General features: G+C 56.8%; 49 protein-coding genes and 1 pseudogene (2 of these 50 cut by a window edge). 23 read left to right on the top strand and 27 right to left on the bottom strand.

Annotation, left to right across the window (positions count from 1 at the left end; translation table 11 throughout):
- From JHD77_RS02950 to phaC, 7 genes are all read left to right on the top strand, one after another.
- Positions 1-1,016, top strand: partial view of a DUF3141 domain-containing protein gene (locus JHD77_RS02950; protein ID WP_031690873.1) — the final stretch only. Its footprint begins 1,531 nt before the window's first position; only the last 1,016 of its 2,547 coding nucleotides appear in the window; the start codon falls outside the window, past its left edge; its stop codon occupies positions 1,014-1,016.
- On the top strand, positions 1,013-1,945 hold the full coding sequence (locus JHD77_RS02955) for a phosphate acetyltransferase (protein WP_031690874.1): 933 nt from the start codon (positions 1,013-1,015) through the stop codon (positions 1,943-1,945). Before JHD77_RS02950 ends, JHD77_RS02955 begins: the two co-directional genes overlap by 4 nt.
- Complete coding sequence (locus JHD77_RS02960; protein WP_031690876.1) at positions 1,942-3,150, top strand: acetate/propionate family kinase; 1,209 nt, start codon at positions 1,942-1,944, stop codon at positions 3,148-3,150. Before JHD77_RS02955 ends, JHD77_RS02960 begins: the two co-directional genes overlap by 4 nt.
- Complete coding sequence (fabI, locus tag JHD77_RS02965) at positions 3,147-3,926, top strand: enoyl-ACP reductase FabI (RefSeq protein WP_031690877.1); 780 nt, start codon at positions 3,147-3,149, stop codon at positions 3,924-3,926. Before JHD77_RS02960 ends, fabI begins: the two co-directional genes overlap by 4 nt.
- A 622-nt stretch (positions 3,927-4,548) precedes the next feature.
- Positions 4,549-5,304 carry an acetoacetyl-CoA reductase gene (gene phbB / locus JHD77_RS02975; protein ID WP_031690879.1) on the top strand — a complete coding sequence of 252 codons (756 nt, stop codon included), beginning with the start codon at positions 4,549-4,551 and terminating at the stop codon, positions 5,302-5,304.
- A 45-nt stretch (positions 5,305-5,349) separates the two neighbouring features.
- Positions 5,350-6,528 carry an acetyl-CoA C-acetyltransferase gene (locus JHD77_RS02980; protein WP_031690880.1) on the top strand — a complete coding sequence of 393 codons (1,179 nt, stop codon included), beginning with the start codon at positions 5,350-5,352 and terminating at the stop codon, positions 6,526-6,528.
- Between the two features lie 136 nt (positions 6,529-6,664).
- A complete protein-coding gene (gene phaC, locus JHD77_RS02985; protein ID WP_031690882.1) occupies positions 6,665-8,365 on the top strand; it encodes a class I poly(R)-hydroxyalkanoic acid synthase in 1,701 nt (566 codons plus the stop codon).
- 577 nt (positions 8,366-8,942) lie between these two features.
- Here the strand turns inward: phaC and JHD77_RS02990 are convergent.
- Positions 8,943-10,028 carry an AraC family transcriptional regulator gene (locus tag JHD77_RS02990; protein WP_161558079.1) on the bottom strand — a complete coding sequence of 362 codons (1,086 nt, stop codon included), beginning with the start codon at positions 10,026-10,028 and terminating at the stop codon, positions 8,943-8,945.
- Between the two features lie 356 nt (positions 10,029-10,384).
- Between JHD77_RS02990 and JHD77_RS02995 the strand changes: the two genes are divergently transcribed.
- From JHD77_RS02995 to JHD77_RS03015, 5 genes are all read left to right on the top strand, one after another.
- Positions 10,385-11,455 carry an HlyD family secretion protein gene (locus JHD77_RS02995; RefSeq protein ID WP_031690883.1) on the top strand — a complete coding sequence of 357 codons (1,071 nt, stop codon included), beginning with the start codon at positions 10,385-10,387 and terminating at the stop codon, positions 11,453-11,455.
- A complete protein-coding gene (gene rbbA, locus JHD77_RS03000) occupies positions 11,452-14,187 on the top strand; it encodes a ribosome-associated ATPase/putative transporter RbbA (RefSeq protein WP_031690884.1) in 2,736 nt (911 codons plus the stop codon). The genes JHD77_RS02995 and rbbA overlap by 4 nt, the downstream gene beginning before the upstream one ends.
- 3 nt (positions 14,188-14,190) lie before the next feature.
- Positions 14,191-15,315 (top strand): ABC transporter permease, encoded by a 1,125-nt coding sequence (locus JHD77_RS03005; protein ID WP_031690885.1) that lies wholly within the window; start codon positions 14,191-14,193, stop codon positions 15,313-15,315.
- Between the two features lie 699 nt (positions 15,316-16,014).
- Positions 16,015-16,791 (top strand): hypothetical protein, encoded by a 777-nt coding sequence (locus JHD77_RS03010; RefSeq protein ID WP_078451187.1) that lies wholly within the window; start codon positions 16,015-16,017, stop codon positions 16,789-16,791.
- Positions 16,788-19,661, top strand: coding sequence for a DEAD/DEAH box helicase (locus JHD77_RS03015; protein WP_031690886.1), 2,874 nt, complete (start codon positions 16,788-16,790; stop codon positions 19,659-19,661). The genes JHD77_RS03010 and JHD77_RS03015 overlap by 4 nt, the downstream gene beginning before the upstream one ends.
- A gap of 253 nt (positions 19,662-19,914) precedes the next feature.
- Here the strand turns inward: JHD77_RS03015 and JHD77_RS03020 are convergent, their stop codons facing one another.
- Positions 19,915-20,964 carry a hypothetical protein gene (locus JHD77_RS03020; protein WP_124101426.1) on the bottom strand — a complete coding sequence of 350 codons (1,050 nt, stop codon included), beginning with the start codon at positions 20,962-20,964 and terminating at the stop codon, positions 19,915-19,917.
- A 724-nt stretch (positions 20,965-21,688) separates the two neighbouring features.
- On the opposite strand from JHD77_RS03020, the gene JHD77_RS03025 reads away from it, so the two are divergent.
- The 4 genes from JHD77_RS03025 to JHD77_RS32825 are packed head-to-tail and all read left to right on the top strand — an operon-like array spanning position 21,689 to position 28,374.
- Positions 21,689-23,188: a DUF3375 domain-containing protein gene (locus JHD77_RS03025; RefSeq protein ID WP_078451188.1), complete on the top strand. Its 1,500-nt coding sequence runs from the start codon at positions 21,689-21,691 to the stop codon at positions 23,186-23,188.
- A 2-nt stretch (positions 23,189-23,190) separates the two neighbouring features.
- Positions 23,191-23,928, top strand: coding sequence for a DUF4194 domain-containing protein (locus tag JHD77_RS03030; RefSeq protein WP_031690888.1), 738 nt, complete (start codon positions 23,191-23,193; stop codon positions 23,926-23,928).
- The gene (locus tag JHD77_RS03035) at positions 23,925-27,230 is read left to right on the top strand and encodes an ATP-binding protein (RefSeq protein ID WP_171889859.1); all 3,306 of its coding nucleotides are present in this window, start codon (positions 23,925-23,927) and stop codon (positions 27,228-27,230) included. Before JHD77_RS03030 ends, JHD77_RS03035 begins: the two co-directional genes overlap by 4 nt.
- Entirely contained in the window at positions 27,214-28,374 is a 1,161-nt protein-coding gene (locus JHD77_RS32825; protein ID WP_031690890.1) for a Wadjet anti-phage system protein JetD domain-containing protein, read from the top strand. The genes JHD77_RS03035 and JHD77_RS32825 overlap by 17 nt, the downstream gene beginning before the upstream one ends.
- A 58-nt stretch (positions 28,375-28,432) precedes the next feature.
- Here JHD77_RS32825 and JHD77_RS03045 read toward each other — a convergent pair whose 3' ends face one another.
- The gene (locus tag JHD77_RS03045) at positions 28,433-28,621 is read right to left on the bottom strand and encodes a hypothetical protein (protein ID WP_124101425.1); all 189 of its coding nucleotides are present in this window, start codon (positions 28,619-28,621) and stop codon (positions 28,433-28,435) included.
- A gap of 337 nt (positions 28,622-28,958) precedes the next feature.
- Here JHD77_RS03045 and JHD77_RS03050 point away from each other — a divergent pair, with 337 nt between their 5' ends.
- A complete protein-coding gene (locus JHD77_RS03050; protein ID WP_033975301.1) occupies positions 28,959-29,330 on the top strand; it encodes a histone-like nucleoid-structuring protein, MvaT/MvaU family in 372 nt (123 codons plus the stop codon).
- Positions 29,331-29,632: 302 nt separating this feature from the next.
- Here the strand turns inward: JHD77_RS03050 and JHD77_RS03055 are convergent, their stop codons facing one another.
- Positions 29,633-30,406 (bottom strand): CHAP domain-containing protein, encoded by a 774-nt coding sequence (locus tag JHD77_RS03055; RefSeq protein WP_078451189.1) that lies wholly within the window; start codon positions 30,404-30,406, stop codon positions 29,633-29,635.
- Positions 30,407-30,710: 304 nt separating this feature from the next.
- On the opposite strand from JHD77_RS03055, the gene JHD77_RS03060 reads away from it, so the two are divergent.
- Positions 30,711-31,586 carry a hypothetical protein gene (locus JHD77_RS03060; protein ID WP_191519429.1) on the top strand — a complete coding sequence of 292 codons (876 nt, stop codon included), beginning with the start codon at positions 30,711-30,713 and terminating at the stop codon, positions 31,584-31,586.
- A gap of 100 nt (positions 31,587-31,686) precedes the next feature.
- Here JHD77_RS03060 and JHD77_RS03065 read toward each other — a convergent pair whose 3' ends face one another.
- Positions 31,687-31,911: a DUF7740 domain-containing protein gene (locus JHD77_RS03065; RefSeq protein WP_216664332.1), complete on the bottom strand. Its 225-nt coding sequence runs from the start codon at positions 31,909-31,911 to the stop codon at positions 31,687-31,689.
- 765 nt (positions 31,912-32,676) lie between these two features.
- On the opposite strand from JHD77_RS03065, the gene fnr reads away from it, so the two are divergent.
- Both fnr and JHD77_RS03075 read left to right on the top strand, forming a co-directional pair.
- Entirely contained in the window at positions 32,677-33,408 is a 732-nt protein-coding gene (gene fnr, locus JHD77_RS03070) for a fumarate/nitrate reduction transcriptional regulator Fnr (protein WP_031690895.1), read from the top strand.
- 765 nt (positions 33,409-34,173) lie between these two features.
- Entirely contained in the window at positions 34,174-34,485 is a 312-nt protein-coding gene (locus tag JHD77_RS03075; RefSeq protein ID WP_078451190.1) for a DUF2845 domain-containing protein, read from the top strand.
- 40 nt (positions 34,486-34,525) lie between these two features.
- Here JHD77_RS03075 and JHD77_RS03080 read toward each other — a convergent pair whose 3' ends face one another.
- Positions 34,526-34,945, bottom strand: coding sequence for a hypothetical protein (locus JHD77_RS03080; RefSeq protein WP_171889858.1), 420 nt, complete (start codon positions 34,943-34,945; stop codon positions 34,526-34,528).
- A 415-nt stretch (positions 34,946-35,360) separates the two neighbouring features.
- Between JHD77_RS03080 and JHD77_RS03085 the strand changes: the two genes are divergently transcribed.
- Positions 35,361-36,200, top strand: coding sequence for an endonuclease domain-containing protein (locus JHD77_RS03085; RefSeq protein ID WP_161558078.1), 840 nt, complete (start codon positions 35,361-35,363; stop codon positions 36,198-36,200).
- A 508-nt stretch (positions 36,201-36,708) separates the two neighbouring features.
- Here JHD77_RS03085 and JHD77_RS03090 read toward each other — a convergent pair.
- The 8 genes and pseudogenes from JHD77_RS03090 to JHD77_RS03125 all read right to left on the bottom strand — a co-directional run bounded on the left by JHD77_RS03090 (position 36,709) and on the right by JHD77_RS03125 (position 43,709).
- Positions 36,709-37,863, bottom strand: a pseudogene (locus JHD77_RS03090) (IS30 family transposase).
- A 445-nt stretch (positions 37,864-38,308) separates the two neighbouring features.
- Positions 38,309-39,319 (bottom strand): hypothetical protein, encoded by a 1,011-nt coding sequence (locus JHD77_RS03095; protein WP_059303338.1) that lies wholly within the window; start codon positions 39,317-39,319, stop codon positions 38,309-38,311.
- Positions 39,320-39,676: 357 nt separating this feature from the next.
- Positions 39,677-39,856, bottom strand: coding sequence for a hypothetical protein (locus tag JHD77_RS03100; protein WP_033992001.1), 180 nt, complete (start codon positions 39,854-39,856; stop codon positions 39,677-39,679).
- Positions 39,857-39,866: 10 nt separating this feature from the next.
- The gene (gene csrA, locus JHD77_RS03105) at positions 39,867-40,061 is read right to left on the bottom strand and encodes a carbon storage regulator CsrA (protein ID WP_031690900.1); all 195 of its coding nucleotides are present in this window, start codon (positions 40,059-40,061) and stop codon (positions 39,867-39,869) included.
- A 57-nt stretch (positions 40,062-40,118) separates the two neighbouring features.
- A complete protein-coding gene (locus JHD77_RS03110) occupies positions 40,119-41,042 on the bottom strand; it encodes a recombination directionality factor (protein ID WP_031690901.1) in 924 nt (307 codons plus the stop codon).
- Between the two features lie 78 nt (positions 41,043-41,120).
- Positions 41,121-42,125 carry a YqaJ viral recombinase family nuclease gene (locus JHD77_RS03115; RefSeq protein ID WP_078458399.1) on the bottom strand — a complete coding sequence of 335 codons (1,005 nt, stop codon included), beginning with the start codon at positions 42,123-42,125 and terminating at the stop codon, positions 41,121-41,123.
- Between the two features lie 80 nt (positions 42,126-42,205).
- Positions 42,206-42,799, bottom strand: coding sequence for a DUF4339 domain-containing protein (locus JHD77_RS03120; protein WP_049950714.1), 594 nt, complete (start codon positions 42,797-42,799; stop codon positions 42,206-42,208).
- A 70-nt stretch (positions 42,800-42,869) separates the two neighbouring features.
- Entirely contained in the window at positions 42,870-43,709 is an 840-nt protein-coding gene (locus JHD77_RS03125; protein WP_124101424.1) for a hypothetical protein, read from the bottom strand.
- Between the two features lie 146 nt (positions 43,710-43,855).
- Here JHD77_RS03125 and JHD77_RS03130 point away from each other — a divergent pair, with 146 nt between their 5' ends.
- Positions 43,856-44,218: a helix-turn-helix domain-containing protein gene (locus tag JHD77_RS03130; protein ID WP_031690905.1), complete on the top strand. Its 363-nt coding sequence runs from the start codon at positions 43,856-43,858 to the stop codon at positions 44,216-44,218.
- 44 nt (positions 44,219-44,262) lie between these two features.
- On the opposite strand, the gene JHD77_RS03135 is transcribed toward JHD77_RS03130, so the two are convergent.
- The 4 genes from JHD77_RS03135 to JHD77_RS03150 form a co-directional block, all read right to left on the bottom strand.
- A complete protein-coding gene (locus JHD77_RS03135; protein WP_031690906.1) occupies positions 44,263-45,231 on the bottom strand; it encodes a DUF932 domain-containing protein in 969 nt (322 codons plus the stop codon).
- Positions 45,232-45,328: 97 nt separating this feature from the next.
- The gene (locus tag JHD77_RS03140) at positions 45,329-45,598 is read right to left on the bottom strand and encodes a hypothetical protein (protein WP_172402895.1); all 270 of its coding nucleotides are present in this window, start codon (positions 45,596-45,598) and stop codon (positions 45,329-45,331) included.
- A gap of 323 nt (positions 45,599-45,921) precedes the next feature.
- Positions 45,922-46,920, bottom strand: a complete 999-nt coding sequence (locus tag JHD77_RS03145) for an AraC family transcriptional regulator (RefSeq protein ID WP_033992002.1) — start codon at positions 46,918-46,920, stop codon at positions 45,922-45,924.
- A gap of 98 nt (positions 46,921-47,018) precedes the next feature.
- Positions 47,019-47,801, bottom strand: a complete 783-nt coding sequence (locus JHD77_RS03150) for an SDR family NAD(P)-dependent oxidoreductase (RefSeq protein WP_033992004.1) — start codon at positions 47,799-47,801, stop codon at positions 47,019-47,021.
- Between the two features lie 287 nt (positions 47,802-48,088).
- Here JHD77_RS03150 and JHD77_RS03155 point away from each other — a divergent pair, with 287 nt between their 5' ends.
- A complete protein-coding gene (locus JHD77_RS03155) occupies positions 48,089-48,388 on the top strand; it encodes a hypothetical protein (protein WP_078458401.1) in 300 nt (99 codons plus the stop codon).
- Positions 48,389-48,430: 42 nt separating this feature from the next.
- Here JHD77_RS03155 and JHD77_RS03160 read toward each other — a convergent pair whose 3' ends face one another.
- From JHD77_RS03160 to JHD77_RS03200, 9 genes are all read right to left on the bottom strand, one after another.
- The gene (locus tag JHD77_RS03160) at positions 48,431-49,678 is read right to left on the bottom strand and encodes a dipeptidase (protein WP_191519430.1); all 1,248 of its coding nucleotides are present in this window, start codon (positions 49,676-49,678) and stop codon (positions 48,431-48,433) included.
- A 1-nt stretch (position 49,679) separates the two neighbouring features.
- Positions 49,680-51,914: a TonB-dependent receptor gene (locus JHD77_RS03165; protein ID WP_078458402.1), complete on the bottom strand. Its 2,235-nt coding sequence runs from the start codon at positions 51,912-51,914 to the stop codon at positions 49,680-49,682.
- A 161-nt stretch (positions 51,915-52,075) separates the two neighbouring features.
- A complete protein-coding gene (locus JHD77_RS03170; RefSeq protein ID WP_078458403.1) occupies positions 52,076-53,131 on the bottom strand; it encodes an ABC transporter substrate-binding protein in 1,056 nt (351 codons plus the stop codon).
- 31 nt (positions 53,132-53,162) lie between these two features.
- Positions 53,163-54,386, bottom strand: a complete 1,224-nt coding sequence (gene metC / locus JHD77_RS03175; protein WP_078458404.1) for a cystathionine beta-lyase — start codon at positions 54,384-54,386, stop codon at positions 53,163-53,165.
- 1 nt (position 54,387) lies between these two features.
- Positions 54,388-55,119 carry an amino acid ABC transporter ATP-binding protein gene (locus JHD77_RS03180; protein WP_078458405.1) on the bottom strand — a complete coding sequence of 244 codons (732 nt, stop codon included), beginning with the start codon at positions 55,117-55,119 and terminating at the stop codon, positions 54,388-54,390.
- Positions 55,116-55,901: an amino acid ABC transporter permease gene (locus tag JHD77_RS03185; RefSeq protein WP_078458406.1), complete on the bottom strand. Its 786-nt coding sequence runs from the start codon at positions 55,899-55,901 to the stop codon at positions 55,116-55,118. The genes JHD77_RS03180 and JHD77_RS03185 overlap by 4 nt, the downstream gene beginning before the upstream one ends.
- Positions 55,898-56,623 (bottom strand): amino acid ABC transporter permease, encoded by a 726-nt coding sequence (locus tag JHD77_RS03190; protein ID WP_078458407.1) that lies wholly within the window; start codon positions 56,621-56,623, stop codon positions 55,898-55,900. Before JHD77_RS03190 ends, JHD77_RS03185 begins: the two co-directional genes overlap by 4 nt.
- Positions 56,620-57,483: a transporter substrate-binding domain-containing protein gene (locus tag JHD77_RS03195; RefSeq protein WP_078458408.1), complete on the bottom strand. Its 864-nt coding sequence runs from the start codon at positions 57,481-57,483 to the stop codon at positions 56,620-56,622. Before JHD77_RS03195 ends, JHD77_RS03190 begins: the two co-directional genes overlap by 4 nt.
- Positions 57,480-57,671 carry the end of a class II aldolase/adducin family protein gene (locus tag JHD77_RS03200; protein ID WP_078458409.1) on the bottom strand. Its footprint extends 477 nt past the window's final position, so only the last 192 of its 669 coding nucleotides appear in the window; its start codon lies off the right edge, out of view; the stop codon is at positions 57,480-57,482. Before JHD77_RS03200 ends, JHD77_RS03195 begins: the two co-directional genes overlap by 4 nt.

The raw sequence follows: 57,671 nt of genomic DNA on the forward strand, positions 1-57,671 counted from the left end.
ACAGAGCGATCAACGAACCACTCGCCGAATGCTTGCGCAAGAGCCATCCGTTTCACCAGCAGCAAGTTGTCTGGAGCAGTCTCAATCCAACCCTTTGGTGGCTGGCAGGCCATGCGGCCCTGACGCGCGTCAATCGCCGCCCAGCATCACCCGATAATCCCCTGTTTGCCTGGCAAGAGGCATTCTCCAGCACGGTCGAGACTCTGCTCGATGGCTATCGTGACGTCCGCGACGCGGCCCAGGAGATGCTCTTCCATGGTTTCTATGGTGGTCTGAGCACCTTGACTGGCGGCCAGGCACCACACTCGCAGCAGAGCTACGTCGAGCAGCGTGATAAGGCTCTGGTCGAGCATCTGCACGACTCGCTTCTCCGCGGCGGGGAACAGGAGGCGCTCATTCGCATTCTCTGCCTACTCGCGCATGCAAGTGGCAGGTTCGGCAAGGAGCGTATTGAACAACTTGCCCAGCAGGCCCGCGCGCTCTCGCAACAACTAGGCATTGACCCACTCGCCGTGCGTGACAGTGTCCGTCTGCAGGATCTTCTGGTCTTCGCCCTCCCCGAGGAGGGTCTGAATACATTGCCATGTCTGCTCCCCGAGGCCAGGCAGCGTGAGGCAGTGCTGGCAGCCGCCGTGCACCTCGTGCCCGAGCTACTCTACGCTGAGGGCGCGGTGGGCGAGCTCTGGCGCCGTTTGCACGACCTGCTTGAACACCCACTTCCGACCTTCGCACAACCACCAGTGCCAGTCATCGCTGCGGACAGCGAGCCAGAACAAGCCCCGTTAACGCTGCACCTGCCCGAGGCAGATGCCCAGGCACCCAAGGCCAGTACGCGGCCAAGGAAGAGAAACGCTGCCCAGCCTGCCGAAGCGCAGATCGAAACCAGCTCGTCCCCTGTGGAGCCCAGGAGCAAGAGCCCCGTGACCTCGGTGAAAAAAACGGGGCGCGCCAAGGCGGCCCGGTCTGCGCCGGCCCCTGATCCCGCGAGCCAGGACAAGGGAGGCAGCGCCGAATGAGCCAGGATCACTACCAGGAGTTACTGAACCGCTGCGCCGAAATTGGCCCGCTGCCCACCATCGTCGTACATCCTTGCGAGGCGAATGCGCTGCGAGGAGCGCTGGAGGCCACCCAGGCCGGGCTGATAGCCCCGATTCTGGTAGGCCCGCGCCACAAGATCGCGGCAACCGCCAGCGAGGCTGGCCTGGATATCGACGGGCTGACCGTGGAGGACGTGCCACACAGCCACGCTGCCGCCGAGCGTGGCGTCGCCCTGATCCGCGAAGGCCGTGGCGAGCTGCTGATGAAAGGCAGCCTGCACAGCGATGAACTGCTGCATGCCGTGGCCGATCGTGAAAGCGGTCTACGCACAGAACGGCGCCTCAGTCATGTCTTCGCCATGAGCGTGCCCAGCTATCACAAAACGCTGTTCGTCACCGACGCGGCGGTAAACATCTTTCCCGGCCTGGAGGACAAGGCCGACATCTGCCGCAATGCGATCCAGATGCTGCACGCCCTCGGCATCGACCGGCCTAAGGTAGCGCTGCTGTCGGCGGTTGAAACTGTCACGGCCAAGCTGCCCTCGACCCTGGAAGCTGCCGCACTTGTGGTCATGTCCCTGCGTGGACAGATCGATGGCGCGCTGCTCGACGGGCCACTGGCCTTCGACAACGCGATCAACGCCGACGCTGCGCGGGTCAAGGGCATTCATTCAGACGTCGCCGGCGATCCGGACATCTTACTGGTACCTGACATGGAGGCGGGCAACATCCTCGCCAAGCAACTGATCTATCTTGCCGGTGCCGAGGCGGCCGGCATTGTCCTCGGTGCCCGCGTACCGATCATTTTCACCAGCCGTGCCGACAGCCCCCGGGCGCGCATCGCCAGTAGTGGGCTGGCCGTGCTGCTCGCCAAAGCGCGGCGCACCCAACTAGGTGTGCCCTCATGAGCCCCGCTCAAGACGAACTGATCGTCACCGTCAATGCGGGCTCGTCGAGCATCAAGACTGGTCTGTTCGCCGGCCGCCAAGGCGAGGAGCAGCCACGTTTGCTGGCGCGCGGCAAGCTGGACGGCATTGGCGTGGTGCCGCGCCTCCAGATAGTCATGGCCGATGGAACAGTGGTGAAGGACGTAGCCTTTGCGCCGGAGCATGTTGCCGACATGAAAGCGGCTTTCCAGCAGGTCTACAGCGCACTGAAGGAAGGTCTACAGAATCGCCCACCGGCGCTGATCGGCCATCGAGTGGTGCATGGTGGGATGGATTTCAGCGCCCCGGTGCGCGTGGATATTGCAACACTGGCGCGCCTGAGGACGCTGGAACCCCTGGCGCCACTGCATCAACCGCACAATCTGGCGGCTATCCAGGCAGCGCTCGAGCACAATGCGCACCTACCTCAGGTCGCCTGTTTCGATACCGCGTTCCATTCCGGGCGCAGTGAAATGAGCCAGCTCTTCGGCTTGCCCTACGCGCTGTACGAACAGGGTGTTCGCCGCTACGGCTTCCATGGCTTGTCCTTTGAATATGTCAGTCAGCGCCTGATCGACAGAGCCCCAGAGCTCGCCACCGGCAAGCTGGTCATCGCCCATCTGGGCAATGGTTCCAGCCTGTGCGCGATCGAGGCCGGCCGCAGCGTCGAGGTCACCACAGGTTTCAGCGCCCTCGACGGCCTACCCATGGGCAGCCGCTGTGGTGCCCTGGATCCCGGCGTACTGCTGTACCTGTTGGATCAGGGCATACAGGTTCGGGATCTGGAGACGCTGCTGTATCGACAATCTGGCTTGCTCGGCATTTCCGGGGTTAGCAGTGACATGCGCAAACTGCGCGCCAGCGACGACCCTCGCGCAGCCCTGGCCATCGACTTCTATGCCTACCGGATCGCCCAGGAAATCGGTCGGCTCGCCACGTGCCTGGGTGGGCTGGACGCGCTGGTATTCACCGCCGGTATCGGTGAAAAGGATGCCGCGCTGCGTGCCCAGGTGCTGCAGCATCTCGCGCCACTCTTTGGGCTGCGCATCGATGACGCGGCGAACCAACGCAACGCCGAGCGCATATCCAGTACCGCCAGCACGCGGGCTGTGTGGGTCATCCCTACCGACGAAGAGAGCATCATTGCTCGCCATGCCTGGCGTCTGTATCAGGATCAGCACTTATGAGCATCAAGGAAAGCCTGTCCCTAGCCGGTAAGCGCGGCCTGGTGGTCGGCATCGCCAACCCGCATTCGATCGCCTGGGGCTGTGCTCAGGCGTTGCATGAAATGGGAGCAGAGCTGGCTGTCACCTGGCTGAATGACAAAGCTAGGGTGCATGTTGAACCCCTGGCGCAACAGGTGCATGCCACTGTGAGCATGCCCCTGGATGTAACCCAGACCGGCGAGCTGGACGCTCTGTTCGAGCGCCTCGCAGAGCAATGGGGATCGCTGGACTTCGTCGTTCACTGCCTGGCTAGCGCGCCCAAGGAGGAAATCCGCGGACGCCTACTGGACAGTTCCAGCACCGGCTTCCTGCAGGCCATTGATATTTCCTGTCACTCTTTCATTCGCATGGCGCGCCTGGCCGAGCCGCTGATGCCCCGCGGCGGCAGTCTGGTGACCATGAGTTACTTGGGCGCCCAGGAGACGATCGAAGGCTATGCCCTGATGGGGCCGGTCAAGGCCGCTCTGGAATCTAGCGTGCGCTACCTGGCCACCGAACTGGGGCCGCGCAACATCCGCGTGCATGCCATTTCCCCCGGCCCCATGCCGACTCGGGCGGCATCCGGGCTAAAGGACTTCGATCACTTGTTGGAAACCTCGACCAATCGCGCCCCTTTACGCCGCCTAGTCACTTTGGAGGAAGTCGGCGGCCTGTGTGCCTGGCTGGTTAGCAACGCTAGCCAAGGTCAGACTGGCGGAGTCCACTTCGTTGATGGCGGCCTGAACATCCTCGGTTGATTCAAGGTGCCTTCATGCAAATCCATGCGCTCCATATTTAACTTGGCGCTCTAGTCTGAGCGCCACTGTTTGCCGAACTATTGGGCGTCGGCAAACTCATGGATTTGGATGCCGCCAGTAACACCGTGGGTCTGATGGCGGACTGCTGTATCGGTGGGCCGGTCGCCAGTTACTTGATACGCCGCCACGCATTGCTCCTAATCCTGTGGCCTGGATGTGGTAGAGCATGGAGCTAATAGTGGGGTAGGCGCTTGCGCGGGTGAGCAGCACATCCGTCCGTGTCAGCAAGCAAATATCGACTCAAGCCTCACGACGCAAGAGCACCTCATACAGGCCCTCTGCCGGCAGCATATCCACCAGCATCCCGACATAGTTGGAACTGATCCGGCAAATACCCCTCCGCTGTTTCTCGAAGAGCAATGGCACACTTTGAAATGCGCGACCTAGATGTCCGCAAGTCAATTCTAATTGACTCCAGTCAATGCTTCGTTAGATAGAGCTCAAAGCGCGCCAGGACTGGTGTGCGAGGACAACCCGGCGTAACCCGGGGACATTGTTCACATCCGCAAAGCGCCAGAGACTTGCCCGCTGTTCCAAGGTCTTAATTAACGAGGAATGGTTAATGGGTACTGCGAGCAATGCGGCACGTATAGCACTGGTCACCGGTGGTATGGGCGGTATCGGTACGGCGATCAGCCAGCGCCTGCATCGGGATGGCTTCACCGTGGTGGTGGGCTGTAATCCCTACTCCAGCCGCAAGGCTTCCTGGATTGCCACGCAACTCGAGGCGGGCTTTCACTTCCACTGCATCGACTGCGACATCACCGACTGGGATAGCACCCGCCAGGCCTTCGACATGGTGCACGAGACTGTCGGCCCGATCGATGTATTGGTCAACAATGCTGGCATCACCCGCGACGGCACCTTCCGCAAGATGTCCCCAGAAAACTGGAAGGCGGTGATCGATACCAATCTCACCGGCCTGTTCAACACAACCAAGCAGGTCATCGAGGGCATGTTGGCCAAGGGCTGGGGACGCGTCATCAACATCTCCTCAATCAATGGCCAGCGAGGCCAGTTCGGGCAGACCAACTACTCCGCGGCCAAGGCTGGCATTCATGGCTTCAGCATGGCCTTGGCCCGCGAGGTGAGTGGCAAGGGCGTGACCGTCAATACGGTTTCCCCTGGCTACATCAAGACCGACATGACCGCGGCGATTCGCCCGGACATCCTCGAAGACATGATTACTGGCATTCCTGTGGGCCGTCTCGGCCAGCCCGAGGAGATCGCCTCGATCGTGGCCTGGCTGGCCTCCGATCAGTCTGCCTATGCCACCGGCGCCGACTTCTCGGTGAATGGCGGCATGAACATGCAGTGATGCGCCATTCGCGCCCTCGCTCAGCCATGACATGAGGTGTTCCAGATGATCGAAGTCGTTATCGTCGCCGCCACTCGCACCGCCATCGGCGCTTTCCAGGGGAGCCTGGCCGGCACTCCCGCCGTTGAACTGGGCGCCACGGTGATCCGCCGCCTGCTCGAACAGACCGCTCTGGATAGCAGTCAGGTGGATGAAGTGATACTCGGCCACGTACTCACCGCCGGTGCTGGGCAGAATACCGCTCGCCAAGCAGCGGTCATCGCCGGCCTGCCACACGCCGTACCGGCGATGACCCTGAACAAGGTCTGTGGCTCCGGCCTGAAAGCCCTGCACCTGGGCGCCCAGGCCATCCGCTGTGGCGATGCCGAGGTGGTGATTGCCGGTGGCATGGAGAACATGAGCCTGTCGTCCTATGTCCTGCCCAAGGTCCGCGCCGGCCTGCGCATGGGCCACGCGCAGCTGGTCGACAGCATGATCGTCGACGGCCTGTGGGACGCATTCAACGACTACCACATGGGGATCACTGCCGAAAACCTGGTAGACAAGTACGGCATCAGCCGCGAAGCCCAGGACGAATTCGCCGCCGCCTCGCAGCAGAAAGCCGTGGCCGCCATCGAGACCGGTCGCTTCCGCGACGAGATCGTCCCGGTGAGCATTCCGCAGCGCAAGGGCGAGGCGCTGAGCTTCGACACCGACGAACAGCCACGCGCCGGCACCACCGCCGAGTCGCTGGGCAAGCTGAAACCGGCCTTCAAGAACGACGGCAGCGTTACCGCCGGCAACGCTTCCAGTCTCAACGACGGCGCCGCCGCGGTACTGCTGATGAGTGCGGCAAAGGCCGCAGCGCTTGGTCTGCCAGTGTTGGCGAAGATCGCCGCCTACGCCAATGCCGGCGTCGACCCGGCGATCATGGGTATCGGACCGGTGTCGGCCACCCGCAGCTGCCTGGATAAGGCGGGCTGGAGTCTGGCCGAGCTGGATCTGATCGAGGCCAATGAAGCCTTCGCGGCCCAGGCCCTGGCCGTGGGTCAGGAGCTGGGCTGGGATGCTGGCAGGGTTAACGTCAACGGCGGCGCCATCGCCCTCGGCCACCCCATTGGCGCCTCCGGTTGCCGCGTACTGGTCAGCCTGCTGCATGAAATGCTCAGGCGCGACGCGAAAAAAGGCCTCGCTACCCTGTGTATCGGTGGCGGCCAGGGCGTGGCGCTGGCCATCGAGCGCTGAGTGACGCTTTCGCGACTCTGCCGGACGTGCCCCCCTGCACCCGCACCGCCAGGCTGGCCGTGCGGTTACGTCTCGACATGATCGCACCGCGCCTCTCACCGGGCGCGGCTTTTGTTTTCATATTCCTGGAGACGCCATGGACAACGGACACACCTTTGCTCACTACTGGTCGGGTCAGGCGCCCTTCATCGCCAGCTTCGTCCTGCAGCAACTGCGCTTATACGTTGCGCAAAATACTTGGTTCAGCGGGCACGACCAAAGCCAGTGGTTCGACGTACCTGTCGAGGCGTTGGAGCAACTGCAGGCGGACTACCAACAACAGTGGGCCGAACTTGGCCAGCAATTGCTGAGCTGCCAGCCGTTCGCATTCAGCGATCGTCGCTTCGCCAGTGGCAACTGGAGCGAACCGCTGTTCGGTTCCCTGGCTGCCTTTTACCTGCTGAATTCCGGTTTCCTGCTGAAACTGTTGGAGCTTCTCCCCATCGATGAGCAGAAGCCCCGCCAGCGCTTGCGTTACTTGATCGAGCAAGCGATTGCCGCAAGCGCCCCAAGTAACTTTCTGCTGAGCAACCCTGATGCCCTGCAACGCCTAGTGGAAACCCAGGGCGCCAGCCTACTAAGTGGCCTGTTGCATCTTGCCAGTGACCTGCAGGAAGGCAAGTTGCGCCAATGTGACTTGGGCGATTTCGAAGTCGGCGTGAATCTGGCCACCACCCCTGGTGCCGTGGTACTGGAAACCCCTATGTTCCAGCTGATCCAGTATTCGCCGCTCAGCGAAACGCAATACCAGCGGCCGATATTCATCGTCCCGCCGGCGATCAACAAGTACTACATCCTTGACCTCGGGCCCGAAAACTCTCTAATCCGCCATCTACTGGAGCGAGGCCATCAAGTTTTTCTGATGTCCTGGCGCAACTTCACTCAGGAACAGGCCGACATCACCTGGGAGCAGATCATCCAGGACGGAGTGATCAGCGCCCTGCGCACTACCCGGGCCATCAGTGGTGAGCGCCACCTGAACTGTTTGGGTTTCTGCATCGGCGGCACCATGCTGAGTTGCGCTCTAGCGGTGCTGGCAGCGCGTGGCGACCAGGACATTGCCAGCCTGAGTCTATTCGCCACTTTTCTTGACTACCTTGATACCGGGCCGATCAGCGTCTTCGTCGATGAGCAACTGGTGGCCTACCGTGAGCGCACCATCGGTGGCCATGGTGGCAAATGTGGCCTGTTCCGCGGTGAGGACATGGGCAATACCTTCTCCCTGCTGCGGCCCAACGAGCTGTGGTGGAACTACAACGTAGACAAATATCTCAAGGGGCAGAAGCCGCTGGCTCTGGATCTACTGTTCTGGAACAACGACAGCACCAATCTGCCGGGGCCCCTGTATTGCTGGTATCTGCGCCACACCTACCTGCAGAACGACCTCAAATCGGGGGAGTTGGATCTGTGCGGCGTCAAGTTGGATCTGCGGGCCATAGACGCACCAGCCTACATCTTGGGAACCCATGACGACCACATCGTGCCCTGGAGAAGCGCCTATGCCAGCACGGAATTGCTGGGAGGTTCAAAGCGGTTTGTCCTCGGCGCCTCCGGCCACATCGCCGGGGTGATCAACCCGCCAGATAGGAACAAGCGCCATTACTGGGTCAATGAACACATAGCGCCGGTAGCTGACGACTGGCTGCAGGGAGCTCAGCAGCATTCCGGCAGTTGGTGGGGGGACTGGTTCGCCTGGTTGACCGGCTATGCCGGCCCACGCAAGCCTGCCATCACTATGCTGGGCAATGCCGAATACCCCCCGCTTGAACATGCGCCTGGCCGCTACGTTCGACAATAAAGCCAGTTTTCGTTGAATAAGCTTTATGCGGTCGGCCTCCAGGGTAGTCAGGGTTGGTCGGCTGCTCCCTGCCACTCCTGGCCGAATTCGGAGAGGCGCCGTGCTCACCGGCGGCTGTGCCAGTAAGAGTATCTTGAATACCTCTCTACGGGTTCAGGGGCGCAACAAAATGTCGGTAACCAAAAATTGTAATTGCGGACAATTCTTGGTGGTGTGAGGACGTTTAATAAATTGCTAGCGCTATGCAGTATATGGCTGAAGTGCAATTTTCAGCATGGTCAGGGCGATATGTTATTGGCTCATGATTGATCTGCGAAAGGAACGTGACGGAGTTGTTGGTCGGCATGGTTTGAGTTTTTCTGTGGCAGGCGTGTGCTGGCTAACTGCGCTAGAGATGCTTGAGGTGGTTCTATGCTAGTTAATTATGATCTTGAGGATTGTTCTGGGTTAGAGGTCAGAAAGCCTTTTGATGTCGGGTATGAGTCAGGTGTGTCTGGTTTGACAATTTTCGATTGCCCATATTCTCATATTACCGTGGAAGGGCTTCGTAGTCGGCATGAATGGCTTAATGGATTTCTCACGGCTCTTTCACAAAAGGGCGGTCAGGGGTTGCTTTAGGGGCGAGTGTTTTACTGAGCTCTCCAGGTAGGTGAGTCCCCGCGTTGGTGCTCCTAAAGCTCCCGGGTGGAGTGCCGAACCAACGTAGACAAGCCTTGTGAAAACTGCTGATTTCTTTAAATCCAAGCAGTATGCATATGTGCTCCAGTGAGTAGGATGGATAGTTTTTTAAGTAGTGCTCGGCTAGTTTTTTTCGAGTGCTGTTAAAAATCTCTTTGAAGCTTTTTCCCTCTTTTGTAAGTTCGCGTTGTAAGAGGCGAGTGCTGATGTTCAATTCTTTTGCTACGGAGCCCATATCGCAGGGGAGGCTCCCGAGGCGTTTGATGAACAGGGCTCGTGTGCGCTCGCTGTAATATCCATTATTTAAGGAGTATTTTTGATGTTCAGCTAGGTTGCCGTGGAGTAGTGCGAGTGCTTCATTGGCAGTGCTTAGGGGGATAGACAGTGCATCTTGATCAAATAGGATGCTGTTTCGATTTTTGCCGAAGCGTAAGGGACAGTCAAAAATCCGCTGGTGCTCTGAAATATCTAGCGGGGTAGGGTACATAAATTCAATTTCTCGTGCTGCAGGAAGTTTTCCTCCAGTCATCCAGCGGCATAGTCCAAGAGTTGATGATAGTAATACGTCATTAAAGACTCGGGATTTCTTAATTCTATCTTCTGTATTGTCAGCGTACCACAGGCGTATGCCATCTTCTTCTTGTGTGAGGTTGACGGTAAAGCCGTTTCCGAGAAGGGTAGAAAAACGCACTAATGCCAATAGTGCGTCTTTTAAATTGGCGCTGGATATCATTGCATATCCTACTAATTGAAAAGCGCCTGGAAGAAGGTGCTGGTACGCCTTCAGTCCAATGTCTGGGTTGCCGCTCTCAATTTCTGCTAGCTCCATTAGTCGAAGTACGCTGGATCTTGAAATAAACTTACTCGGTGATCTTAATTCGTCGATGATGATTCCGGACTCTTTGCAGAGTCGCACTGTGTCGAGATTTTGACTGGCAAGGAAATTCACCAGTTGAGCAGCTAGTCCGGCACTTATCCTACTCACCACTCGGTGCTCCTGTTTTGGGTGGATGATTCTTCCTGTGCGGGTTGTGTATAGATATCTGGATGCTCTCAGTATGTCCATAGATACCTTCGTCGGGCGTCTGCGGACATTTTTTTTGGTGTCAGGGGACGTTGCTGGCGTGTTGATGACTTGATTAGCTCTTGTGCGGCAATAGAGCTGACTAGCGGCTCTGTGTCTAGTGATTTTAATTTGTGTGGCAATGAGTCGATTGATTTCGGCCGGTCTTCGGAGGGTGTTGTAGTTTGTATTTTTGATAATTAGATTGTTTTTATAAATTAATTCTGTAGGGGCGATTGCATGTTTCGTTTGTTTTTTGATTTGGTTTGGGGCAAGAGATGAAATTGGGTAAAAAATGGCTGCCCCGTGTCGGCTTACTTCTAGTCTGCATAGCGGTTGTTGCTCTTGTTTGGGTAATGCTTAGGCCTAGTGCTATTGGTAGAGAGTTTGCTGCTGCCAACGGGCGAATAGAGGCTACCGAGGTAGATGTAGCTACCAAACTGCCTGGTCGAGTCGCGTCAATCAACGTTGATGAGGGCGACTTCGTCAAAAGCGGCGAAGTGGTCGCGCGCATGGATACTCAGGTTCTCGAAGCTCAGTTGGCCCAGGCTCAAGCCGAGGTGCGTCGGGCGCAGAATGCGAAGTCCACCGCCGAGTCTTTGGTTGCCCAGCGGACGAGTGAGAAGGCCACCGCGGAGGCCGTGGTGGCGCAGCGTCAGGCTGAACTCACAGCCGCAGAGAAACGCTTCAGTCGTACCGAGCAGCTGGTCAAGCGCAACGCCCTGCCACAACAGCAACTCGATGATGATCGCGCCGTGATGCAGAGCGCCCAGGCTGCGTTGGCGGCTTCGCGCTCGCAGGTGGTTTCGGCTCAGGCCGGCATCGCCGCCGCGCGCTCCCAGGTGATCGAGGCGCAATCAGCCATCGAAGCGGCTACCGCCAGCACTGTTCGGCTGCAGGCGGACATTGACGACAGCCTGCTCAAGGCGCCGCGCAGCGGCCGTGTGCAGTATCGCGTCGCGCAGCCGGGCGAAGTGCTGGCCGCCGGCGGCAAGTTGCTGGATATGGTCGACTTGGCCGACGTCTACATGACCTTCTTTCTTCCCTCGGGCCAGGCCGGCAAGGTCGAGCTCGGCCAGGAAGTGCGCTTGGTGATCGACGCGTTACCGCAGTACGTGATTCCGGCCAAGGTGTCCTACGTGGCCAGCGTTGCGCAATTCACCCCCAAGACCGTGGAGACTGCTAACGAGCGCGAGAAGCTGATGTTCCGCGTCAAGGCGCGCCTCGATCCGGCGCTGCTGGAGAAATACGTCACTTACGTGAAGACCGGCGTACCGGGCATGGCTTACTTGCGTCTCGCCCCGCAGGCTGAGTGGCCCGCCTTTCTGCAGATCAAGGTCCCACAATGATTGATGCACAGACGGTAGCCAGTCTGGCTGGCGTTTCGCTGCGCTATGGAAAGTCTCACGCGGTGGAGGGCATCAGTCTGGACATCCCGGCCAACCGCATGGTTGGACTGATCGGTCCGGATGGCGTCGGCAAGTCCAGCCTGCTGGCGCTGATCGCTGGTGCGCGGAAGATGCAGGAGGGTGAAATCCAGGTTCTTGGCGGCGACATGCGCGACGTCCGCCACCGTCGTGCGGTGTGTCCGCGCATCGCCTACATGCCCCAGGGCCTGGGCAAGAATCTCTACCCGACGCTCTCGGTGTTCGAGAACGTCGACTTTTTCGGTCGCCTGTTCGGCCATGACAAGGCCGAGCGCGAGCGGCGCATCGCCGACCTGCTGCAGAGCACCGGGCTTGCGCCCTTCGCCGAGCGCCCGGCGGGCAAGCTCTCCGGGGGTATGAAGCAGAAGCTTGGGCTGTGCTGCGCGTTGATCCACGACCCCGATCTGCTGATCCTCGACGAACCCACTACCGGCGTCGACCCGCTGTCGCGCAACCAGTTCTGGGAGTTGATCGGGCGCATCCGTGCCGACCGCCAGGGCATGAGCGTGCTGGTGGCTACCGCCTACATGGAGGAGGCCGAGCGCTTCGACATCCTGGTGGCGATGGACGACGGTAAGGTACTCGCGACTGGCACGCCGGCCGAGCTGCGCGAGCGCACGGCGACGCAAAGCCTGGAGGCTGCCTTCGTCGCGCTACTGCCGGAGCGCAAGCGCGCCGGCCACCACGAGCTAGTGATCCCGCCGCGCGAGCGGAGCGAGGGTGCGCCGCAGATCGCCATCGAGGCCGAGGGGCTTACCTGCCGCTTCGGCGATTTCGTCGCTGTGGATCATGTGAGCTTCCGCATCGAGCGCGGGGAGATCTTCGGTTTCCTCGGCTCAAACGGCTGCGGTAAGTCCACCACCATGAAGATGCTCACCGGACTGCTGCCGGCCAGCGAGGGCAGCTGCGCGCTGTTCGGCCAGCCAGTGGACGCCAATGACATGGAGACTCGCCGACGGGTTGGCTACATGTCCCAGGCCTTCTCGCTGTATGCCGAGCTGACGGTGCTGCAGAACCTCGAACTGCACGCCAAGCTTTTCCATCTGCCGGCCGACGAGATCGGCCCACGGGTTGAGGAGATGCTCGAGCGCTTCGACCTCGGCAAGGTCCGCGGCGAACTGCCCGACAGCCTGCCGCTGGGCATTCGCCAGCGCCTGTCGTTGGCTGTAGCAGTAATCCACAAGCCGGAAATTCTCATCCTCGACGAGCCGACCTCGGGCGTCGACCCGGTGGCCCGCGACGGCTTCTGGGCACTAATGGTGGAGCTGTCGCGCAACGACGGTGTGACCATTTTCATCTCCACCCACTTCATGAACGAGGCCAGACGCTGTGACCGTATCTCGTTGATGCACGCCGGCAAGGTGCTCGACAGCGATACCCCGCAGGGCCTGATCGACAAGCGCGGCCTGCCGACGCTGGAAGCCACTTTCATCGCCTACTTGGAAGAGGCGGCCGGCAGCGCGCCGGTAGTCGAAACCTCGCCCGCACCAGAAAAGTCAGCTGAACCAACCAGATACAAGGGTAGCGACCGCTTCAACTGGCTGCGTCTGTTCAGCTACGCGCGCCGCGAGGCGATGGAGCTGCGCCGTGACCCGATCCGCCTGACTCTGGCGCTATTGGGTACCGCGCTACTGATGTTCATCATCGGATACGGCATCAACGTAGACGTAGAGAATCTTTCCTTTGCTGTACTCGACCGCGATCAAACTACCACTAGTCAAAACTATGCTCTCAATATTGCAGGCTCACGTTACTTCATCGAGCATTCGCCTATCGAAACCCCCGATGAACTCGATCAGCGTTTACGTAGTGGGGAGTTGAGTTTAGCGCTAGAAATTCCACCGAACTTCGGTCGTGACTTTAAGCGGGGTAATGCCCCGATTATTGGAGTCTGGATTGATGGAGCCATGCCCACCCGGGCCACGACAGTCCAGGGTTACATTCAGTGGCTGCATTCAAGTTACTTGGCTGAATTAGCGCGTGAGAGTGGCAATGCCGAAGCTAGTTCGGTGGCTAGTACTGAGGTGCGCTATCGCTATAACCCGGACGTAGAAAGCCTTAAAGCCATGGTTCCTGCAGTGATTCCTCTGCTGCTGATCATGATCCCGGCGATGCTCACTGCCCTGGGCGTGGTGCGCGAGAAGGAGCTGGGCTCGATCACCAATCTCTACGTCACGCCGGTGACGCGCCTGGAATTTCTCCTCGGCAAGCAACTGCCTTATATCGGCATGGGCATGATCAACTTCGTGCTGATGCTGGCCATGGCTGTGCTGCTGTTCCAGGTGCCGCTCAAGGGTAGTTTCCTTGCGCTGCTGGTCGGCGCTTTCCTCTACGTGGTGACCAGCACGGGACTGGGCCTGCTGCTCTCGACTTTCATGAAGAGCCAGATCGCCGCAGTATTTGGCACCGCCATCGCTACTATGATCCCGGCCATCCAGTTTGCCGGTCTGATACACCCTGTGTCCTCGTTAGAGGGTGTCGCTGCCCTAATTGGCAGGCTATACCCGACCTCGCACTTCCTGATTATTAGTCGTGGCGCCTTCTCCAAGGCATTGGGGTTCGCCGAGCTATGGGTTTACTACTTACCTCTGGTGGTGATGGCAGTGGTGCTGACTTTGCTTAGTGTGTACTTCCTGAAGAAACAGGAAGATTGAGCCATGAAGAAGATTGCAAATATCTTTAATCTTGGTGTTAAGGAGTTTCGTAGTCTAGGTCGAGACTATGCGATGTTGATCCTTATTGCCTGGGCTTTTTCTTTTGGAGTGTACAGCTCCGCAACAGGGGTTCCTGAGACTCTGCATAATGCATCTATTGCTGTAGTCGATGAGGATCAATCTCAATTGTCTAAGCAGATAATCAGGTCCTTCCAAATTCCTTATTTTCGGACTCCCTCCGAAATTAATCAGGCTGAAATGGATCGCGGGATGGATACAGAGCTGTATAGCTTTACGCTTGATATTCCTCCTGATTTCCAGCGAGATGTACTTGCTCGGCGAAACCCGAAGATTCAGTTGAATGTTGATGCGACTCAGACGGTTCAAGCCTTCTCTGGAGCCGGGTACATACAGAACATTGTTGATACCGAGGTTAGGGAATTCATCAATCGATATCGTGGTGATCCGTCGATGTCGGCAAGGCTGGCTGTGCGGGCGGAGTTCAACCCTAATTTAACTCAGACGTGGTTTGGTGCGGTTATGGAAGTGGTAAACCAAATTACCATGCTATCCATAATTCTCACGGGGGCTGCGCTTATTCGGGAACGTGAGCATGGAACTGTTGAGCATCTATTGGTAATGCCGTTGACCGCGTTTGAGATCATGCTGGCAAAAATTTGGTCTATGGGACTTGTGGTTCTAATAGCTGCGGCTATTTCTTTGCTGCTAGTCGTGCATTCTTGGATTGGCGTTCCACTCAATGGTTCGGTTTGGCTATTTTTGATAGGCGCAGCTATACATCTTTTTGCTACCACTTCAATGGGGGTATTTTTAGGGACTGTCGCGCGGTCGATGCCACAGTTGGGGCTGTTGGTTATAATAATACTAATTCCGTTGCAAATATTGTCGGGAGGGACGACACCTAGGGAGAGCATGCCTGCATTAGTTCAGAATATCATGCTGTTGGCCCCAACAACGCACTTTGTCTCGTTGGCCCAGGCCGTTCTGTTTCGTGGGGCAGGGATCTCGATAGTCTGGGGGCAATTCGTACTTATATTTGCTATTGGGCTGCTCTTTTTCCTCTCGGCGCTTTGGCGGTTCCGTAGAACTATTGGGCAAATGGCATGAGTTTTGATGGGGCGAAGATTCTTCATTGAGATTGCATTTTTATAGTCCCATGATTTCTACTTTAATTTGGATGGCTGTGAGGTTTCAAGGGGTGTAATGGAAGGGCTCAGTGAGGATCAGGTGAGGATTCTTCAGGTACTTTACTCTAATGGAGGGTGGGTGCGGCCTAGTGGCTTGGGTATATGGCTCCAGTGTTCTCCGGCTAGTTATTTTCCGGATCTGCTGGAACGCGGGCTTCTTGAGTGTCGGCAATATATATCTAGTGCGCGCTTCATGAGAAACAATAATAGAAATTCACTTGAGTATAAGTTGTCTAGGGAAGGCGCTTTGCTTGTTGAATCTTTTTTTAGCGCTGGTTAGCTTTAGATTATTAGGGTGGATAGCTGAAAGGCCTGAATCGCCCCTAATTTCGTAGACACCTCCGAGCCTCATAATGAGGTTCATCAGAAGCTGCCATGAGCAACTAGCGTGGCCCCGAAGAGGTCAAACTCGAAACAGCCAGACGAGTGAGCGATCGTGGTCCACGTGTAGCGGAGGTGGCGAAGCGTTTGGCGTGTCTGTATAGGGCATTGAGAAACTCCCGAGTGTCATGAGGTGAATTCTCGCATTGGCTAGTAAAAAAACCACAGCTATCGCGTTATGATAGTGGCAGAAGGCCTTGCCCAAATTGCAACGGCCATGTGCTGGACAGGGAGTGTGATGCCAAAGGCTTTTACAAAGATTTCCTCGCCATCGTCTAATGGATGGCCGATACAGCTTATTCGGGGAAATCCCGATTGCTCAGCATTTTACAAATGGATATATGCCGAGCTTGATAAAGTCACAAAAGAATGGCCGGCGAAAATCACGAAAGACACTCTAACCACCGGCCGAAAGGGAAATCTCGGCGAGTTTCTGTCGGCTAGAGTCGCGCATGCTAGTGGGTTATCTGGTAAGAAAAATGGGTATACGCTCGCACTTATGGGGGCACTGACTCCCCATCAAGATGGTGCTCCGACTGGGCTGGATATTACCATCGTCCATTTAGATCCAGGGGGGGACGAGAGTAAGGATCGTCTTTACATAATGGAAGTTAAGACTACTGGCGCTCCCCGTCTTACCTATGCTAATGAGCTCGTTAAGGACTACAAAAAGCTACTAGGCAAAGCGGCCGTCGCAGGGTCCTTAGGCCAAAGGCACAACTGGCTGATGGGCTACCTGATGGTTGTGCATGAGTTTGAGGAAGACGAGCTTGAACGAGTGAGTAGGCTTTTCTTACCTCAAGCGAAGGACTGTAAAGGCATTCGGCTTTTACCAACCTTAGTGCATGATCGCACAGTAGGAGACTCTGCGGCGATTACCGCATTGGATGCTGTCGCCGAGAAGATTAAGAAACAAGGATGGGGGGCGAAAACTATTGAGCCTTGGAGTATCGCAATAGATAACCTCATTAACTGCCTTGTTCATCTTTCCAATAACGGAAGTACTATGCCATGAGCGAGCTCCCTGAGTCTGTCAGATTTCTCGACAGCGCTGCCTCCTCCGCGGCAAAGGCTAGGGGAGTCGAACCAACGTTTCCAACCGAGGATCCGGTTGATGTAGCGACTGCTTTGAAGTGCATTAATGCGTTTCAAATCCGCGTGGACGAAGAGACACTTGAGGCTCTTGATGATGAAAGCAAAGCGAGACCTTTGGTAGCTGCAGCTCGGATTTTGCAGTCAACGGCACAGCACTTACGGCAGGCTAAAAAACGTCCCGTGGACGATGATTTTGACGACCTGCTAGGTGACGAGAATCTATCGATTGATGAAGATCTAAACGATCTTTCGTTTTATGCTGCACTCGCTTTTGCTATGCACGGTAATTTTCCAAGTGCTCGTGCTGTACTGGCTGATGTCGATCCGAGCTATATCAGGAAGAGTCAGGTTTTTCGCATGGTTGCAGCCATTTGCGAACCCTCTAGTTACGATGTTAGATATGAGTCGGACGAGATAAATGGCTCAAATGAGGCTGAGTTCAAGAGGTTTCGACGCTTCTGGAAACGAACTTTCTACCACAGCTCCGTGTCAGCTCGCGCCGAAGCATTCGCATCCGCGCTCAGAATATTTTCTCAAGTATCCATGGCTGGAACCCTCGCGGAGGGTGCATTATTGCTTGGAGGGCGGATGGCCGCTTACCAAGCCAAACGATTAGCGACTATTAATCTGCTAGATGCTGCATCAGAAATTCCGTATGGGTTCGTCAGAAATACTATTAAAAGTGGCATGGTAACTCTGCTGCCACCGCAGCATATTCTTCTGAGTAAAGAGCGGATTGCTAAGCATAGACGTAATACACTATTAACTCTGCCGACGAGCACAGGCAAAACTTTTATTGCTGAAGCATGCATCGCTGCCGATTTGGCTGATAATGGCTTGTGTGTCTATGTGGCTCCGTACGTTGCCGTAGGGGAGCAAGTTAGAAGCTCGCTCGAGAATCGTCTTCGCGAAATTTTCCCTGTTATCCCGATGTTTGGCGGATTTCAATCCGAGGCTGTTAGTAGTTTCGCTGAGGGCGAGGTTATTGTTGCTACTCCAGAAAGGTTTGACGGTTGGCTTCGTGCTGGAGAAGATATTGACCGGCTTCGAACTGTAATCTTCGATGAGATTCATATTTTAGAAAATGGGGCCAGGGGTGCGCGCGTGGAGGGTCTTATTTCACGGATTCGACTCCTACAGCGGACTAATTCAAAGCTGCGTATTATTGGGCTCTCGGCTGTGTTGACAGAGCCAGAGGCGGTTTGCGCTTGGCTTGGTGTGACAGCACAGGATCTACACCAAATCGGGTGGAGGCCTACTGCTCGTCGATTGGCTATGTGCCGCGCGAATGGGGACATGTATTGGATTCATGGGACAGATACACTCCGCCCTGCGGAAGAGAGGCCAACGTCAGAGATCTCTGAGCCTATTAGAATCAACCTGCCGGGAAAAATTACACCAGCTCAATTCCCCAAACCTAACGAGAAGAGCGCAGCTGCCAACGTCGGTGCGATAGCACGAGATCTTTTGAGTCGACTGGGTTCGCCAGGTCTGATCGTCTGCCCAAGAAAGGTTGACACACGATTACTCGCTCGAGAATTGCTAGCCGGTCGCGAGGAAGTCGAGGATGACGAAGTGGCGGGGATTGCTGCTAGCATTCTTGAACGCTACCCCTATTTAGACTTTCTCGTTGAGTGTCTTAAGCGTGGAGTCTCGTACCACAACGCATCATTGCCTTTCGATGTGCGGCGCGATATAGAAAAATTGACTCGCGAGCGTGTGTTGTCGGTGGTTTGCGCTACAACTACGCTCGCTGAAGGCGCAGATCTTCCGTTCCGGTGGACCATTGTCGCTCACTGGCTTACTAGCATGCGCGATACCGGGACGGATATGAAGTCGATGATATTTCGCAACATTGCGGGTCGTTGCGGTAGGGCAGGTGCGTTTTCCGAAGGCGATACAATTCTCTTCGAAAACCTAATGGGGCCTCCTTCCCTTCAGAATAGGCGAAATATCAAACAGCGCTTGGAGGAAGTCATGTTTGCATCATCGCCTCTAGCGTCGACCATGGGAGGGAATTGGCGTGAAAATCCACCTGAGGGGAAGAGTTTCTTAGAGGCAACCATTAGCGCGCAGCTGCTTGCGTGTATTGCAGAGCATCCCAATTCCGAAGATATAGTATCGGAATTGACTAACGCGTCTTATGCGGGGCAGACCGATGGCAAACAGAACGTAAAAAGAATCTTGTCTGAGACTGCACAATCAATTCTGGATGATCAGCAGCCAGGCGGAGCAATGGCAGTTGTTAATAGTCCGATAAGGCTTACAGATTTTGGTCGGGCGGCCAACCTAAGTGGGTTCTCGCCTGGGACATGCAGGTTAATGATGGAGTTTCTTTCCGAACAATCCTTTGAGGTCGGCGCGGGGCTCTATAGCGAGATTTTGAGGCGGTTTAGTTCGGTGCCAGAGCAGTCAAATACGACGTTGCAGATGATATTCGAGAGGGATAATCATAGGAATGTTGTTAAAGCTAGCAATATCGAAGAGGTATTGGAAGGTCTGCTGTTGAGGAAAAGTCTACGCCTGATATTTGAAGGGCTGCGTAAGAAGACCTCGAAGGCGATGCCGGAAACTGTAGAGACAATGTTCGAAGATTTCGTGTCGTTTGTTAACGGTGTAATAGCGAATTTTCTTCCGTGGACTCTTAGGGGGCTTGGTAAACTCAGCGCTCATGGCAGTAAGTCGGCCGCGAATATAAATTGGTCACAACAGGCGAAGGATCTTGAGTTTGCGCTGAGGGCTAGGGTTGATAATGTTGAATTCGACGACCCATCGATTCCTGTTGAATAGTAGTCGTGGTGTGTGGGCTTATTCGCCATAGAACATGGTTTGCATCCTAACTCAGTCAGCATGATCCATCGCATCATGCTGACTGAGTTATATGATTTTCGTGCTGGTGCAAATTTTCTTGTTGTCGCTATGAACGGGAGTTGAATCTGGCGCCTTATGGCTCGATACAGCATCGTCAGAGAGAATAAAGATTTTTCGAGTTGGCGCTGGGAAGTGATGGACTCTATGGTGATGAGTTTTAATGGGAGATTTGTTAAATGCCCTCGTGTCCTGGGATTTTGAACCAGATTGTGCCGGAATTGGTTTTCCAGTTGTCATAAATGTATAGTTTTCCGTTTTCCTTTTCGATGCCTCCAATTATCTTTTTTTGAAGGTCGATGCTGTGCCCGGTTTCAATGAGATATTGGTAGCTTAAATTTGTTGCTTCTTGGCTTGTTCTCGCATTTTTAAAGAAGAACGCGGTTTCTTTTGAGCGTCCGTCGCCTTGAGGGATTGGCCTTTTAGTTGAAAAGACGTTGGTGATTTTTGCTCCTTTTTGGAGGCAGATTTCTACATAGTGGTGCGTCTGCCAAGTAAGGTAAGGGTAAGCGATACTGTTCACGTTTCGGCTAAAATCCAAGAGATTGTAGCTGATAGATGCGATCCTCTTTATGGCTTCGTCTGAATTTCCGCGGCTCCCTATAATTCCCTTTCCTATCACTCCGCTGGAAATCAGTAGGTTGTTTCCATGATTTGGGTGGACGAATTCGCATAGATAGTCATACGCGCTTTCTGCGTCGTTGATTTTCTTCTGCAGTTCTTTTATTGAGGAGCTTACATGGATGGCTTCCTCTTCTTTAGGGATACCCTTTTTACTTCCTTGGCCAGCATAGGTTCTCTTTAGGGTCGTCTCTGCTTTTAAAATTATATTGTTGATTTTATCTAGCGTGCCTTGGTCCTTCAGGTTGTTGATCATCTCTTCGACGGCTTGCATGCAATAATTTAGCGTGGCTATCTGCTCTAGTAGTGAACGGCAATTGTTTGCCAGTGACAGTGGGTTATTGCTTTCTAGGGCGTGAAGTATTCCCTTTGCTAGTAAATAGTACTTGTATTGAAAAAGCTCTAGGCAGTAAAAGGAGTGGTCGGCTATCTTGTAAAGGCGTTTAGATATTACGTTAAGTGGAGGACGCAGGTCGGCTGATTTTTTATTTACCGAAGTTCTTATTTTTTCGAATCTGGCGTCATGATCTCTGAGGAACTCATGCTCTTCAGCGTTTGAAATATATTCCCTTAAAGCGGCTGAAACAGTATCTACAGTTTTCATGTCTGCTGACCAAGTTGGATTGCCAGTCTACACAGAGGGTGAGTGCGCGAGGCTCTGAGATTGGGCTTGAGAATCAGTTAAGTAGTGGGGCGCACTGGCTCGGAGTTTAATGCTTTTCAGGCCCGAGGTGTCCTTCCAGAGGAGCGCCATTCTTCTGTTGCTGTAGGCCCATAGCTTTTACCTTGTTAATGCAATAGAGGGGAGGGGCTGTCGGCCAGGAAATTTCGATTTTGTTTGATAAATGTCAAACCTATATTCATTGATGGCCGGATTCTGAGACGCCATTATTGGGCGTAGCAAGGTGGTAGAGTGAGACCTTGCACAGTCATCTCGTTCAACTGGGTAGTCGAGCTGAGAAATGAGTGGTCAGGGTGTTTGACGGTGCGCATTCCACGCCGGCTAGGCTCCGATGCCAGATGGGCGTGAACGGCTAGTCTCAGAATGGCGCTGGTCGATGTGAGTCCCCGATCCGAGCACTTGAGGTGGTGATGTTCCTCAACGCCGCCGCACCAAAAAAGCCAGCTAAGCGGAAGACAAGCGTATTCGCAGTGGCAACAGTTTGAACGTGATTGGAGAACCGGGCATCAAGGAGAACTTTCTTGGCTCGTCATAGCAAGAACCGCTTGTGCGGGAGCTGTGGGTAGCGACGAGGTTCAGTTCGAGGCTCGGACGCCAGATAGCAGGTGTCATTTCGAGTGGTAGTTGATTCGGCCGAGAGACTTACATGGAAGAGAGTACTCAGCACCTTACCGAACGTTATGTTTCCTCTCGTAGCCAGCATCCGGCTTGGCTGCTTCTGGCCTCCCGAAGAGCGCCTCTGGTCCTTAGCTGTCTCCGCACTCTATTCGAAAGGGCCAACGATGGAATCGTTGTAGAGGATGCGCTGCAAGGCTTGTCAGAGCTGTTGTCCAGCTATGCAAGCCAAGAGCTATTCGAGATCGATGCTGACAACGTCCAGCTCCAGGCGGGGCGCGAGTTGCGGGAATGGATCAAGCGGCGATTGATCGTCGAGCGTGAAGGCAGAGTTTATGCAACCGATGCTCTAGAGGTCGCAATTCAGTTTGTAGAGTCGCTAGACAGCCGAATGATGACGTCTACGGCGTCGCGTTTGTCTGTCGTACAGCGCGAAATCGAGAATCTCGAGACCAACCTGAACCCCAGCCCTGCTGGCCGCATCGCCAGCCTACGTCGTCGAATTCACGATCTCGAGCTTGAGCTGAAGCAAGTTGAAGCAGGCCACATTGTCGTTCTTGATGAGGCCCAGGCTATCGAGGGAATTCGAGAGGTATACAGCCTGGCGACCAGCCTGCGCGCTGATTTCAGGAGGGTCGAGGACTCTTGGCGCGACGCAGATAGAGCGCTTCGCCAATCCATCATTAGCGAGCAGTACCACCGTGGCGACATAGTCGATCTGCTGCTCGATGGACAAGACTCGCTATTGAGCACACCTGAAGGGCGGGTGTTCGATAGCTTCCAGCAGCAGCTCCGACAGTCCATTGAACTGGACGATATGCGTGCGCGGGTCCGAACGATTCTTCGGCATCCTGCTGCTTCCAAAGCGCTCCAGCGTAGCCAGCAGAAAGAAATGCGGTGGCTAGTCCTGCGACTGGTCCAAGAGTCTCAGTCAGTGCTCCAGGCAAGAGCGCGCAGCGAGAGGGACGTCAAAGGTTTCATGAAGACCGGGCTTGCCCTTGAGCACCATCGCGTTGGCCAACTGCTCCACGACATTTTCAATGCTGCGCTGGGGTTGGATTGGCAGCGCCAAAGCCAGCGTCGAAAAGCTGTGCCACTGCCTCCTATCGGGATTCCGATCTCGGGCATCCCGTCTGTTGAGCGCCTGCGGTTTAAAGACGTCAGTACGGGCGCGGATGCAGAGCTGAATCTAGATGTTGTTTCAGCTGGGTTAGACGAAATCGATGCGGACTTTTGGGATGCATTTGATGGGTTGGATCGAAATGCGCTCATCCGCGAAACCCTGTCGGTCTTGGCTCAACAGGGAAGGCCGTTAAGCCTTGGAGAACTAGCAGCTTTGCTGCCGCCTACACATGACCTGGAGACATTTTCTCTTTGGTTAGGGATGGCCCGTGAGGCGGGTCTCCATGTGTACGAGGATGAGGCTGAGAGCGTGGAGTTGGTTGACTCAGACCAGCAGCGTTGGCGGTTCCATCTTCCTCTCGTCGGTATGGATAGCGTTGCACTCAAGGATATTGATTGGGAGTTGTGAGCATGGCGGGAATTTTCGATCAGTTGGCAAATTCGGCAGGGGATGATCAGCGGCCGGCAGAGCTGCCTGCTGATGAGTCAGAACAAGCGGCGCCCCCTCAGCCTCACGAGCCATCCGACGATAGTGGTCGTACTCATGGTCGCATTAGAGAGACCGTGCAGGAGCTTCTTAAGTACGGGTTGCTGGAGGACAGTCATAAACCCAACCTCTATCGCTTAGCCGTCACTCATGTCGCTGAAATTGCGAGCGTCCTTGAGCCCCTCGATCTGGGCGTCAGTATCGACGAGATAAGAGGGCTTGCCTTTGTGACAGTCCGACAGGACGTACGCGCTGAGCCAGATGAGTGGTCACACCCACTCGTGCGAAGGCAGCGCCTGAACCTCGAGCAATCCCTCCTCATCGCGATACTGCGTCAGCACTTCATTGTGTCAGAGCAGGAAAGTGGTATCGGGACGACTGTTGCCCAGGTCGCTGTGGACGATTTGATCCCGCAGCTACAGGTCTACCTTGGCGATTTGGGTAGCGATGCAAAAGAGCGCAACCGCGTTCTCACGCTACTCGATCAGTTGAAAGGACATGGTTTGGTGTCCACTCCGGATGCGCATGACAACATCATCATTCGCCCGATCATTGCCCACTTGGCGAACCCTGAGAACCTGCAGGCTCTGCTAGCTTGGATTCAGGACCAACAGCGACTGGAAAGTGACCCCATTGACGCGGCCATGGAGGTCGAAGAGTGAAGCAGGAAGCTTTGTGGCGGGATAGCGAAACCTTCGTTCTCACCTCAGTTGAGATGTTTAACTGGGGCGGCTTTCAAGGGCTGCATCGGGCGCCGATTGACGGTGCTGGGACAGCTGTCATTGGCCCGACAGGGAGCGGCAAGACTACCCTCGTCGATGCGCTTATGACCCTCATCTGCGCGAGTCCGCGGTACAACCTGGCATCCACCGGTGGTCACGACAGCGACAGGGATCTTGCCTCGTATGTTCGTGGTGTCACCGGTCCAGGAGACGGGAGTGCTGGGCAGTCCCACATCGCTCGTTCTGGCAAGACGGTTACAGGAATCTCCGCGACGCTCAACCGTGAGTCTGGGATGGTTCGGCTTGGTGCGTTGCTCTGGTTCGAGGGCACTAGTTCATCTGCCGCAGACATGAAGAAGCTCTGGATATTCAGCACCTCTCCTGACCATACGCTTGAACACTGGTTGAGCGTTCAGCACGAGGGCGGGATGGCTGCTCTGAATAAGATGGGGAGCTCGGAAGCGGGGATCTGGACGTACCAAAGCAAGAAGCAGTACCTCGCCCGGCTACGTGATTTCTTTGAGGTTGGAGAGAACGCATTCAACCTCCTGAATCGAGCCTCAGGACTGAAGCAGCTCAATAGCATTGACGAGATTTTTCGTGAGCTGGTGCTGGATGATCGTGCGGCCTTTGATCGTGCTGCAGAGGTGGCTGACAGCTTTGATGATCTCACTGAAATCCATCGTGAATTGGATGTTGCGCGCCGACAGCAGCGTACGTTGGAGCCCATAGCTGAACTGTGGTCGCGCTACCAATCGTTGGAAAGCCAGGCAAGCGAGAAGGCAGCCTTAGAGCGACTTGTACCTGTTTGGTATGCGGAGCAGGGGCACCGTTTGTGGCTGGCGGAAACGGAACGGTTGCGGATTGAGAGTCGGCAGGCCGAGGCGGAGGTGGCATCTGCCCACGAGCTGCTCGAGGCGCAAAGGCAGCGCACTGATGAGTTGCGACAGCTCTATCTGCTGAAAGGCGGCACCAACATTGATCAGCTGAGAGCCCGCGTGAATGATTGGAGCAAAATTGCTTCGAAGCGTGCGATCGACTCAAAGCAGTATCAGTCGCTGGCTCGGAATCTTGGTCTTTCAGATGATCTCGATTCGTTGGTATTGCAAGAGAACCAGGCTACGGCAGAGTCGCGCCTTGTCGCTCTGAGGTCAGACCTAGAGCAAGCCAAACTGACGTCCTTCCAACTGGGCGTCGCAGAGAGTGAGCAGTCGAGTTTACTCGCGAGGCTTAAAACTGAGCGGCAAGAGGTTGAGCGCCGACCGGGCTCAAATTTGCGTCCGGATTTCCAAAGCCTTCGCTCTGATTTAGCCGCGGAGCTCGGCCTTGACGACAGCGCACTGCCGTTTGTAGCAGAGCTCGTCCAGGTCAAAAGCGAAGAGCATCGTTGGAGAGGGGCCGTCGAGCGGGCAATTGGTGGCCACCGCCTACGGATTTTGGTACCGCCGCAGTCCATCGAGCATGCCCTTCGTTGGATCAATAACCGGCATAACCGACTGCATGTCCGCTTGCTGGAGGTGAAGCACCCTGAGTCACCAGCAGTCTTCATGCCGGATGGCTTTACTCGAAAACTCACATACAAGGATCATCCCTACCGCGAGGCACTTAAGGCACTTCTTGCTGAGAATGACCGGCACTGCGTCGACAGCCCAGAGGTGCTGAGATCTACTCCTCATGCGATGACTGCTGAAGGCCTCATGTCGGGTAAGGCCCGCTTCTACGACAAGCAGGATCAATTGCGATTAGAGGATGACTGGCTCACGGGCTTCGACAACCGCGACCGTTTGGCCCAGTTGGCTAGTCAAATTCAGGAAGTCACTGAGCGACAAGCGCAAGCTGCTCAAGAGCTCAAAAATGCTTTAGCTGCGGTTAGCTTGCTTGAAGGCCAGATTCGGGCTTTCGAGCAAATCAGCCATGTCGATTTTGCGGACATTGACCTACCGGGAGCGCAGAAGCAGCTCGACGAGCTGAATCAGGGGATCCAGGAATTGCTCCAACCCGATACTGATCTTGCGGCAGCAAAGCAGGCCGCAGACCAGGCGGCGGAGCTGGTCGGCACACTAGACAAGCAGCATCAACAGGCGATCGCAAAGAAAGCTCTGGTAGATACCCGCTTCGAGCACGCGGCAACGAGTACGCGCAAAGCGTTTAGCCGGTCGGAAGTGGGTATGAGCGACCAGGAGCGTGAGCTAGCGATTAGGTACTTTCCAGAGGTCGCTCCGAAGTATTTGGCAGAGATTGGCGAACTTGAGCTGCAGTTCACTCGGAGTCTGCAGGGTGAGATCAGCGGCCTCAAGGACAGGCTCAGTAAGCTTCAAACCGAGCTCGCAAAGAAAATGTCGGATGCGCTGAAAGAGGACACTGGGGCTCTGGTAGACGCAGGGCGAGAGCTCGATGACGTGCACAAATACCTGGATCGGTTGAGGGTGCTCACTGAAGAGGCCTTGCCAGAGAAGCTGAAGCGATTCCGGGACTACCTGAACCGCTCCTCCGACGATGGTGTCACTCAATTGTTGAGCTACATCGAGCAGCAGGTAGCGCTAATTGAGGAGCGACTGGACGATCTGAACAGTACGATGTGCCGGGTCGACTTCCAGGCGGGGCGGTATCTGAGGCTGATCGCAAACAAGGTGTCGCACGACAGCATTCGTGCGTTGCAGCGTGCGCAACGTGCCCTCAACTCGGCGAGGTTCATTGATGACGAAGGGGAGAGTCACTACAAGGCCCTTCGGGAGCTCGTGGATATTCTGCGCGAGGCTTGTGAGCGAAATCGGACTCAGGCCGCTCGCACACTACTGGATCCTCGCTTCCGGTTGGAGTTCGCGGTCTCGGTGATCGATCGGAATACAGGCAACACAATTGAAACCCGGACGGGCTCACAAGGTGGGAGTGGTGGCGAGAAAGAAATCATCGCCTCTCATGTCCTAACGGCATCGCTGAGCTATGCCCTGTGCCCAGATGGCAGTAGCAGGCCACTCTTTGGCTCCATCATCCTGGATGAAGCTTTCTCCCGAAGCTCTCATGCCGTCGCGGCTCGAATCATCGGGGCTCTCCGGGAGTTCGGTTTGCATGCCATCTTCATCACTCCAAACAAGGAAATGCGGCTGCTGCGCCACCACACTCGATCGGCGATCGTGGTGCACCGAAGAGGTATGGATTCCAGTTTGGTTTCGCTCAGCTGGGAAGCCTTGGATGAGCACTATCAGCAGCGAATGAAGGTGCAGAGTGAAGCCACCACTTGAGATCAGCCGAAAGCTAGCTCGTCAGTGGTATCAGGCAGAGACACGTAGCAAGCGGCTTCTTGGCCTAAGTGAGTGGCCGCTCTGCATGCGAATAGGGGTTCCAAGCGCCAGAGAGTTTTCGCAGAACCCTGGCGCTGTGCAACGCCATGCTGAGTCGTGGAAGAAAGTGGCAATCGGGTTGGTGGATTGGGAGCCAGTCAGCTATCGCGCTGGCGCTGAACCAATCCTTCTTCCTTCTCAGTGGTGTCTACGCACTCCATCGGAATGGATCGCTGCAACAATGGATGCCGCGGTTTGTAGGGAATATGCAGACCTTGAGCATATCGTTGAGAGCGTAGATGTGGCTTTCAGAGCGCTGCTTGTTACTCAGCGCAGCCTCTGGCTAAAGAAAAAGCCAGAGGAGGTCATTGCTGCTGCAGATTTGGCCCTGCGTCTCCAGCCAGGATGCGCCATGGGGCGGCCCCTGCGCTTGTTGGCCGAGCATGGGGTGGACACGAAGTTCTTCGAGCGGAACGCTGGACTGCTTACGCGACTGCTGGATGAGCGTTTTCAAGGTGAGCCTTCGGAGATGGGGCTAAACACGTTCCTTGGGGCTCTTGAAGAAAATGAGCATTGGGTCCTTGTGGCGCCTTTGTGCGATGGGCTACTTCCATTCAAGAAGCTCCGGCTCACAACAGCTCAGCTAAAAGAGTCTCGGCTTCCTGGTTCTCGGCTCATTGTCGTTGAGAACGAAAAGTGCCTTCATCAACTACCTGCTCTTGATGACGCCGTCGCGGTTCTTGGATGTGGCCTCGATCTGCAGTGGATGGCGGCGTCCTGGTTACGGGAGAAGCAGCTAGCTTATTGGGGGGACATAGATAGCTGGGGCTTTCTAATGCTCAGTAGTGTCCGAGTGCTTTGTCCCGATATTTCTGCTCTTCTCATGTCAAGAGATGTGTATGAGTTATACGCCCCAGGGTCCGCAGTCGAAGAGCCCGTAACGGCTCAGGTATACCCTCCGTCCGGACTTTGCAGTGAGGAAAAGGAACTTTACTCGCACCTATTAGGGCAAAAAAAGGGGCGATTGGAACAGGAGTACTTGCCTTCAGCCGCTGTCGAGGCAGCAATAGACCTGTGGATAGATAGGACTTCTAATGACGTTTAGCGGGTGCTCATGACGTCGAGCTAGACGTTGACATTAGGGTATGCCCGGACATTGACATTCAAATATCTATCCGGGCGAGGCCAAATGTCAGGCTCATACCGTCGATGGGGGACTTCCTATTCGAGGCTTCGACCGCCAAGAAGGTCGCTAATGAAAGCGATACATGGCGACGCGGCGTACCAGGAAGCACCTGGTTTACCGCCTCGCGTTTGAAGGACTCGGGAATACGTCGTCTGGGCTGGGGCATGAACACTCCTTGCGGTGGGCATTGTCCACCTTAAGTCAGTGTCCAATCAGACCGGGACAGACCAGTAGAAGGTGTGTCTAGCTAGGGTGGAGCTGTCGTAACGCAGAACGGCGGTTCTACTTGTTAAATTCTAGGGGATTATTTGTCTAGGTGGGTTAGGTATAGATTTTTACTTCGTGCCCATTGGAAATTTGACGAAGGCAAGCACACATAACTTTTCTCCTGATTGTGAAGCAGGCCTTTCCTGAGTAATGTTCATCGGATGTAGCTTGCTGACAGTTTATTTTCGGGTTATTGTGTCCTTACGATGTCCGGCTGAATTCTAAAGGAAAATAAAATTTCTAAACTTGCTGAGTTTCGTGCTGCGGAAAAGGCACTTCAAGAACAACTTGCCTACCTCGAGTCCTTCAAGAACGACGCCGGCCTCAAGCGTGAGATCAAGTTTGAGGAAGAGCTCAAGTCTCTCATGAAGGAGTACGACAAGAACCTGCGCGATATCGTATCTATCTTGGATCCTGACTCTCGCCCCGTTGGTGGCAAGCTGCAGGCCCGAGGAGCCAGCTCTCAGCGCAAGGCTCGTGCCGTCAAGGTCTACAAGAATCCGAATAGCGGAGAGATTGTTGAGACCAAAGGCGGGAACCATAAGGTGCTGAAAGCTTGGAAGGCAGAGTTTGGCAATGACGTTGTAGAGTCTTGGTTACAGAATTAATAAAAAAGGCCGCGAAAGCGGCCTTTTTTATTTCCCTCCGGGCGTCTCCAAGGATATTTCCGAATTGTTAGCTGAATGCCACGCAGGCTGGAGTCAGCTGCACTGTAAATTCGGCGATCCATCGTTTCTAAGTGGAAATATTGCGGAGAAGCCTCTGACAGTGGCTCAGCGGGTTTCCGACTGAGCCAGGCGAGGAGGGACATGCTGGGCTCCAAGCCGCGGGTATGGATTTGCGGGTTCCAGAAGGGGGCTTGCTTCCCCCTTCTGGTATGGAGCCGGTTGGCTAGCTATGCACAGATCGCTTATGGGTGCAGCTGCGAATCAGTGCGGTAGCTGACTACTTTCAGGATCGAGCCGTTTTTGGTGTAGGCCTTACGGCAGATTGTAGATCGAGGGGGAGTCCCATCACGCTGATTGCCGCCGAGCACCAGTACGTGGTCGCCCTGATCAGCCAAGAAAAAGGCAACGTGACCTTTTCCGCCTTCGCCATCGGTGATGTTATCGAACACGACTATGTCACCAGGCTCGGGTGAGGTCGTCGGCTTGCTCCAGTTTTTGAATGACAGCGCTCTGGCGCTATTAGTTGGAGGCGCTGAGTCAGTAGGCAGCGTGCGGCCGTTGGCGGCCCGCATGAGGCAGTAATTGACGAAGGCTGCACACCACGAGGTCGTATCGCCGTCGGGCTTGGTTTGCGTTGCCTTGAAGAACTCGACGATTACCGGGTTCCAGCGAGATGGCCAGGCTGATGCATACGGCTTTCGATCTTCACCGAAATATCCTTGGCCAACGGCCCAAAAGTAGCTCGCCACTTCGAAGGGAGTGCACGCTGAGGGGGCACCATCCAGCACCTGCTTGCCGATGGCACTTTCTTCAGCCGTGGGCGACCGCGTGCCTAGCGCTCCAACATTGGAACCTGCCGCAACTTCGTCTGGTAACAGGTCGTTATTCAGCGATGGTTGGTCCGATCCAACAAGGTCAGGTGGGAGGGGCGTGGGTCCTGAGTCTTCTTGCAAGTCTTGCATCACAAGACCGAGGATTTTGATGAGGGCGGGGTTGCGGGTTTCGTTGAGCGCCAAGATGTGTTTCTCCAGTGCAACAGGCTGTCTGTGGTGTCCCTTCAATGCTTGAGCCGGGCGCCCGGTCAGGTATAGCAAATCGCCGACACCCTACTTCAGTCCCCAAAAATCCTGCGCGAACGAGCCTGTGTACTCACCTCTCTAGGTCGGTAGTGGTCGTCCTAAACGTAAAATTGCTCGCTGGTACTGGTTCAGCCAAATCCGCACAGAGCAGTTGTTTGGGATTAGGTGGGATGGCGCGTTGACAGCATGGCCGGTTGGTCTATTTTCGAGCGATTACCACTTCGCATGTCATGGAGGACCTATGGATCGCCGAACTGTCTTTCCGATACTGCTCGCGTTACTGATGCCATTTCTAGGTGGCTGTACAAGGTCGCTGATGGAAGATAGTTGGCCCGTCCCGCCGGACGATATTGTCAATTATCCGCCCCCGCAGCTGGCGCCAAACCCAGCAAAATTTGAACAGCTGTCGCTTGCTTCGGAAAATGCGGAAGGATTGCGAGTACTCATCAACAAGCACAGCACTGACAGCAGTAAGAGAGACTGGGGCAGCGGTGATTTCACCACAGTGGGGACTATTGCAGCCGTAGGTGGGGCGGTGGCTGACCAGACCGGCCTGATGAATACTGGCGCGGGTATGTCGATCCTCGGGCTGGCGGCCCGTGAACGCTACAAATACAACATCCAGAGTGCCTCCTATGTCGGAGCACGAAAGGCTCTAGAGTGCATGCTGAGTCATGTGTCTACCACCAATAACGATGAGGTGGAGTGGGGAATGATTCAGCAAGGCAGTGCGGAAACGCAGCAGCCCGCTAGCGAGCTGCCGGCAACAATTGTGCAGGCGACATTAAAAGTGAAAGAAAGCCTCATCACTCGGTTGCAGACCATCCAGAGCGAGCCTGTGAAGGCTGCTGACTTCAAGGGAGTGTTGGATCAGCAACACCAGGCTTACAACGACATGGCTGAAGCTGAAAAAAAGCTTAAGCAGACGGTCGATAAGGACAGGCAAGCGCTAGTTCAAATGAAGGCGGTAGGGTTCACCCCCTCTGTGACAGACAGCGCGAATGCTAATCGAATCTCTAAGGAAGAGAGGTTAGTGCCGCTGGAGCGTCAGGTGAGTACCGGGAAAAAGCTTGTAGCTTTGCCGGCAGCAATCAATGCCTGCGTGGCGGGATACTAGTTGCTGCTAACTGCATCGTCTCTGCGAGGCCATGGCGCCGTTAGACTTGATTAGTCTGTGCTGTTCCTCTCATCCGTTCGAGGATGCCTAGGGGTATGGCCTAGTCGAGATTCGCGGCGATCTGGTGGACCAGCTTCAATGGAGCAGAGCTGGTCGCAATATTGAAGAGTATGTCGCGCTTGCTGCGAGGAAGTTGCTTGGCGCACCGCTTTGCGGTGGCCTTTATGGCGCTATCGGTGCCGTGAATTTTCGCAGCAAGCAGCAGCGCTAGGATTGCATCTTGAAGGTCCACTCTTGAATCCAGCTCCGGGTGGGGCGGCACCATGGCTGTCGATACCGGTGGCGCCAATTCTGGCACCCCAACTTGGTTTACCCAAGCTTTAGTTTGATTGTCTTAGGCAAAAATGAGATGCCCCCCCTGGGGCAGGAGCTGTTTGGGCTCTTGTCCCTGAGGATCAGTGATCCGACGAAGTTTGCATGCCGAGCTTGTTCCTCATGCCCTGCCGCAACGCTAAGCCGAGTACTACTTGGCGCACTGCCCTTTCGACATCGAAAGGACGGCTGAGCTGTTGGTATTCATGGCGGTGAGTAGCTTCCATTAGGCATGCAAACGCTGGCTCTAGATGAGCCCTAGGGCGTTTGGTTTAAGGATTTTTCTCTAGGCTGGCTTTCCTGCCTTTAGGTAAGCACAGGCTCCTTGCCGATAATATTTTGTTTTCGTATTTGGGTGTCAGACGGGCTTTTGAAGTTTGCGTTAGATATTTGCGCGACAGCCTGCTGCAGTCCGAGGTGTCTGCGGACACACCTAGAGGTGTCCGGGGACATTGCTTGTTGAGTTCTTGCTCGCGACCATTAGCTCTGGCGTTTACTGCTTCGACTATTAGCGTTTATCTGATTTTCTTTCTATCTGGTGTTGTTTTTCATCGCGCTGCTGCATTGGGTTCTGTTTCGGTGTCCAGGTTCGAGGCTCTATTGGGGCATCGCTTGGTGATGAATTATTTAAACTGAAGAAGGAAATCTTTCGGAGTGTTGTTTCTGGGTCGTGATGTGATTGTGCTTGACGCGAAAAATTGATTCTGAGACTGACTTTATGGATGGAGTTCATCGGCAAATTGTGCGGCGCCAGATTCACTGTGGTAGCTGTGCTTTGGCAAGCCATTGTTTGCCGTCTTCGTTATCTCTCAGTGAGATTGATATTCTCGATGAAATGGTCAGGCGTAGTAGGCCGTTAGAGCGAGGGGAGTTCTTGTTTCGTCAAGGCGAAGAGTTTAGGTCGATATTCGTGATTCGCACAGGCATGATAAAGAATTACTGTATTACAGACACTGGTGTGGAGAAGATAACAGGTTTTCAATCGCCAGGTGAGATTCTCGGTTGGGCTGGAGTGGATTGCGGAGAATATCCAATGTCTGCTCAGGCGCTCGAACCTACATCCGTTTGCGAAATACCTTTCGGACGACTGGATGAATTGGCTGAGGCGATCCCTCAGTTGCGGCGTCAATTGATGCGGGTTATGAGTCGGGAAATTCGGGAAGACCAACAAATGATGCTGCTTTTGTCTAAGAAGTCTTCTGAGGAGCGAATCGCAACCTTCTTGCTGAGTTTGTCTGCTAGATTTCGAGCTCGAGGGTATTATGCGCATACACTTCGTTTAAGTATGTCTCGTGGAGAAATTGGGAATTATTTGGGGGTGGCCATGGAAACGGTCTCTCGATCTTTTACGAAGCTGCAGCAGTTGGGATTGATTCGGGTAAGTGGTAAGGAAGTGCAGATAGTTGACTATATGAAGTTTTGCGAGCTGGCCGGTGGCGAGGGGAAGTAGTTTTTCTTATTAAGTTGCTCGGGTGGGTGTCGGATTTTGGTTGTATTGCGTGTGGCTTTTTATAGGAAAGGCATGCGGAGAAAGAGTTTTGTTGTGTTGGTGGCCATTCGTACGTGTCAATTAGCAAAGAATAAAAATGCAGCAGGAGCCCAGCGGGCCCCTGCTTATGACGATTAATGCTGGGAGTCGTGCGCCCGCCTAGATTTATAATGAATTATGGCGAGTGTTAGCACGATGACCAACATCAGTGGCCCAAAACGCGCCGCCAGAATCACCAGCGCTACAACTGCTAGGGTGCCGGCAAAAATGCGGGTCAGCACAAATAGCAATTCGCGAACGCAACACGCTGAGCCCTGTGTAAGCAGGGGGGAGTGTTGCAGATGAAACAAAGATCTCGGATCTATTACACCGAAAGCCAGAAGGCGCTGATGTGGGATCGCTGGAAAGCAGGTGGTTCGCTCCAGCGGCAGCTACCATAGCGGACTACCGCTCAGTAGGTGCTGCGATAAATGAACCAGGCAATGAACACGACGAATGGAGCGAGCAGAACGCCGGTTTCCGTGGAAGTGCTCCGCTGTCTGGATCAACTCACCTCAAGTAATTTGACGGAGCCTTTAACGACCAATGGCTCCCTTCTTATACTCGTCAGTAGCCATTACCGAGACGTGTGCCAATGTTGACGTGTGTAATGACGCTCGGGTGCAATGATGTGGTAGTCTTAAGGCGTGCCGATTTTCTGGCGGATTATGTCTCAAGGAGTACGTTATGAGGTTTAGGGAATCTTGCACTGGTTTGTTGTTTGGCTTGCTTACTTTTGCTGCGACATCTACTCAAGCAGCCACAATGCGTTGCGGAAGTAATTTGATAAGCGAAGGCGAATTGATAGTTGATGTGATTAGAAAGTGTGGTCAGCCAGCGCAGCGTCAGGTTGTGGGCCCTGCTGTCGACGCTAATGGTTACGTAGCAAAAGGCGCTGCAACAATTGAGAATTGGGTATATGGCCCCAGCAATGGGGCATATCAATACCTGCGCTTTGTCGATGGCAGATTGGTTGAAATCCGTACTCGAATGAATTGATGGAGAGCGCAGGTACTCAGTGAGTACCTGCGAAGGGGCATTAGCCCGCAGTTCCGATGACATCCAGCAGAGTAGCGATGGGGGCGCTTTGAGCGCTTGCGACAATGATCGTCGTGTTCGCCCCAGCTTTGCTGACGGCTTGTTGAAGGTTGTTTGCCGTTAATTGCGCGCCGTTGAATGTGGCGCTGAAGAGTTTGCTAGCCCCGGCAATAGAGAGAAGTTGAAGCATGGTATTGATGTTCACTGCTTGAGCAGTGTTAACACTGATCTTGGTCTTAGTCCCCGCTGCAGTCAGCGCTTGCTGCAGGTTATCTGCTGTCAACTGCGCGCCGTTGAAGTCTGCGCTGAAGTTCTTATTGTTGCCCGCATTTTGTATGGCCTGAACGAGGGCCGTGATATTCGCCGCTTGGGCGGTGTTGACGCTGATGCCCGAGTTGGTTCTACAGATGGTGCCGGCCAATGCCTCGATGGCGCGACACCTCACTTCGTAGGCTGCGAGAAGATCGAACTAAGCACGTTGAGCCAGTAGTTATTGATTCTCCTGCCATTATTATCTATTTTTTCGAAGTCATTAATAATTGATTCAACGACATCTATTAGCGAGATAGCTTAATATGTGATATTCTCTAGTGAAAATTTAGCTAATCGAAAGTCGGGCAGAAATTCTTGCAAGCCCCGAACATACCCCGGGCCGGCCACTAAGAACTTTAACAATAGCATGGATGCTCTGCATGAATGGAAACTCTGAAAATAAACTATGGATTAGACTTGGGTTACTGGCCGTTACATTGCCACTATGCTTCATATTTCCATACGTCTTGCTCCTCACACTTATACTTGCGTGGGAAATTTTCGTAAACTTCAGATCACCCAAGATGGAAAGCGTACCGCCACCCCGAACATGGGCCGACGCGACATCTGAGGACAGCGACTGGCTCGATCTATTCCTCAAAGGCTGCGAGTCTCCGGCCGAAGAGAAATTTCTAAAGACAATGGTTAAGGAGTTCAATTTTTATCCGAAAAAAGGAGTTCTAGTCTCTCCAAGACTATCCATGCAAATTCAGTTCAAGTTTGGAAAGTATCGATTTGATTTCTTACTGAACAACAAGTACATCGTCGAGATTGATGGTGCAACATATCACTCATCCCCCGAGCAGATTGAGCGCGATCGTATCCGAGATGAATACTCTGCGGCCAATGGCTATAGTGTTCTACGGATACCGGCAAGTGTAGTTTTCAATAACTCATCCGAAGCTATCCGGCGGGTCAAGGACTTTGCTTTCGCGCCCGCCACGGCGGTAGCCCCCCCAAGCTCAAAGCCTATTTCTAGACGAAAACCTGTATCGCACTACCTCAATGACCTCACAAATGGCGTATCGAGTTTCGCTCAGAGCATCAGTGACGCAAGCTTGAAGAAGACTGCCACTTCAGATTTTAGGAATTCAATTAGCCATGAGCAGATCTTTCTCGGCGCCATGGTTAGCAAAATCGAGTCAGAAATACGCATCATGAGTCTTTCTCCTGAGGAGAGAAAGTTTCACGATGATATGTACGAAAAGCTTACGCAAGGGCATACAAAAAAACTCTTGCAGAAACCTTTCACTGGACACCTGTTGTGCTACCAAAACCAGTTGGTAATTGCGAAGTTCAGCAACAGATCGACTCAGAGTGTGCTGATGCACTTGAAGAGCGCAACAAACGTTTTGCGGATCTGAGAGAAAGATCTGCAAATGACCCTCTGTTTTCGGTTCTGTTCTACCGATACATGAAAGAGTCGCGATTTCCAGAAATGAATCTAATACACCCAGCCCTCATATATAACGCCGATCTGAGCCTGCACCAGCACCATAGAGCTTTTCCACCCCTAGATACCTGAAATATTGGGGAAAAATTGGGACAGAAAAATGGGGAAAGGTTTATTTTTCTTGATCTAAACGTCCGCTCCTGTCCGACTTAGGCCACCCACGAACGGCTGCAATGGATTGTGGGTTAAACCGATCGTGACCGGCTCCAAACAGCCCAGCCTGTGTAAAAACGTTCTCGAAAACGATAGCTGCTCAGAAAACGAGCAAATTTCGCGTTTTCTTGCGAGTTCAGGGCGAGCCAACTGGGAAAATTTCTTCAGATTTCACGTAGCAACGTGAACCTCAAAATTGCTCGAGCGTTTTTACACAGCCTCGGCCGATAGCGGCCTGCCACCAGCGTCCGTCCACAGCTGTGGATTCAACCGATCGACGCAACAGCCTGGTTAAAACACTCGGCGGGAGTTGAGTACCCCAAGGTTTTTCTGGGTCGCTCGTTCAACTGCCGAGCGACTTTGTCCAGCGCGTCCTGCGAGTACAGCAGAGATCAGTGCCCTTCGGGAAGTACTGCCGTAGCAGGCCGTTGGTGTTTTCATTTGTCCCGCGCTGCCAAGGATTCTGTGGATGACAAAAGTAGACCTGGATATCCGTCGCCAGAGTGAATCGCTTGTGAGCAGCCATCTCCTTGCCTCGATCCCAGGTCAGGGATTGGTAGAGCTCCTGAGGCAATCGCTGAGCATTCTCGATCAGTGCATTCACCACTGTCTCGGTGTCCTTTCCATTCACTTTCACCAGCATCACATAGCGGCTGTGGCGCTCAACCAGCGTGGCGATCTGACTGTTCTTGCTGCCGCACAACAAATCGCCTTCCCAGTGTCCTGGTACTGCACGATCTTCAACGATGGCCGGCCGCTCGCTGATGGAAGTCGTATCGCTGATACGGCCATGGTTACCGGTTTTCTGGGTGTGATGACGTGACCGGCGTATAACGACTACGGCGCAGATACTCCAGTAATTCTTTCTTCAATGCGCCACGGGCCTGGATGAATAGGCTGCGGTAGATGGTCTCGTGCGACACCTGGTAGGCCACGTCCGGGTAAGTACGCTTCAACCACCCAGCAATCTGCTCGGGCGACCACTGGTTCTGAAGCTTCTCCGCAACAAGCTGCGCCAACTTTGGGGACTGGACAAGCTTGCAAAGCTTTGGGCGACGAGCCCTGTCCCATGCCGCCTGATCAGCCTGGTTGGCGCGGTAGCTTCGGCAACCACCGTTACGGTTGATCTCACGGCTGATGGTGGATGGGGCTCGCTCCAGACGCATCGCGATATGCCGAATCGACTGGCCAACGGCAAGTGCTCTCGAAATCTCCTCGCGTTCAACCAGTGTTAGCGCCAACCTGGAACGTCGTCGCGCGATTGGGCGGATGCCGCCTGTCTCCGCAAGAATCCCTTGGATCGAGGAATGGTTTCGGTCGAATAGCTGCGCAATCTGCTGGAGCGAATCACCTGCTTTCCAACGATCCCACATCAACGCCTTCTGGCTTTCGGTGTAGTAGATCCGAGGTCTTTGCTTCATCTGCAACACTCCTCCTGCTCATGCAAGGTTCAGTGTGTTGCGTTCACCGGTTGAATCCACAGCCGAAAGCGGACGGTGGCCGCTTATACAGTGAGCTGGACAGTCGAATGCTCGAAGTATCATTGGCATGTGGGAGCGTGCGAGCAATTATGCACGCCCCACACCCCTAAGCATTAGTCCCGCATGTACCCGCTGACATAGTGGTCATGGCAATCGTCGCAAACGAACCCTGACTCAACCTCATGAGTCGCCGGCTCACCACAGTCGCACGTTGCGCGGGAGATCCGGAGCGAGCTCTGACAGTCAGGGCAGCGGGGACGTTGCGGATTTAGCTCATCGTCGACTGACTCGAAATCAGCCTCGGATGTGGTGCACCCGCAGTCGAGGCACTCAAACTCTTCCTGCTCTTTGTCAGAGCTGTTGCTATCCCACATTTGAACGCCGCTCATGACCGGCCCCCTTTGAGAAAACCAGGAATACGAATTTCAGACTGTGGATCAGGATTGAACTCGGTGAAATGCTCTCTCAGGATCGAGTCGAATCCGTTTGCACGGAGTGTCTCGATGATCACAAAGCTGAGTGGTGCTACACCACGACTCGTCTGCATCACCTGGTGAGAGGCATTGCCCAGCACTTCACGAACGATTTCCTTCGAGTAGTCATCGCCGCCGTCAATAGACAGAAGCGCACACTGCGTAGCACCGTAGTAGTCGTTTTTGAAATGCAGGAACTCAGCGAGTACACGCATAGCTTCGGGCTGCTTGTTTTCGTACGCCATCAGCAGGTACTCAACACACTCAGCCTTGTAGCCACCAGCGCTCGATGCAAGGAATACACCGGCCAGGTATTGGGAGTACACATGACCTTGCTTCGCGAGCGACTTGTATTCCTTAATTGAGCTTTGAGGCGCCCAGACAGGATGGTGCAGGAAAATATCCTTGTCTGTGTGGTACTCATCGCTCATCGGGTCGTGATCAAGGTTCTCCGCGAATGCGGCCTTGAACCGGGCGATCACCTTGTTGCGAGCATCGCTGACCAGATCAGAATAAGAGCGGTCGTATTGCGATTTTGCGTAGGTGTCGAAAGCTACGCCTATCTTCGTTCCTTCAGGAGCAGCCTTCAGAGCTTCCTCGCGGAAGTCTTCGACCTTGATCTTGATGCCCTGGTGAGGAATCGAAAGCGTGAGCTGGGAGGTATCAACCGCCTTGGAAAGATGGTGGAACGGGTTCGGCTTCCCCATCATTCCCGTGATCTCAATTTGCCGCTCAGACAGTGGGGCCTGAACCCAGGCGTCCATCTTCTCTTTACGGCTTTTAGGTTCACGGTTTTCAACGCCAACCCGAGTGCCGGGCAAGATGAAGTCTTTACTGTCAAAGACCTTCTGGCGAATCGGAGGGTGATTTTCCCCTAGGATTGTCAGGGTAAATTCTTGCAGGTTTGCTGATTTCGTGTTCATGAGCACGTTCTCCAAAATTGGGGCTTTTGGACATTGTCAGGCCACTAAACAAAGTCACTTTGCCCATTTGGGAATGTGCCTCATTTACTCTGATGTACAGCTTGTTCGCTTTTACGACTGTTTGATTCCCATAGGTGGCCTATGGACATGGGGTCAGCCATGCGAGCTGAGAAATTACCCCCACTCTCCATGGCTGTCAAACGTAAACAATCGGGGGCAGGCCACGATACTGATGCTAGCGAGGCAGGAGCCTAGAGTGACTCCGTTGGCAGCAAATGACTGCTCATGGCCGGAAGCTGTCTGTCGATCAAAAAATAAAATTAAGTAGGAGCCCATCGGGCTCCTACTTATGACGATCTAACGCCGAGCAGCGCGCGTGCGCTTGGACGCAAGCTGAAACACAGCGAGAGTCATTACGATGACTAGCATTAACGGCCAGTAGCGCACGGCAAGAATCATCAGTGCCACTACAGCTGCGCTGCCGGCGAAGATGCTGACCAGCATAAACAGCAGACCTAGAAATTTCAGCAGCCCCATGGCAGGACTCTTAAAAGGCGGCCGGTGAAGTGTCTTGCTGCTTATCTGCGTGGATACGTTGATAGACCTCCTCTCGATGCACCGTGATGTGGGGCGGTGCGGAGACTCCGACGCGCACCTGGTTACCTCTGATGCGAAGAATGACGATCTCGATGTCATCGCCAATTCGGATCGTTTTGCCGACGCTGCGGGTGAGGCTAAGCATGGTTCGTACTCCTGAACGTGAGGGCCGGCTCTAAGCCGGGTCCAGTTCCTGTATTCGTTAATCAGTGAGTTGTTGACTGCTCGCCTTGGCACGATCGCGAAGTCGTGCCGTTAGCGTGGGGCGCGTGCAGTCGTTAGCAAGTGCGTCTGCAGTAGTCGGCGATGTGGTCGTGGTGTTTGGAGGTTCAGGAAAGAGTTCTTCCACTATGGCTTCTCCTTCTTCTTCGCTCTCCTCGAAGGCGCCGTTGGCGAAGCCCAATCGCGCCGCTGCGTCCAGAGCGTTCTGGTCAAATCCAGACTGCTTTCGTGCCTCTTCGATTTCTCGAGCATGCTGCAGGGCCTGATCCATCGACATGCCACTACGCACGGTGATATCGACGTAGAAGATTGGCAGCCCATGGCTCTGCTGCGTGGACTTGCCTCGCACGTGCAACTCCAATGGAAGGCAGGCCAAGCGATCCCCAGAAATAGCCTGGAGATACTGCAGGCGCGCTGCCAACGTACGGATGCTGTTGAAGCCGGTTGTACGGAATACGAAGCTGCCCAGCGTGTCCTCATCGCCTATGGCTACATTGAGTCGACCATACGGCTTACAGGCTCCTCCTATGGCTAGTGGGCAGCCGTCGGGCGAAGGGCAGGGGAGAGAGTCAATTCCCTCTTTGCTGCGACGTTTACAGCTCTCTCCATTACCGACGCACAAGGGGCGGCCCGTCTGCCTATCGAACAGGCAGTACTCGGCACGAAAGTTGAGATCAGGGGCGTTGAACAGCAGACGAACCGGAATGCTTCGAATTTTGCCGCCTTGAGCTTTGCGAAGCTCCTCGTCGATGGGGTGCATTAGCCAGTTGTCGCGCACCTGGATCTGCGAGGTGATGGTGAATTGATCGTCCTTTTCCGGCAGGCGCTTGCCGTTTTTCTCGACGACCTTACCGATGGAAATCCGCCCGAGCACCGGCGGGGTAATGGCCAAGCCTTTGAGCATTGGTGGTTCTCCAGTGGGGGAATAAAAAAGGCCACCCTGGCGCGGAAAGCACCAGGGGGGCCAATGGGGGAATCGAGCTCAGAGAATCAGGAACCGGCGGCTGCCGATTTTCGTGGTGGGGTAGCGTGCGAGTAGGTAGGGCTTCTCTTTAAGCAGTTGGGATACATCGAGCGTTACGCTGTCTTTGGCCTTGCGCCAGGACACCGTGCCGTTAGCGAAGACTGCTCGACTTGCATCTCCCATGGCTTGCTGCAGTTGCTGCTTCAGCTCCGCCTCGCGTTTGCTCTGCCGCTCGAGGGTGGCGCGTACAGATTTCAACTCTTCGAACGCGGCTGACAGAGCGACATCCTCAGAGAAGTCCAGCGTGCGCCCCTGATCCTGGGGGTACAGGAAGCGCAGAGCACGGTCCGCTGACTCTGACCCATCTGCTGGTGGTGGGGTGTCACGTTGAACGTAGCCCCAGAACTCCTTCTCCAATTCGATCAGCCAATGGATGAGTTCGTCATCGCGCTCGATACGGTGAATCTCCAAGTGCTGCCCGCCGAGCAGCACGGCGACATCTGCCGCCTGCTTCCCTGTGACCGCCAGCTGGTGCATCACCTGCAGTTGCACATAGACCGGTACGCCTTCTTTCCAGAGGCGCGCTCCATTGATGCCGGCGGTTTTGCACTCGAGGATCTGCACGTCCTCCGCGCCGATAACTTCGCGATCAACGTTGGCCAACATCCAGTCGAGGTTGGCGTCGGAATGCTGCAGTACGGCATTGATACGGCGTACGCGATTGCCGGTGCGTTGGGTGTAGTGTCTCGCGACGATCGACTCGAGGATGTTGCCCCAGTAGGTCGGACTTTCCTCATCGTTCACATCGCTCTTGGGCAAGCCAGAGTCACGCCCTGTTTTCTCCAACCACAATTCCAGTTGCGATTTGTAGGGGTTGAGACCTACGGCAGCCGCTGCATCCGAGCTTCCAATTCCGCGTTTGCGAACAGCAAGCCAGTCATCGCGAGACAAATCCTTGGTGCTAACCAGGCGCAGGGCAGGGCGTGGGGGTTCTTCACTGGGGGTGAAATAGACATGGGCCATATGAGCCTCCGGGCATAAAAAAGCCCGGCGGGTTTTCACCGGCCGGGCGTGCTTTGGGAGTGGAATTTGGCGCGTAAGGCTTAGCCCTGATGAGCACCAATGCTGATGAAGAAGCAGACGATCCAGGTGATGAAGTAGGCGAGGTTCTGGTTCAGCAGCTTGGATCGCTGATACAGATAGACCGGGACCACGAATACCCAGCCTTTGAAGCGGCTGACGTCATAGCCGGCTTGCTTGAGTCGTTTGGAGTCGAGCACCGACAAGGCGATGTTCAACGCGAGGGTGACGTACCAATAGCGGTTCTCCGACATGGCTCGTTCCCACTGCGCTTCATTCGCGCCGAACAGGCCAGCGATAAAAGACTCCAGTAGGTAGCCAATGATCGGAGCGAAGGCGATCAGCCAGGCAATCTTGTTGTTCACGCCGGAGCCGGTGAGGGGCGGCGGCCCAAACTCGTCCAGGTGCTGGCGAAGCTCGGTTTGCTCGATCTTGGCCCATGCGGTCATGCCTTTTTTCCAAACCATCGAGCCGTGGGTCAGCGTTCCACTGCGAATCAGGTCGATGATTTGCTGCTGATCGAAGCCGCCTTTGCGTTCTCCGTTTTGTTCGTAGTGCCATTGCTTGCCGGTCGAGTCGATGCCGGTGGATTGGGCGTTATCAAAACTGGTGCTCATGACATTTCCTTAGGGTGAGCGAGCTCGCTGCAGAAGCTGGCTTCCACAGTGCTTTGGGGGATTTAGGGGGTTATTTCTTAGGGAGCATGTCGGCATTCACGCCGATCTGATGGCCGTTCTTGTCGTAGCACATGGGCAGGGAGTCGCAGTTCCCTCCTTTGGCTGCCACATCCGCTTCGTTGACGGCCGGAATGCCAATAACTGGCAGGCTGGCCAGTTTCACAGTGACAAGGCCCAAGGCCGTATCGACGGTGCAGTAGTCGCTGTCGTTGATAGGGCAGACGGCATGGAATTTTTCACCAGGCTCTCGCTTGCCTAGAGAGTTGGCGGTCTGACGTTTCCCGTTGAAGCCGGGGCCCGTGCCATTGGCATAGGAAACCGGGTTGCCGGCCGTGTCGACTCCCATGTACCAACCTGCCGCGACGACATAGTTCCCCTTGGGCGCGCTGCCATAGAAATCCTTGCCCAAGGCGCAGATTCCATCATCACCACAGGTGACCGGCTTGAAGCCAGAGACGAACCGCACCTCACCATTGGGCATGACGAGGCGAGCGACTTTAGGAGCATCGAGCGGCAAGCATGTGCTGGCCGGCCCCTCCGCGGCAGTGAATAGACCGTCAAATGGCGAGTTTTTCAGGTTCCACGGCTTCGAACAGGGCATGACGTTGTTAGCTGCTTGAGTGGCCGTTGCTGCTGTAGCCAAAAGCATGGCTACGAGTACTGCGATTTTCATGGGTTTCCCTCTCTGAATTTTCCCTGCTGGATGGATCTGTTGTGGGAGAGATGGCTTGTCGCCCGCCAGACGAATTCTTTTCGTCGAAACCGTCAGGCCAAGCGCCAGCCCCTCGCTTACGGCTAGTTCAATGATTTGTTGTTGATGGCGTGTGTCCGGGGGCAACTCTCTCTGCAATCCGGCCGTTCTTCCAAGCCTCCTGTTCCACGCATGAATGTGCCCTCATTGGGGGTAAAATAGGCCAAGTTGGTTGATGTTCGGTCTTTCTGGCTCTTCCTGTCAAATGGGGTGTTGTCCAACCATTCGGGGTGAGTGGAGGGGCTATGAATAACGATGAAGACTTGCAACGACTAGCAGTGCTAACAGGGCAGGCGATTGCGAGGCACAGAAAGCGGAAGGGGTTGACTCAGGATGATGTCGCTGAGCTGCTCGGTATAGGCAATGAGGCGGTATCTCGGATTGAGCGCGGGCTGAGAAAGCCCAACATTGAGCGCCTTATTGAGTTCGCTACCATCTTCGAATGCGAATTGTCGGAGCTACTGACCGAGGCGAGCCCTCGTGCAGTCGAGCAAGCAGGACGCATCCATGATTTGTTGGAGCCGTTGGCGGCAGAGGATCGCCAGTTGTTGCTAGAGACAATCGAACGATTAGCTACCAGGCTGAAGCCTCCAAAGAAAAAGCGCTGAACCCGGGATCGGAGTCATCGCTTTTTCTGGCCGTATCTACTTAGTCAGGCTGCAAGCGCCAGAGCAGCATCCAACGCCTTCTGCTTGATCACCGCACCCTGACCAAACCACGCTGAGTCCATGCGGTACTCATTGCTGCGAGCGCGGCGCTCGTGATCAACGTACTCAGTAACTGCATTTAACAGTCCCCATGCAGTGCCGTTCGCTGCCTCCAGCTGCGAGCCACGTCCGCGGCCTTCATACAAGCTCTGCACTTTGCGCATGGCGCGCTCGTTGACCAGCTTTTCTGGAATTTCGCTGCTGAGGGACGTGTCGCACATCACCCCCATGAAGTAGTTCAGTGCCTCGTTCGACCGCACTTTGCGATCGGCCAGGATGCGCATGCGATACATGAACTCGTCCCATTGCGAGACTGCGATGCCCAGTTGCTTCTTCACAGCCTGAGCGTCGAAGCGGGTGCTGTGCGGGACTTTGATCGCTCGGGTGGCGCCGTCGACGGCGATGGTGAGGGTGTTGTTGCACACGACCCGCACAGTTGTCGGAGTTGCAGTGGTAGCCAGAGTCCCGTCGCAGGACGTAGCCAACAGCAGATAACCGTTAACCAGGTCGTTGCCCTTCAGCGAGGTGTTCTGTCCGGTGCGAGCCAGTGCCCAAAACTTACGACCGCCTTTGAGCACGCCGGCGGTTTCAAGCTCGTAGCCGGAGACTTGTGTGAGGTCCCGGTAGAACTCCAGCACCTCTCGCGGTTGCACGACTTGGTAGCGTTGAGAGACGACCGAGAGTGGCGCTTTGGTGTCGGAGCGATAGAGCACCTTCTGCTCAGGGAAGGAGTGGATGCTGCCGAGGTGGCCAGCGGCGTCTGATTTGAAGTGAACGGGGCTTTCCTGGATCTGCCAGTCCATTCCAGCTTCACGCTGCCAGACCTCCAGCGGTTGTCGCTGAGATAAGCGGTTACCCAGACCGTGCCAGGGAGTTGCGCCGACATAAGCCATGCTTTCTACAAGATGAGCCATGATGAGTTTCCTTTGGGCAATAGCCGGCATAAAGCGCTGCGTCATGTGCAGCACCGGCGGGAGGATTAAGAGGGTTGAATTGGGAAGAGGCGGCCGATCAGATCGGTAGGTTGAAGCGAATACCGCAGGTCAGGCAGATGTTGTTGGCTAGCGCATAGCGATCGAGCTGCTCACCGACTTGGGCGCCGAATGTGCAGCCACTGATGGCGCCGGCCAGAGCTCCGAGGATGGCACCGGATAATGATCCGAGAGAGATGCTTAGCTGGCTGACATGGGGGCTGGCTAAGCTGACTCGACTCGCTGCTAGCGCAGCTGAGGCGCCACGAGCCGCGCCACAGAGAGTTCCGGCAATGATGCCGAACTTCATGGCGGGATTTGCAGATGCGATCCTGAGCGAGCGGCAGCGAGGGCAATGCAATGACATGGTCGGGAAGTCTCCTGGTGGTATGTCATTGCAGTGATGTAGGACTGAGATTTTTTTGAGTGAGATCTTTGCTCGATTTGGGCTCAGATAAGTGAAGTCTGATATCAGAACATGATCTGACTTGGCTTGGATCTCTTAGTCGTATTCGAACGAGCGGGTGAATCGCCACGGATTTTGCAGACACCAGATGACCGCTTTTGGCCGTTAGTTGTCCCGCTGAACCAGGCGTCCCCAAGCGAGCCGAAACAGACACCGCGCTGTTGCTTTTAATGGTAGTGCTGGTTTCGGTATTCCCCGGGAGTCATGCCCGTCCAGGACTTGAAGGCCCGCAGGAATGAATTGGCATCCTGGAAGCCAATGAGAAAGGAGATTTCTCCTGGAGAAATGGTCGAGCGGGAGAGGTAGTGGCGGGCCAGGCTTGCCCGAGTGTCATCCAGCACCTCCTGGTAGCTCAGGGCCTCGTCCGCCAGGTGGCGTTGCAGTGAGCGTTTGCTCATCGCCAGACGCTCGGAGATATCCTGGATGCTGCTCCGGCCGCTGGGCAACATGTCCAGCAGTGCACTGCGCACCCGTTCGCGCGTGCTGGCTCCGCTCTCCAACATCGACAGCCTCGTCTGCAGTTCCGGCTCGAAGAACTGCCACATGGAGACGTTCTCCGTGAGAAACGGGCGGGTCGCATCCTCTGCCGAGAAGCGAATTCGGTTTCGCCTGCCTCGCTCCAGACGACACCCGAGGAACTCTTCGCAAGGCTGAGACTGCCCCGGTAGCGCCACCAGCTCCGCCTCTATTGGAACGATGTTCTGCCGCGTGGCAAGACGCGCCAGGTGGGTGAGGAATACCAGCTCCATGGCGCAGAGGCTACGCGGCAGCGGGCGGTCATAACCGTAGCATTCGATGAAGACCTCCGTGTGCGTGTCGCGAACGTAGACGTCCAGCGCCAGGGGGCCGCAAAGTCGCTTGTATTGGGCAAGCCGAGTGAGGGCGATATTGAGATTCGGGCTGCACAGGCAGGCGAAAAGAGACGGATCGAAAGCCTCTACCGAAATGGCGCCGCCAAGACGCAGAGGCAGCTGCGATTCGCCGACCAACTGTTCGAGGCCAACAAAAAGCCGGAAATATTCAGGCGGGGATAACGTTGCATCCTTGCGGCTGAACAGGTCGGCGGGTAGCTCGGCCAGGGTCAGCAGATCTCCGGCGGCTATTCCCAGATCGGCGGCAATCAGTTTCCATCCGGGATGCACGGCAAAATGCCTGGCTTGCTTCATGGTCGAGATGTCCCTTGGAGTCGGGTTGCTGGCGGGCACTGGGAGATCTGGGCGGCAGATCAGCGGGCCGGCTTGAGCGTCCGGCACCCGAGCCTGGCTCAGGATGTCTTCTCCATCGCCTGACGCGACACTTTGAGCACCGTTCTACGAGGCAACAGAGGAACGATCCAGTCGAGCATGAGCCGCAACTTGCATTCGTTGAAGGCTACCAGCTCACCTCGTTCCATCGCCTTGTATCCGCACTGCGCCACGGACTCCGCCGTCCTGGCATTCTTCCAGACATCGACGCCCTGGAGGTCACCCGCCGCGACGAACCCGGTTGCTACCGCACCCGGACACAATACCGTGGCCGTCACGCCGTATTCCCTTACCTCCTCGGCGATGGCCTGGGTGAACGAGGTGACGTAGGCCTTGGTTGCGTAGTACACCGCCTGCAGCGGGCCGGGCATGAACGATGCGGTCGATGAGACATTCAGGATGCGCCCGCGCCTGCGCGTAATCATGCCCTTGAGGTAATGATGCGTCAGCGAAGTAAGGGTCGTCATGTTCACCTGCATCATGGCCTCGTCAGCGCGCAGGTCGCGTTCGACGAACTTTCCGTGCCCGCCGAAGCCTGCGTTGTTGATCAGGACATCGATGGCTAATCCCAGGGACTCAGTGGCGCGGAAGATGCGATCCGCTGCGCCGGGATCGGCCAGATCTTCCGCGATGACATAAGTTTTCACGCCGTGTTGTGCCTGGAGTTCTCGCTCTATGGCCTCCAGCTTGTCGCGCGAACGCGCCACCAGCACGACATCGCCGCCCTTGCCTGCATGGATGCGCGCCAGTTCCAGTCCGATACCGCTCGAGGCTCCGGTAATCAATGCAGTCCGGGATTCCATGACATCTCCTGCTTTAGGTTCAAACCAATGGGGTAGGGAGATGCTAAGGGGCGCTTGGCACCGCGGCACTAGCGCATCGCGCCAGTTCTAATTCCGATCATGCCAATCTGCCGGAACTACTCAAGATGACTGTTGCGAGGGACTATGGGCAATCGGCAGCGCGGAAACGTTGCTTTGCGCAGGGGCTGCTACCGACCCATAGCGGCCATTAGCTTCTGCCTGTCTACGAGTTTGTACCTCCTTTCGAAATTCGTTGCGCACAATCGTTTCAATGAGCGGGATCTTCTATGCAGACTGACCAGACCAGGCTACTCGCCCTCGCATTGTTTGAGATCAGGACGCTGCTTGCTGATTATTTGGGCGGCGAAGCAGATGCTCCAATGTGCGTTCGTGTTGCGGCACATATGGCCTATGCCCTCCACAACGAGGCGGAGGCTGCATACAGAAACGCCGACTATCAGCTCGACCACGCGATCCGGAAAATCGCAGCGATCGATGAACTACTTGGCGTTTCGGATGGCGCCGCGTTGCTGAGTAGATTTGAAATCGAGGCGACACTCATTCCACGTGGCTCTCCACCTAGTTGACCGCTCCTGGCTTTCAGCCATCTCCGTGCCCCCGTACGATCACTAACCGCCTGCACAATTTTCTACTGCTGCTGGATTCGCGGCCCTTTGCGCCTGGTCGAGGACGCGAAGCAGATTGCCGCCCCATATGTTGGCGAGATCCTGTTCTGAGTAGCCCGCGTCCACAAGCCGCTGGGTAATCCTTGGCAATTGACTGACGTCCTCGAGGCCTGTGACACCGCCGCCACCATCCCAGTCGGCGCCTATGCCGACGTGCTCCGGTCCGACCACCTGGAGGATGTGCAGCAGGTGCTTCATGAACACCTCGAAATCCGCACGCGGATGCTGGTACTTGCGATCCACCTCGCGGATGTCGGCGTAAAGTTGCTGAACCTGCTCAGGGCTCAGGGCAGCCATGTTGCGATAGCGCGCGTAGAACTGCAGGCGGGCACGTTCGCGCTCCGGTTCTGCCTTCAGTGGGATGAGGTAGTCGCTGTAGGTGTTTACTTGAACGACTCCACCCTTGGCCGCCAGGCGGCGAAGCCTTTCATCATCGAGGTTGCGCGGATGGCGATTGACCGCGCGACTGCTGGAGTGGGAAGCGATCAGCGGGGCGGGGGACAGCTCCAGCAACTGGTCGAAGACAGCGTCAGAGGCGTGCGAGACATCCAGCAGCAAGCCAAGCTGTGCGGCCCGCTGAGCCAGCTCTCGCCCCCTGGGGCTGAGGCCACGCCATTGGGGCAGGGCGGTTGCCGAGTCGGCCAGGTCGTTATTGGCGAAATGCACCAGCCCGAGCATTCGCAATCCTCCCCGATAGTAGGTGCATAGCAGCGCGGGGTCCGAGCTGAGCGGGTCGGCGTTCTCCATGCTGATGAAAACCACGCGCTGGCCCTGTTCGGCAATCGCGCGGGCCTGCGCGGAGGTCCTGGCCAGTCCGAATTCAGCGGGATGCCGCTCGACCAGATCATGAATCCGGGTAAGCGTTGCCAGGCCGTAGGCACTCGCTTGGGCGCGCCCCTCATCGGTCCTTGCGCCCTGAGGGGTGTAGATCGCCCAGAAGCCGCCATCGAGTCCGCCTTCCTGCATGCGGGGCAGGTCGACCTGGCTGCCGTCGCCGAGCGTGCTGTGGCGTTGCAGGATGTTCCAGCCGGGTCGGGAGAGCTGGATGGGGGTGTCCAGGTGGCTGTCCAGCACCAGAAGTCGCTGGTGCAAGGCGAGCGTCTGCGCCGAGACCTCCTCCTGCGCCTGGGCACCAGGCGCGGAACCGTTGAGCAGCAGAGCGACAACGATCAGACGAAGGAAATTCTGCATGTCAGAACTCCGCGCTGAGGGTGGTCTGGAAACTGCGGGGCGGCCCTGGCCGGAACAGCGCCGGACCGTCAGGACTGGTGAGGATGAATCCGAGGTAGTTCTTGTCGAAAAGGTTGTCGACGTTGAAACGCAGCTTGACGCTCTTCAACGGCCCGCCCGCCCACTGTTTCCCGCCGAAATCGAGATAGGCGCTGTACAGCGTGTAGCCGCCGATCGACTCGGTGTTGGTGAAGTTGCTGTACCGCGAGTCGATGTAGCGCGCGGTGAGATTGCCCACCGCCCACGGCGAGAACTCGTAGGTCGCGCCGGCCTGAGCAAGCCAGCGCGGGCTGTCGGGGAGGGAGTGGCCGCTGAGCTTCAGGCCGCCGGCGTCATCCTTGAAGTGGGCGACGTTGTAGGTGACGTTGCCGTTGATGACCAGCCCCTGGCCGGGAATCGGTGGCTTCCATTGGCCGCTGAGCTCGCTGCCGTATGCCACGGCCCGCCCGACGTTCTGGTAGTAGGTCTCCGCCTGGCTGCTGCCGGGAACTGGAGCCGCGAAGGCCTGCAAGCGATTGTCGAACTCCGTCCTGTAGAGCGCCAGCGAGGCGTTCAGGGTCGGTCGATTGAAGCGATACCCGACTTCGTAGTTCTTCGACCGCTCGGCTTCCGGTGCCGGGACATTCGGGCTGGCGGCTCGGTAGACATCGTCGGCGCCCCTGGGCAGGGCCATGTTCTCCGAGTAGGAGGCGAATAGCTGGGAACGCCCATCCAGGTCGTAGACCAGCCCCGCCTGTGGCAGGAAGTCGTCATTCCACGAGGTCGACAGACGCGGCTGGCGACCGGCAATGTAATCGCCGGCGTTGCGATAGCCCGCCATTTCGTAGTCCAGGTCCAGGCGCTTGAAGCCGTACTGCAGGCGAAGGCGATCGTCGAGCAGCGACCAGGTGTCCTTCAGGTCGAGCTGCAGGGAATCACGGGTGGAGGTGAAGTCGCCCTGCAGGTGGACGGGCTGATCCAGCAGCGGCTGCCCGGCGGGGCTGCCGTCCGTGAGGTTGTAGCGCGCCTGCAGGCGGTTGAACACGTCCTTCTCGACCCAGGCGCCCGCCTCCAGGAAGTGATCGCCAAGCTGCCACTGCAGCGCCTGGGAAAGCCCGTAGCGGTGGCCGCTGATTTTCGACAATCCATATTGCACACCAAGCGGCGCGTACAACCCCGGTACGCTGCCGGCCTCCGCGTTGTGCAGTTTGGCGGAGGTCGCGTAGGCTTCTGGCGATACCCCGTATCCGCGCTTTCCCTCGTAGTAGAGGCTGGTAACGCTGCGCAGGTCCGGCGTCAGGGCGAAACTCCCGCGTAGGGTGGTCAGGTTGTCGCGTCGCTGGTTGATCGCCTGCTTGTAGTACTGGTTGTAAGCGGTGTTGCTGTAGGGGACGCCGGGAGTTATCTGTGGCAAGGGCGGCAGGTAGTCGATATAGGCAAAGTCCCGCCCGGAGCGGCCGAAGGGGTCCGCGGCCGAGCCCTGGTACTGGGCCAGGGTGACATAGGGCGAATCGTAGTCATAGAAGTCGTTGTAGATGCTGCGCAGGCTTAGCTCGTGACCTGCGCCAAAGCGATATCGGACCTTGGTTTCGACATGCTCGCGATCGATGGTCCCGGGCCCCCGCCAAAGGTCGCCATCGATCTTGGAGCGCGAGACGTACGCCGACAATCCCTCGTGTTCTCCGCTTTCGAGCTTCACGAAGCTACGCCGCAGGGCATCGCTGCCGAGGCTGTAGGAGGTGCTGATGCCGGCCTCGGTCGCGGGCATCAGGGTTTGATAGTCGACGTAGGGGCCCAGCGATGCGTAGCCTGGCTGGGAGACGTCGCCGGCGCCAGTGGAGGCTGTCACTCGCTCGGTGTTCTCGTTGTCCATGTAGCGATAGATGGGGCTGCCGCCGAACTGGTCGCTGCGCCCCAGCGGCACTCCGTCGATGGAGAAGCCGATCTGCTGGAAGTTGAACGCGCGGACGAACACCGAATTACCGAACTCGTAGAGCCCCAGGGGATCGTTCACCTGCACGTTGAAGCCGGCCAGCGACTCGAGCATCTTCAGGCCGGATGTCCCCGCGGGGGCAGAAAGCAAGGCCTGGTGGGAAATGGACTGCGTACTGGTGATGTGGTCGACGCCGGTAGCCAGGCTCGCTTCGGTCACGCGCGCTCCGACCACCTCGACCTTTTCCAGCCGCGCATCGCCATCCTCGGCGTGCGCTGCAGCCAAGGGTAATCCGCAGAGAAGCACACCCCTGAGCAGGGAGCAGGGGGCTGGTAACTTCCGTTTAATCGCCTGAGCTTTCATTGATCGGCCTTAGCTTTCCTTGGGCAGTAAGAAGCCGTCCGGCTCAGCGAGACTGGCCGGATGCGACGAGGTTTTTTCTGGGGTCAGGACCGGGGAATGTGTTCGCCGAGCTCGCGTGCGGCTTCTGCGAGGAACCTGCCGTCAGCCCATTCGCTGACGCTGAAATCGTTCTGCAGGTAGCCGCGTTGGCGCAGGAAATCCTTCTTCAATTCCAGGGCGGCGAGGTTGTGTGGGCTCAACTGGGGCACCAGGTTCTGCCCTGCCAGCCACTGGCGCGCCAGCGCGGCATTACCCAGCACGCTGAAGCGTGGGAAGAGCTCGGCAGCCGCCTGAGGATTGGCATTGATCCAGCGCCCTGCGCGAATGGCTGCCTTGAGAAAGGCCACGACGATCCGCGGGTGCTCTTCGGCGAAGCGCCGGTTGACGACAGTGACGTGCGGGCCGTTGATGTTCTTCAAGGTCCAGTCCGGGTAACGGTCGAGATCTTCAATGGCGGTGAATCGGCCGTCGCGGGTCAGCCCGGCCGCCTGCCAGGGTTGCACCACCAGGGCATCGACGGTGCCGTCAGCGAGCGCGCGTGCGGCCTGTTCGCCGCTGTGGTGCTCCCGCAGCTGGGCCCAGAGGCCGGCCGGGCGTTCGGCGGGGCGAAGGTGCGTGGGGTCATCCTGCTCGAAGCGCACGATTTCCACCTCGCCGCGCTCGAGCCCGGCCAGTTCCAGGCTGTATTGCAAGGTCTGTTCGGCCACTGCGTTGGCCACGTCGATGCGTTCGGGGTTCGTACTGGCGGCCACGCCGATGCGTCTGCCGGCCAACTGCGCCACTCGGCGCAGGCCGGCCCCGGCGCGCACCAGAATCTGGCCAGGACGCTGGCTGGCGGTCGTTGCCACCAGCAGGGTGTCGGCCAGGTCCGCTCGGGCCCACAGCGGAGGCACCGCGCCGCCGTCGCGAATCAGGTTGTCGTGATGATGGCGGAAGTGACCCAGCCAGCCCTGATTTTCCGGGAGCGAACGCAGATACCGCGGGCGAGCGCCGGCGCGCTGCAATTCTTCGTCGAGCCAGCCGAACTCGACCGCCACATTCGAGGCGATCGGCAGGGGGCAGAGGCTGTAGAGGGTTTCAATGGTGGGCGATTGACTCATGGACAACTCCTGTGAAGGCAAAGGGAAAGCGTCAGGCCGGTTGTCCGTCTGTTGCGTTGGGGGTCGAGGCGGCTTCATGCGGGTGAAGAAGGGGCAGCGCCTGTTCCAGGTCGGCCAGCAGATCATCCAGGTCTTCGAGGCCGACATGGAGGCGCAACAGGTGCTCCGTGGCTGTGCTGCTGCGCGGGGATTGCTGGCGGATCAGGCTCTCGTAGCCGCCCCAGCTGGCTCCCTGGGCGAACAGCTGCAGGCGGGCCAGGAAGGCATCCACGCGGTCCTGCGGCTGGGCGGCGAGCACGATGCCGAAGAGTCCGGAGGCACCGCGAAAGTCGCGCTTCCAGAACTCATGGCCGGGATGCCCCGGCAGCGCCGGGTGAAGCACCCGCTGCACTTCGGGACGAGTGGCCAGCCAGCGTGCCATGGCGAGCGCCGAGCGCTCGTGCTGGCGCAGACGCACTCCCAGGGTGCGCAGACCGCGTAGGCCCAGGAAGGCGTCGTCGGCGCTGGCGATGTAACCCATCTCGCGCACCAGGTTGCGTACCGGCACGAACCAGTCGCGAGTGGTCACTATCACCCCGAGCATGGCGTCGGAATGTCCCACCAGGTACTTGGTGGCGGCGTGGATGGAAATGTCCACGCCATGCTCGAAAGGTCGGAAGAACAGCGGCGTGGCCCAGGTATTGTCCAGCAGCACGGCCAGCCCGTGGGCGTGGGCGATGCCCGCCAGCCCCGGCACGTCCTGCACCTCGAAGGTATTGGAGCCGGGTGCTTCCAGATAGAGGGCTCGGGTGGTCGAGCCGATGAGCCCGGCGATTTCCTCGCCGATCATGGGATCGAAGTAGGTCACCGAAATGCCGTAGCGCGGCAGCAGGCTGTCGAAGACCTGCCGTGCATGCCAATAACAGTTGGCGGTCACCAGCACGTGCTCGCCGCTGCGCGCAACCGCCAGTACCGCGCCGACGATGGCTGCGAGCCCCGATGGCATGATCAGCCCGCGAAAGCCACCTTCCAGCTCCGCGACCGCGTCCTCGAACGCCGCGGTGGTGGGGTTGCCATTGCGGCCGTAGAGGTGACCGCGATAGTCCGGCTCCTGACCGTGATGCCGGTAATCCTCGAGCACCTCGGGAGAGTCCCAGAGGAAGGTCGAGGCACGGTACACCGGTGTATTCACCGTGCCTTCGTGGCTGGCCGGATCGCGGCCCAAATGGGTGAGCAGGGTGTCGGGCCGCCACTCCTGGCGCTGAGGTCCGGACATGTCAGAGCACCCGCTCGAGAAAGCGTTGGGTTCGCGGATCGCTGGGGCTGTGGAGCAGGTGTTCCGGTGGACCCTGCTCGACGATCCGGCCGCCGTCGGTGAAATAGATCGTATCGGCTATCTGTCGGGCGAAACGCATCTCGTGGGTGACGATCAGACAGGTCATGCCGCTGTCCGCCACGGAGCGGATGGTCGCCTGGACCTCGCCGACGGTTTCCGGATCCAGTGCCGCCGTCACCTCGTCGAACAGCATGACCTGCGGGCGCATCGCCAGGCTTCGGGCGATGGCCACGCGCTGCTGTTGGCCGCCGGAGAGTTGCGCCGGATAGGCGTGCTCCTTGCCGTGCAGGTTGACCTGGGCGAGCAGGTCGCGGGCCCGCGCCTGGGCGCTTGCCGGTGCCTCTCCATGGACGCGAATCGGCGCCAGCGTGATGTTCTGCAGCACGCTCAGGTGCGGGAACAGGTTGTAGCTCTGGAACACCATGCCCACGTGGCGTCGCAGCTGACGCGGATCGGCGCCGCGACCCACTGCGAGGCCACAGACATTGATGCTGCCGGAGTCGAACGAGGCAAGACCGTTGAGGGTTCGCAGCAGGGTCGACTTGCCCGAGCCGGACGGGCCGATGAGGCAGGCGATCTCAGCGCGACGCACCTGGAAGGAAATGCCCTGCAGCACCCAGTGGTCGGCAAAGCGTTTGTGGAGATCGCGGACAGTGATCCGGACATCGTTCATCGTGGTTGGCTCCAGCGCCGCTCCAGGCGGCGTGCATAGCGGGAAAGGGGATACACGCAGATGAAAAAGGCCAGGAAGGCATAGAGGTATGCCGGCAGCAGCAGGTCCGGTCGGGTCTGGCTGTTGAGCAGCATCTGCAGGCGGGTGAGCAGCTCCTCCACGCCCAGCAGGTTGGCCAGCGAAGTGGCCATCAGCAGGGTGCAGAACAGGTTCATGGCTGGCGCGAGAAGGCAACGCACAGCCTGCGGCAGGATCACCCAGCGCAGCCGCTGGAACCGGCTCAGCGACAGCGCGGCGGCGGCGTCCCACTGGTTGGCGGGGATACCCAGCAGGGCGCCGCGAACGAACTCAGCGACGTAACCGCAGGCCGGCAATGCGAGGCCGGCGCTGGCCTTGAGCCAGTCGGGCAGTTGTAGCCAGCGACCTGCGATGTGCAGCTCATAGGGCAGCAGGTAGGCGGTGTAGAACATCACCACCAGCCAGGGCAGGCTGCGTAGCCCGCGCACGATCAACGCCGCCAGCCGACCGCCGATGCCAGGCGCCAGCTGCAGTATGCCCAGCACGCATCCGACCAGGCTGGCCAGCAGCATGGCGACCACGCCCATGAGCAGGTTCATCGCGGCGCCGCCAAGCAGCAGCGGAGTCCATTGCACGAGCAGCTGTAGCGGATCGCGGTAGTACCAGATGAGCAAGCCAGTGGCCAGGATCAACGGCAGTGCAATGGCGAGGCGATGCCAATGGGCTCGGGAGGCGGGGCGATAGGTGACAAGCAGTGTCTTCATGCGCCCACCTCGCCCGGAATCCGCAGGCGGTGTTCGAACCAGCGCTGGAGTGCTGTCACGACCAGCACCAGCAGCAAGTAGCTGATCAGCAGCACGGGCATCATCTGCGCGATGTTGCCGTTATCGGCCCAGATGCGATTGGAGGCGTAGAGAAGCTCCGGCACGGCAATCGCATAGGCCACCGCGGTAGCCTTCACGACCTGAACCGTTACGTTTCCCAGCTCAGGCAACGCCAGGCGCAGCGCCTGCGGCAGGAGCACGTGAAGACGTACATCACGCTCGCTCAGGCCCAGCGCTCTTGCGGCTTCCAGGGTGGTTGCGGGAACCGAGATCAGTGCGCTGCGCAGTGCCTCCACCTGATAGGCACCGTAATGCAGCCCGATGGCGATGATCGCCCAGCCCGTGCGGCCCAGCAGCGGCTGTCCGCCGGCGTCCTGAGGCATGAGGGATCCCACCCCGAAATAGAGCAGGAACAGCTGCACCAGCAGCGGCGAGTTACGCATCGTTTCGACGTAGGCATCGACCAGCAGGCGCACAGGTCGTCCGCGCGAGCTATGCAGGAGGGCGCCAGCCAGGCCGAGGAACAAGGCGAGGAGGGCGCTGCCAGCGGCCAGAATCAAGGTGTGTGCGAAGCCCAGCAGGTAGCGATGGCGATCCAGCGGATCGTCCAGGGCGTACAGCCACTCGGGGTTTCCCAACCAGAAGCTGAGGCTTTCGATCATGGCTCGCTCCGCACGCTGGCCGTGGCGAAGCGCTGGTGCTGCTCGGCCAGCCACGGGTTGGCGGGCAGCCCGTAGCGGTGCTCGAGGTCGATCAGGTAACCGGAGGCGTGCCAGTCGCGGACGATGGCGCCGACACTGTCCCGAAGCTGCGGTTGGTCCTTGCGAAGGGCGATACCCCAGGGGGCCGGGTCCTGCCCGGGTAGCTTCACTTCGAAGTCCTGCCATTGCGGCTCGCCTGCCAGCGCGCGGTACAGCACGTCATCACCCAGGGCGCCCACGCAGCGGCCGTCTAGAAGTGCCTTGCGCATCTCCGGCAAACCACTGAACGAAATGAACTCGATGCCGTAGCGCGCCTCGTAGGGGCGTACCCAGACACTGGTCAGCGGTGCACACAGGGTCTTGCCTCGCAGGCCTTCCCAGCTGTCGATGGATGTGTGCTTCGCAGCGAAGACAGTGGCTGCGGAGCTGTAGTAGCCGGGGGCCGCGAAGTCCACTTCGCGTCGTCGCGCCGGGGTGTCCAGCAGTGAAGTCACCAGCAACTCGCAGCGTCCCTGGTTGAGGAACAGCAGGCGATTGAGCGGCGTGACCTGCACCAGCTCCAGCTTCAACGGCTGCCCGGTCCGGGTACTGAGGCGGTGCTGCAGGTCGACGATCAGGTCGTAGATCAGGCCGCTGGCCTGGCCGTGGCTGTCGTAGCGTTTGAACGGAGGGAATTCGTCGGCGGTGCAGACGTTGAGCGTGCCGCGTTCGATGGCCCGCTCCAGCAGCGGCTCGCCCGATACCTGGCCGGCCAGCAGTGCAAGACTGCCGGCCAGCGCAGTGCGCGGCAGGCAGGACGCGACCCACGCCTGCGTTTTCATTGGTTGTTCCAACCCTGGCGAACCTGCTTTGCCGCGCCAGCGGGGAAGGTGCGCGCTCCACCCAGCTGCTCGGCGAGGAAGCTCAGGTACGCGGATTCTTCCAGGTTGACCAGCAGGCGCGTGGCGGCCAGCACGCCACCCTCCGTCCAGGCGAACGGACCGTGGTTGGCCAACAGTACGGCGGGTGT

It is taken from the genome of Pseudomonas sp. P20 (genome assembly GCF_016463925.1).
GTDB classification, from domain to species: domain Bacteria; phylum Pseudomonadota; class Gammaproteobacteria; order Pseudomonadales; family Pseudomonadaceae; genus Pseudomonas; species Pseudomonas aeruginosa.

What these genes read in the sequence shown, in the direction of transcription:
- metC (WP_078458404.1), bottom strand. Translation starts at nt 54,386, where the DNA reads ATGTCCGGACCTCAGCGCCAGGAGTGGCGGCCCGACACCCTGCTCACC.
- phaC (WP_031690882.1), top strand. Translation starts at nt 6,665, where the DNA reads ATGGACAACGGACACACCTTTGCTCACTACTGGTCGGGTCAGGCGCCC.
- JHD77_RS03145 (WP_033992002.1), bottom strand. Translation starts at nt 46,920, where the DNA reads ATGAAGCAAGCCAGGCATTTTGCCGTGCATCCCGGATGGAAACTGATT.
- csrA (WP_031690900.1), bottom strand. Translation starts at nt 40,061, where the DNA reads ATGCTTAGCCTCACCCGCAGCGTCGGCAAAACGATCCGAATTGGCGAT.
- JHD77_RS03065 (WP_216664332.1), bottom strand. Translation starts at nt 31,911, where the DNA reads ATGGTGCCGCCCCACCCGGAGCTGGATTCAAGAGTGGACCTTCAAGAT.
- JHD77_RS03015 (WP_031690886.1), top strand. Translation starts at nt 16,788, where the DNA reads ATGAGCGAGCTCCCTGAGTCTGTCAGATTTCTCGACAGCGCTGCCTCC.
- JHD77_RS03185 (WP_078458406.1), bottom strand. Translation starts at nt 55,901, where the DNA reads ATGAAGACACTGCTTGTCACCTATCGCCCCGCCTCCCGAGCCCATTGG.
- JHD77_RS03135 (WP_031690906.1), bottom strand. Translation starts at nt 45,231, where the DNA reads ATGGCTCATCTTGTAGAAAGCATGGCTTATGTCGGCGCAACTCCCTGG.
- phbB (WP_031690879.1), top strand. Translation starts at nt 4,549, where the DNA reads ATGGGTACTGCGAGCAATGCGGCACGTATAGCACTGGTCACCGGTGGT.
- JHD77_RS03110 (WP_031690901.1), bottom strand. Translation starts at nt 41,042, where the DNA reads ATGCTCAAAGGCTTGGCCATTACCCCGCCGGTGCTCGGGCGGATTTCC.
- fabI (WP_031690877.1), top strand. Translation starts at nt 3,147, where the DNA reads ATGAGCATCAAGGAAAGCCTGTCCCTAGCCGGTAAGCGCGGCCTGGTG.
- JHD77_RS03140 (WP_172402895.1), bottom strand. Translation starts at nt 45,598, where the DNA reads ATGAAGTTCGGCATCATTGCCGGAACTCTCTGTGGCGCGGCTCGTGGC.
- JHD77_RS03120 (WP_049950714.1), bottom strand. Translation starts at nt 42,799, where the DNA reads ATGAGCACCAGTTTTGATAACGCCCAATCCACCGGCATCGACTCGACC.
- JHD77_RS03190 (WP_078458407.1), bottom strand. Translation starts at nt 56,623, where the DNA reads ATGATCGAAAGCCTCAGCTTCTGGTTGGGAAACCCCGAGTGGCTGTAC.
- rbbA (WP_031690884.1), top strand. Translation starts at nt 11,452, where the DNA reads ATGATTGATGCACAGACGGTAGCCAGTCTGGCTGGCGTTTCGCTGCGC.
- JHD77_RS02980 (WP_031690880.1), top strand. Translation starts at nt 5,350, where the DNA reads ATGATCGAAGTCGTTATCGTCGCCGCCACTCGCACCGCCATCGGCGCT.
- fnr (WP_031690895.1), top strand. Translation starts at nt 32,677, where the DNA reads ATGGATGGAGTTCATCGGCAAATTGTGCGGCGCCAGATTCACTGTGGT.
- JHD77_RS03030 (WP_031690888.1), top strand. Translation starts at nt 23,191, where the DNA reads ATGGCGGGAATTTTCGATCAGTTGGCAAATTCGGCAGGGGATGATCAG.
- JHD77_RS03075 (WP_078451190.1), top strand. Translation starts at nt 34,174, where the DNA reads ATGAGGTTTAGGGAATCTTGCACTGGTTTGTTGTTTGGCTTGCTTACT.
- JHD77_RS02960 (WP_031690876.1), top strand. Translation starts at nt 1,942, where the DNA reads ATGAGCCCCGCTCAAGACGAACTGATCGTCACCGTCAATGCGGGCTCG.
- JHD77_RS03095 (WP_059303338.1), bottom strand. Translation starts at nt 39,319, where the DNA reads ATGAACACGAAATCAGCAAACCTGCAAGAATTTACCCTGACAATCCTA.
- JHD77_RS03085 (WP_161558078.1), top strand. Translation starts at nt 35,361, where the DNA reads ATGGAAAGCGTACCGCCACCCCGAACATGGGCCGACGCGACATCTGAG.
- JHD77_RS03005 (WP_031690885.1), top strand. Translation starts at nt 14,191, where the DNA reads ATGAAGAAGATTGCAAATATCTTTAATCTTGGTGTTAAGGAGTTTCGT.
- JHD77_RS03100 (WP_033992001.1), bottom strand. Translation starts at nt 39,856, where the DNA reads ATGGGGCTGCTGAAATTTCTAGGTCTGCTGTTTATGCTGGTCAGCATC.
- JHD77_RS03130 (WP_031690905.1), top strand. Translation starts at nt 43,856, where the DNA reads ATGAATAACGATGAAGACTTGCAACGACTAGCAGTGCTAACAGGGCAG.
- JHD77_RS03160 (WP_191519430.1), bottom strand. Translation starts at nt 49,678, where the DNA reads ATGCAGAATTTCCTTCGTCTGATCGTTGTCGCTCTGCTGCTCAACGGT.
- JHD77_RS03195 (WP_078458408.1), bottom strand. Translation starts at nt 57,483, where the DNA reads ATGAAAACGCAGGCGTGGGTCGCGTCCTGCCTGCCGCGCACTGCGCTG.
- JHD77_RS03045 (WP_124101425.1), bottom strand. Translation starts at nt 28,621, where the DNA reads ATGCCCCAGCCCAGACGACGTATTCCCGAGTCCTTCAAACGCGAGGCG.
- JHD77_RS02995 (WP_031690883.1), top strand. Translation starts at nt 10,385, where the DNA reads ATGAAATTGGGTAAAAAATGGCTGCCCCGTGTCGGCTTACTTCTAGTC.
- JHD77_RS03115 (WP_078458399.1), bottom strand. Translation starts at nt 42,125, where the DNA reads ATGGCCCATGTCTATTTCACCCCCAGTGAAGAACCCCCACGCCCTGCC.
- JHD77_RS03060 (WP_191519429.1), top strand. Translation starts at nt 30,711, where the DNA reads ATGGATCGCCGAACTGTCTTTCCGATACTGCTCGCGTTACTGATGCCA.
- JHD77_RS03180 (WP_078458405.1), bottom strand. Translation starts at nt 55,119, where the DNA reads ATGAACGATGTCCGGATCACTGTCCGCGATCTCCACAAACGCTTTGCC.
- JHD77_RS03010 (WP_078451187.1), top strand. Translation starts at nt 16,015, where the DNA reads ATGCCAAAGGCTTTTACAAAGATTTCCTCGCCATCGTCTAATGGATGG.
- JHD77_RS03155 (WP_078458401.1), top strand. Translation starts at nt 48,089, where the DNA reads ATGCAGACTGACCAGACCAGGCTACTCGCCCTCGCATTGTTTGAGATC.
- JHD77_RS03020 (WP_124101426.1), bottom strand. Translation starts at nt 20,964, where the DNA reads ATGAAAACTGTAGATACTGTTTCAGCCGCTTTAAGGGAATATATTTCA.
- JHD77_RS03150 (WP_033992004.1), bottom strand. Translation starts at nt 47,801, where the DNA reads ATGGAATCCCGGACTGCATTGATTACCGGAGCCTCGAGCGGTATCGGA.
- JHD77_RS02955 (WP_031690874.1), top strand. Translation starts at nt 1,013, where the DNA reads ATGAGCCAGGATCACTACCAGGAGTTACTGAACCGCTGCGCCGAAATT.
- JHD77_RS03025 (WP_078451188.1), top strand. Translation starts at nt 21,689, where the DNA reads ATGGAAGAGAGTACTCAGCACCTTACCGAACGTTATGTTTCCTCTCGT.
- JHD77_RS03170 (WP_078458403.1), bottom strand. Translation starts at nt 53,131, where the DNA reads ATGAGTCAATCGCCCACCATTGAAACCCTCTACAGCCTCTGCCCCCTG.